Source organism: Streptomyces sp. NPDC047072, assembly GCF_040643855.1.
Taxonomy (GTDB): domain Bacteria; phylum Actinomycetota; class Actinomycetes; order Streptomycetales; family Streptomycetaceae; genus Streptomyces.
The window spans coordinates 1-40,956 of record NZ_JBEYVC010000089.1 but is presented as its reverse complement, the minus strand read 5'-3'; the positions used below and the strand labels follow the sequence as shown (position 1 = coordinate 40,956).

General features: G+C 72.3%; 32 protein-coding genes. 9 read left to right on the top strand and 23 right to left on the bottom strand.

Annotated features, from left to right (window positions below; translation table 11 throughout):
• On the top strand, nucleotides 1-1,041 hold a 1,041-nt coding region (locus ABZ896_RS31115), incomplete at its 5' end, for a TOMM precursor leader peptide-binding protein (RefSeq protein WP_360936378.1).
• Nucleotides 1,034-2,413: an AarF/ABC1/UbiB kinase family protein gene (locus ABZ896_RS31110; RefSeq protein WP_360936376.1), complete on the top strand. Its 1,380-nt coding sequence runs from the start codon at nucleotides 1,034-1,036 to the stop codon at nucleotides 2,411-2,413. The genes ABZ896_RS31115 and ABZ896_RS31110, both read left to right, overlap by 8 nt.
• 6 nt (nucleotides 2,414-2,419) lie before the next feature.
• On the opposite strand, the gene ABZ896_RS31105 is transcribed toward ABZ896_RS31110, so the two are convergent.
• The 5 genes from ABZ896_RS31105 to ABZ896_RS31085 form a co-directional block, all read right to left on the bottom strand.
• The gene (locus ABZ896_RS31105; protein WP_360936374.1) at nucleotides 2,420-2,626 is read right to left on the bottom strand and encodes a hypothetical protein; all 207 of its coding nucleotides are present in this window, start codon (nucleotides 2,624-2,626) and stop codon (nucleotides 2,420-2,422) included.
• A 118-nt stretch (nucleotides 2,627-2,744) separates the two neighbouring features.
• Nucleotides 2,745-3,068 (bottom strand): hypothetical protein, encoded by a 324-nt coding sequence (locus ABZ896_RS31100; RefSeq protein WP_360936372.1) that lies wholly within the window; start codon nucleotides 3,066-3,068, stop codon nucleotides 2,745-2,747.
• Nucleotides 3,065-3,433 carry a WhiB family transcriptional regulator gene (locus ABZ896_RS31095; RefSeq protein ID WP_020119791.1) on the bottom strand — a complete coding sequence of 123 codons (369 nt, stop codon included), beginning with the start codon at nucleotides 3,431-3,433 and terminating at the stop codon, nucleotides 3,065-3,067. Before ABZ896_RS31095 ends, ABZ896_RS31100 begins: the two co-directional genes overlap by 4 nt.
• Before the next feature lie 159 nt (nucleotides 3,434-3,592).
• Entirely contained in the window at nucleotides 3,593-3,913 is a 321-nt protein-coding gene (locus tag ABZ896_RS31090) for a hypothetical protein (RefSeq protein ID WP_360936370.1), read from the bottom strand.
• A gap of 169 nt (nucleotides 3,914-4,082) precedes the next feature.
• Complete coding sequence (locus ABZ896_RS31085; RefSeq protein WP_360936368.1) at nucleotides 4,083-6,284, bottom strand: ATP-dependent DNA helicase UvrD2; 2,202 nt, start codon at nucleotides 6,282-6,284, stop codon at nucleotides 4,083-4,085.
• Nucleotides 6,285-6,468: 184 nt separating this feature from the next.
• On the opposite strand from ABZ896_RS31085, the gene ABZ896_RS31080 reads away from it, so the two are divergent.
• Complete coding sequence (locus ABZ896_RS31080) at nucleotides 6,469-6,711, top strand: mycoredoxin (RefSeq protein WP_360936366.1); 243 nt, start codon at nucleotides 6,469-6,471, stop codon at nucleotides 6,709-6,711.
• 32 nt (nucleotides 6,712-6,743) lie between these two features.
• Here ABZ896_RS31080 and ABZ896_RS31075 read toward each other — a convergent pair whose 3' ends face one another.
• From ABZ896_RS31075 to ABZ896_RS31050, 6 genes are all read right to left on the bottom strand, one after another.
• The gene (locus tag ABZ896_RS31075; protein ID WP_360936364.1) at nucleotides 6,744-7,355 is read right to left on the bottom strand and encodes a class I SAM-dependent methyltransferase; all 612 of its coding nucleotides are present in this window, start codon (nucleotides 7,353-7,355) and stop codon (nucleotides 6,744-6,746) included.
• A 10-nt stretch (nucleotides 7,356-7,365) separates the two neighbouring features.
• On the bottom strand, nucleotides 7,366-8,310 hold the full coding sequence (gene nudC, locus ABZ896_RS31070) for an NAD(+) diphosphatase (RefSeq protein WP_360936362.1): 945 nt from the start codon (nucleotides 8,308-8,310) through the stop codon (nucleotides 7,366-7,368).
• Between the two features lie 144 nt (nucleotides 8,311-8,454).
• Nucleotides 8,455-9,864 carry a dipeptidase gene (locus tag ABZ896_RS31065; protein WP_360936360.1) on the bottom strand — a complete coding sequence of 470 codons (1,410 nt, stop codon included), beginning with the start codon at nucleotides 9,862-9,864 and terminating at the stop codon, nucleotides 8,455-8,457.
• A 4-nt stretch (nucleotides 9,865-9,868) separates the two neighbouring features.
• Nucleotides 9,869-13,390 (bottom strand): ATP-dependent DNA helicase, encoded by a 3,522-nt coding sequence (locus ABZ896_RS31060; protein ID WP_360936358.1) that lies wholly within the window; start codon nucleotides 13,388-13,390, stop codon nucleotides 9,869-9,871.
• A gap of 110 nt (nucleotides 13,391-13,500) precedes the next feature.
• Entirely contained in the window at nucleotides 13,501-16,887 is a 3,387-nt protein-coding gene (locus tag ABZ896_RS31055; protein ID WP_360936356.1) for an ATP-dependent DNA helicase, read from the bottom strand.
• Nucleotides 16,888-17,162: 275 nt separating this feature from the next.
• Nucleotides 17,163-17,549, bottom strand: coding sequence for an MGMT family protein (locus tag ABZ896_RS31050; RefSeq protein WP_360936354.1), 387 nt, complete (start codon nucleotides 17,547-17,549; stop codon nucleotides 17,163-17,165).
• Between the two features lie 186 nt (nucleotides 17,550-17,735).
• Here ABZ896_RS31050 and ABZ896_RS31045 point away from each other — a divergent pair, with 186 nt between their 5' ends.
• From ABZ896_RS31045 to ABZ896_RS31035, 3 genes are all read left to right on the top strand, one after another.
• Nucleotides 17,736-20,456 (top strand): lysylphosphatidylglycerol synthase domain-containing protein, encoded by a 2,721-nt coding sequence (locus ABZ896_RS31045; RefSeq protein ID WP_360936353.1) that lies wholly within the window; start codon nucleotides 17,736-17,738, stop codon nucleotides 20,454-20,456.
• A gap of 93 nt (nucleotides 20,457-20,549) precedes the next feature.
• Nucleotides 20,550-22,097 (top strand): alpha/beta hydrolase, encoded by a 1,548-nt coding sequence (locus ABZ896_RS31040; protein WP_360936351.1) that lies wholly within the window; start codon nucleotides 20,550-20,552, stop codon nucleotides 22,095-22,097.
• A 137-nt stretch (nucleotides 22,098-22,234) separates the two neighbouring features.
• Nucleotides 22,235-23,788: an alpha/beta hydrolase gene (locus tag ABZ896_RS31035; RefSeq protein WP_360936349.1), complete on the top strand. Its 1,554-nt coding sequence runs from the start codon at nucleotides 22,235-22,237 to the stop codon at nucleotides 23,786-23,788.
• 77 nt (nucleotides 23,789-23,865) lie between these two features.
• Here the strand turns inward: ABZ896_RS31035 and moeZ are convergent, their stop codons facing one another.
• The 12 genes from moeZ to ABZ896_RS30975 all read right to left on the bottom strand — a co-directional run bounded on the left by moeZ (nucleotide 23,866) and on the right by ABZ896_RS30975 (nucleotide 39,128).
• On the bottom strand, nucleotides 23,866-25,044 hold the full coding sequence (gene moeZ, locus ABZ896_RS31030; protein WP_360936348.1) for an adenylyltransferase/sulfurtransferase MoeZ: 1,179 nt from the start codon (nucleotides 25,042-25,044) through the stop codon (nucleotides 23,866-23,868).
• A 63-nt stretch (nucleotides 25,045-25,107) separates the two neighbouring features.
• A complete protein-coding gene (locus tag ABZ896_RS31025) occupies nucleotides 25,108-25,857 on the bottom strand; it encodes a spherulation-specific family 4 protein (protein WP_360936346.1) in 750 nt (249 codons plus the stop codon).
• On the bottom strand, nucleotides 25,845-26,804 hold the full coding sequence (locus tag ABZ896_RS31020) for an NAD-dependent epimerase/dehydratase family protein (protein WP_360936344.1): 960 nt from the start codon (nucleotides 26,802-26,804) through the stop codon (nucleotides 25,845-25,847). Before ABZ896_RS31020 ends, ABZ896_RS31025 begins: the two co-directional genes overlap by 13 nt.
• Nucleotides 26,805-27,163: 359 nt before the next feature.
• A complete protein-coding gene (locus ABZ896_RS31015) occupies nucleotides 27,164-28,615 on the bottom strand; it encodes a hypothetical protein (RefSeq protein WP_360936342.1) in 1,452 nt (483 codons plus the stop codon).
• The gene (locus ABZ896_RS31010; RefSeq protein ID WP_360936340.1) at nucleotides 28,612-30,324 is read right to left on the bottom strand and encodes a DUF3492 domain-containing protein; all 1,713 of its coding nucleotides are present in this window, start codon (nucleotides 30,322-30,324) and stop codon (nucleotides 28,612-28,614) included. Before ABZ896_RS31010 ends, ABZ896_RS31015 begins: the two co-directional genes overlap by 4 nt.
• Nucleotides 30,325-30,514: 190 nt before the next feature.
• The gene (locus ABZ896_RS31005; RefSeq protein ID WP_360936338.1) at nucleotides 30,515-32,116 is read right to left on the bottom strand and encodes an ABC transporter ATP-binding protein; all 1,602 of its coding nucleotides are present in this window, start codon (nucleotides 32,114-32,116) and stop codon (nucleotides 30,515-30,517) included.
• Nucleotides 32,113-33,111: an ABC transporter permease gene (locus ABZ896_RS31000; RefSeq protein WP_360936336.1), complete on the bottom strand. Its 999-nt coding sequence runs from the start codon at nucleotides 33,109-33,111 to the stop codon at nucleotides 32,113-32,115. The genes ABZ896_RS31005 and ABZ896_RS31000 overlap by 4 nt, the downstream gene beginning before the upstream one ends.
• A complete protein-coding gene (locus tag ABZ896_RS30995) occupies nucleotides 33,108-34,112 on the bottom strand; it encodes an ABC transporter permease (protein ID WP_360936333.1) in 1,005 nt (334 codons plus the stop codon). The genes ABZ896_RS31000 and ABZ896_RS30995 overlap by 4 nt, the downstream gene beginning before the upstream one ends.
• Before the next feature lie 4 nt (nucleotides 34,113-34,116).
• Nucleotides 34,117-35,835, bottom strand: a complete 1,719-nt coding sequence (locus ABZ896_RS30990; protein WP_360936331.1) for an ABC transporter substrate-binding protein — start codon at nucleotides 35,833-35,835, stop codon at nucleotides 34,117-34,119.
• A gap of 159 nt (nucleotides 35,836-35,994) precedes the next feature.
• Nucleotides 35,995-36,090, bottom strand: a complete 96-nt coding sequence (locus ABZ896_RS30985; RefSeq protein ID WP_360936329.1) for an Ms4533A family Cys-rich leader peptide — start codon at nucleotides 36,088-36,090, stop codon at nucleotides 35,995-35,997.
• A gap of 57 nt (nucleotides 36,091-36,147) precedes the next feature.
• Entirely contained in the window at nucleotides 36,148-37,515 is a 1,368-nt protein-coding gene (locus ABZ896_RS30980; protein ID WP_360936380.1) for a DUF3152 domain-containing protein, read from the bottom strand.
• A gap of 548 nt (nucleotides 37,516-38,063) precedes the next feature.
• Nucleotides 38,064-39,128 carry an alpha/beta hydrolase gene (locus ABZ896_RS30975; RefSeq protein ID WP_360936327.1) on the bottom strand — a complete coding sequence of 355 codons (1,065 nt, stop codon included), beginning with the start codon at nucleotides 39,126-39,128 and terminating at the stop codon, nucleotides 38,064-38,066.
• Between the two features lie 225 nt (nucleotides 39,129-39,353).
• Between ABZ896_RS30975 and ABZ896_RS30970 the strand changes: the two genes are divergently transcribed.
• From ABZ896_RS30970 to ABZ896_RS30960, 3 genes are all read left to right on the top strand, one after another.
• The gene (locus ABZ896_RS30970) at nucleotides 39,354-39,572 is read left to right on the top strand and encodes a hypothetical protein (RefSeq protein ID WP_360936325.1); all 219 of its coding nucleotides are present in this window, start codon (nucleotides 39,354-39,356) and stop codon (nucleotides 39,570-39,572) included.
• Nucleotides 39,573-39,819: 247 nt separating this feature from the next.
• Entirely contained in the window at nucleotides 39,820-40,461 is a 642-nt protein-coding gene (locus ABZ896_RS30965) for a TetR/AcrR family transcriptional regulator (protein WP_360936323.1), read from the top strand.
• Nucleotides 40,462-40,635: 174 nt separating this feature from the next.
• Nucleotides 40,636-40,863, top strand: coding sequence for a DUF3107 domain-containing protein (locus ABZ896_RS30960; protein ID WP_360936321.1), 228 nt, complete (start codon nucleotides 40,636-40,638; stop codon nucleotides 40,861-40,863).
• Nucleotides 40,864-40,956: the final 93 nt, after the last annotated feature.

Sequence of the window (40,956 nt, the reverse complement as noted above, 5' to 3'; positions counted from 1 at the left end):
GTCGGCGTCGAGGTTCACATCGGCGCCGATCTTCTTCAGGTTCTCGACCGCGGCGGTGCGCTGCGCCTCGCTCAGGCCGAACCGGAAACCCTCCAAACTGACGTCCTGCGCGGGAAGAAGAAGGTCCTGGACCGGCTGGGCCCCGACCTGGCCTCGCTGTCCGTGACCACGTCGGAGCCGGGTGACCCGATGAGACTCCTGGCCGCCCGGCGCTCCCTGCGGGTGCAGATCCGGGGCGCCGGCCGGGTCGGCTCGGTACTGGCCGCGCTGCTCTCGGGCGCGGGGGTGGGCGAGGTCGACGTGCGCGACGGCGGGCGTGTCGAGCCGGGGGACGTCGCCCCGGGCGGCCTGCCCGCGACCTCCGTCGGCGACCTCAGGGACACGGCCGCCCGCCGGGCGGTGCAGGAGGCGGCACCGGACCGCCCACCACGCCGCACCTCCCGGTCCTCGGCCGGCATGGACGACCCCGGCCTCTCCCTGGTGATCCTCGCCCCACGGGACGACGTCGACGTGCACGCCCCCGACCCGGCCACCGCCGAGCCCCTCGTCCGCTCCGGCACCCCTCATCTGTACGCGGGGGTCGTCGAGGCCACCGGCGTGGTCGGCCCCCTGGTCCTGCCGGGCGAGACGGGCTGCGCCGGCTGTCTGCACGAGACCCGCGCCGACCGGGACCCCGCCTGGCTCCGACTGGTCGCCCAATGGCGCTCGGGCCGGGCCCTTCCGGTACGGCCGTGCGACCTGACACTGGCGACCACGGTCGCCGGACTCGCGGCCGCACACGCCCTCGCCTTCCTCGACGGCCGTGTCCCGTCGAGCGCGGGAGCCCGCTGGGAGGTCTCCCTCCCCGGCCTGAACTGGCACTCCCGCCCGGTATGGCCGCATCCGGCATGCGCCTGCGGTGCCGCGGAGAAAGGTAAGGGAGAACACACACCCAAGGACGGGGAAGCGCACGAGACAATGGCGGAGCAAGGGCCGTCCGAGGGGTGGTGCCGTGAGGCAGCCGCGGTGCGGCCGGCAGGGACCAGGAGGGCGCATGTCTGATCTTCCCCGCAAGGCGGTCACCCGCACCGCCAAGCTCGCCGCGCTCCCGCTCGGCTTCGCCGGACGGGCCACCTGGGGCCTGGGCAAGCGGATCGTGGGCGAGTCGGCGGAGATCGTCGGCCGCGAGCTGCAACAGCGCACCGCGGAGCAGCTGTTCAAGGTGCTCGGGGAGCTCAAGGGCGGCGCCATGAAGTTCGGCCAGGCCCTGTCCGTCTTCGAGTCGGCGCTGCCCGAGGAGGTCGCCGGCCCCTACCGCGCGGCGCTGACCAAGCTCCAGGAGGCGGCGCCCCCGATGCCGACCCGCACCGTGCACTCCGTGCTGGCGGAGCGCCTGGGCGAGGACTGGCCGCAGCTGTTCGAGGAGTTCGACGACAAGCCCTCGGCGGCGGCGTCGATCGGCCAGGTCCACCGGGCGGTGTGGCACGACGGGCGGGAGGTGGCGGTCAAGGTCCAGTACCCGGGCGCCGGCGAGGCGCTTCTGTCCGACCTGAACCAACTGGGCCGTTTCGCCCGCCTATTGGGCCCACTGGTGCCGGGGATCGACATCAAACCCCTCATCTCGGAGCTGCGCGACCGTGTCTCGGAGGAGCTCGACTACGGCCTGGAGGCCCAGGCCCAGCGCACCCACGCCGAGGAGTTCACGGACGACCCGGACGTCGTGGTGCCGGACGTGGTCCACCAGTGCGAGCAGGTCCTGATCACCGAGTGGATCGACGGGATCCCGCTGTCCGAGGTGATCGCCGACGGCACCCAGGAGCAGCGCGACCGGGCCGGCCAGCTGCTGGCCCGCTTCCTCTTCTCCGGCCCGGCCCGCACCGGCCTGCTGCACGCCGACCCCCACCCGGGCAACTTCCGGCTGCTGCCCGGCGGTCCGGACGGCGAGGAGGAGTGGCGCCTGGGCGTCCTGGACTTCGGCACGGTCGACCGGCTGCCGGGCGGCCTCCCGGACCCCATCGGCACCTCCCTGCGCATGACGCTCGACGGCGACGCGGAGTCGGTCTACGAGCTGCTGCGCACGGAAGGGTTCGTCAAGGAGTCCATAGAGCTGGATCCCGACGCGGTCCTGGACTACCTGCTGCCGATCATCGAACCGGCCCAGGTCGAGGAGTTCACCTTCACCCGCGGCTGGATCCGCAGCCAGGCGGCCCGGATCGCCGACCCGCGCTCCCCCGCCCACCAGCTCGGCAAGCAGCTCAACCTGCCCCCGGCCTACCTCCTCATCCACCGGGTGACCCTCAGCACCATCGGCGTCCTGTGCCAGCTGGGCGCGACGGTCCGGCTCCGCGAGGAGCTGGAGGAGTGGCTGCCGGGGTTCGTGCCGGAGGAGGAAGTGGCGGAGTTCGACGAGGAGACTCCGGCCGCGGAGGCGTGAGCGCGCCTACCACCAGGCCGAGTCGAGCCGGCTCTCGATCGCCCTGAGGTTCTCGCGGGAACAGGCGTCGCAGAAGTACTGGCGGACGCCGTTCTCCACGGAGCAGGTCCAGGTGGGCCGCGGGCCCTCGGCCCGGGTGCCGCAGCGGGCGCACACGAGGGGGTGCGGCTCCGCCGGGGAGCCGCCGTCACCGTCTCCGGAAAGACTCGTCACCCCGCGACGATAACGCCGGGTGGCCGGTTCGGCGCGTACAACGCACTGCGGGGGCCGGTCCGTTCGCACGGACCGACCCCCGAGGAGAGAGCCACCGGTGGGCGGCTGTCGGTTGCGGCTACTGCATGACCGCCATGGCGAGCGCCCGGCGGGCGCGCCGCGAGGCGCGCTCGGCCCGGCGCTGCATCCGGCGCGCGGTCACCAGGCGCACGGCCCGGCGTTCCCGCTCGGCCTCATGCAGCAGCTCATGCATATGCGCACGAGCCAGGGCTTCTGGTTGGAGTTGCATCTCTCGGGTCCTGTTCTGACGCGTGTCGGTCGCGCCGGTGGTGGTGAAGTCTGGGATCACGGAGCCGTGGGGCTCGCTGATGGACGGCGTCATCGAGGCCTGCTTCTGGGGGTCGTTCGTGAGAGGACGGTCGATCGTTCCTGCGGTGTTCATGCCGTGACCGGGTTCTTGCGCGGGCGACCACGCGGCCGCTTCCGGGCGACGACGACACCCTGCACGAACAGCTCGCCACCCCAGACGCCCCAGGGCTCACGCCGCTCCTTGGCGCCGGCGAGGCAGGCCTCCATCAGCGGGCAGGTGCGGCAGAGGGACTTGGCGTACTCGACGTCGGCCGGCGACTCGGCGAAGAAGACCTCCGGGTCGTAGGAACGGCAGGGGACGGGTACGCCGAGGTTCTCGATGGCGTCGTCGAGCGCGGTGAGCGCGGTGAGCGGGATCAAGGTGGAGTCCTCCGTGAGGCCGGGCGGGGGGATCGTTTCGGAAGGCGGTACGGACGGGGCGTGCGCTTCGAGTTGCACGGTTTCGTCTTCCTCGTCTGTCGTTCCGGCCCTGTTGGGCCGGTGGTCGGCGTTGTTGTCCCGAGGCCCCTTCACTCCGCTCTCCCCGTTCGGGGAAAACAGAAGGGCCGCGGATCCCGGATGGGGTTCCGCGGCCCTGAAGGCGCCGGCCTGATCGAATCAGGCTGGATCACTCCAGGGTTCTGGCCCACGGAAGGCCCACATCAGGTGGTGCTGCGTCGTCTGCTTCCGGAATCCGGCACCGGCCGCCGCAAAGGCATAGGCCTGCGCCTGTGCCGCTACTGCTTCCAGTGCCTTGGTCGGTCGCTCATTGCGCTCCCGCACGGGAAGACCCGTGAGAGACAGGGCGCCGGCCGGACGGGCGGCAGAAATGCCGGACAGACCGGTGCCCAGGTTCGAAACGCCGAGCATGCACGCGGAGACGACCGAGGGATCGGTCATTTTGGCGGTGCTGATGGAGCTGCTGCTGATGCTGATCACTTCAATCGCCTCCTCTCGGCGTCTCGGGGGACTGCGGCGCGAGCCGCGGTCCGACGGATATGCAAGTAGAACACGGAATCGGGGCCTCCGAGAAGGCCTCCGTCCCCGTGGCTAAGAACCTATGGGGATTGCTGGGGCATGCGCAAACTATTTTTTCGACGAGTTCGCGTCAGTCCTCGTTTTCTTCCGCGGCGACCTCCTGGCCTGCGCAGATGGCCAGGACATCGGCTCCGTACCGGTTGAGCTTGCGCATCCCGACGCCCGGGATCCGCGCCAGCTCGTGCTCGTCGTCAGGGACGGCCTCGGCGATCGCGATGAGGGTCTTGTCGGTGAAGACGCAGAAGGCGGGCTGTCCGCTGCGCTGCGCCTGCACCGCGCGCCAGTCGCGCAGCCGCTCGTAGAGCCCCTCGTCCATGTCGGAGGGACAGTCCTCGCAGCGCATCAGCTTCATCTCGCCGGCGTCGGTGAGCGTGCGCCCGCAGACCCGGCAGCGGGCCGGGGTGCGCCGGGTCCGTCTGGGGGCGGCGGCGCCCGCCACGGCACCCATGGAGCCGCGTTCCACTCCCCCCGCTCCCACCGCGGCGCTGCGGCCCGCGGTGGCGACGGAGCCGGGGCGCAGTCCGTCGAGGAAGCGGCTGGGGCGACGGTTGGGACGGCCGCCGGGCGAGCGGGAGAGCGACCAGGACACCTGGAGGCGTTCACGGGCGCGGGTGACACCGACATAGAGGAGACGGCGTTCCTCCTCGACCTGCTCGTCGGTCTTGGCGTAGCTGATCGGCATCATGCCCTCGGCGACCCCGACCAGGAAGACGGCGTCCCACTCCAGGCCCTTGGCGGAGTGCAGGGAGGCGAGGGTGACGCCCTCCACCGTCGGGGCGTGCTGGGCGTTCGCCCGCTCGTCGAGTTCGGCCACCAGGTCGCCGAGGGTGGCGCCGGACCGGGCGGCGGCGTAGTCCTGCGCGAGGTTGACCAGGGCGGCCAGGGACTCCCAGCGCTCTCTGACGGCCCCGGAGCCGGCCGGCGGCTCGGTGGTCCAGCCCTCGCCCGAGAGCACGGCACGCACCTGGGAGGGCAGGTCGACGGCGTCGTCCAGCTGTGAGTCGTTGCCGCCGAAGCGGGCCGCGCCGCGGAGTTTGACGATGGCCCGGCGCACCTCGGGGCGGTCGAAGAACCGCTCTGCACCGCGCAGCTGGTAGGGCACCCCGGCGTCGGCGAGGGCCTGTTCGTAGGTCTCGGACTGGGCGTTGGTGCGGAACAGGACGGCGATCTCGCTGGCCCGGACGCCCGCGTCGAGAAGTTCGCGGATGCGGCGGGCGGCGCCCTCGGCCTCGGCGGGTTCGTCGGTGTACTCGGTGTATCCGGGCTCGGGGCCCGGGCGGCGCTGGGAGACGAGTTCCAGCCGGTGGTCGGCGGCGCGGCCGTGGGCCTGGGCGAGCAGGCCGTTGGCCAGATGGACCACCTGGGGGGTGGAGCGGTAGTCACGGACCAGCTTGACGACGGTGGCACCGGGGTGGCGGGTGCGGAAGTCGAGCAGGTGATCGGGGGTTGCGCCGGTGAAGGAGTAGATCGTCTGGCTGGCGTCGCCGACGACGCACAGGCTGTCGCGCCGGCCGAGCCAGAGTTCCAGCAGGCGCTGCTGGAGGGGGCTGACGTCCTGGTACTCGTCGACCACGAAGTGCTGGTACTGGGCGCGGACCTGTTCGGCGATGTCGCCCCGGTCCTGGAGGATCGCGACGGTCAGCAGCAGCACGTCCTCGAAGTCGATGACGGCGCGCTCCCGCTTGAGGTCCTCGTAGGCGGCGTAGAGCTGCGAGATCTCGGCCGCGGCGCGGGGGGTCTCGCGGCCGGCCTTCGCGACCGCGAGGGCGTATTCGGAAGGCACGGTCTGGGTGACCTTGGACCACTCGATCTCCCCGGTGACGTCCCGCAGTTCGCCCCGGTCGAGGCGGATGCGGCAGGCGGCGGCCGCGTCGGCGACGAGCTGGATCTTGCGGTCGACGAGCCGGGGCATGGAGCCGCCGACGGCTTTCGGCCAGAAGTACTGGAGCTGGCGCAGGGCCGCGGAGTGGAAGGTCCGGGCCTGGACGCCGGAGGCGCCGAGCTGGCGGAGACGGCCGCGCATCTCCCCTGCGGCGCGGTTGGTGAAGGTGACGGCGAGCACGCTGGAGGGCTGGAGGATGCCGGCCCGCACCCCGTAGGCGATGCGGTGGGTGATCGCCCGGGTCTTGCCGGTTCCGGCGCCCGCGAGCACGCACACCGGCCCGTGCAGGGCGGTGGCGACCTCGCGCTGCTCGGGGTCGAGCCCTTCGAGCACCGCGTCGGCAGAGTCCGGGGTGCGCGGGAAGAGGGTGGAGTGCGTTGCTGCTGTCACACGGCCATGCTGCCAGGTCGGCGGAGACGGCTGAGCCGGTTGTCCACAGGGATGCCCTCGCAGTCGTACTAATGCGGCAGGCGTCACCCGGGACAGGTCGCCGGGTACGGGAATGGTGGCCGTTTCACGTACGTTTCCCCTCTGCGAGCACCCATCCCCCGAGCTGCTGAGGAGCGCGAGAGACATGCCGGGCACTGTGACGATGTACAGCACCACCTGGTGCGGCTACTGCCAGCGGTTGAAGAAGCAGATGGACCGCGAGGGCATCACGTACACCGAGATCAACATCGAGCAGGACCCGGAGTCCGCCGCGTTCGTGGAGAAGGCGAACGGCGGGAACCAGACAGTGCCCACGGTTCTGTTCAGTGATGGTTCCACGCTCACGAACCCGTCTCTGGCGCAGGTGAAGCAGAAGATCGGCGCGTAGGCGCGACCCAAGAGGGCGGTTCCTGAGGAAGCTCAGGGGCCGCCCTCTTCCGGTTTGTCCCAGACCGCCGTGTAGCGCCACAGCAGCCATCGCCGGTACCGGCGGCCGGGCAGGAGGTGCCGGGTGGCCCGCCGGGCCTCGCCCCAGTGCATGGCCGAGTCCTCCATGGGCATGCCGGCCGGGCTTCTCTTGCCGCCCCGCAGCTTCCTCATCAGCAGGCTCGCGGGCACCCCGCAGCCGCTGATCACCCAGTCCAGCGCCGTCCTGTTGTACGCCATCCCGACGATCACCAGGCGTCCACCGGGCGCCAGCAGCCGTACGAGACCGTCGAGGGCGTCCTCGAAGGGCGCGTGGTGCACCACGGCGACCGCGCTGACGAAGTCGTACGTGCCCTCCGGCAGGGCCCTGCCGTCGAGGTAGTCAGCCTCCAGGAAGGTGAGGGTCCCGGGAGAGGCCGCGCGTGCCTGCCGGATCATCTCCGGTGAGCGGTCCACGCCGGTAACGGACGCGGCGCGCTCCGCCAGCTTGCGGGCGAGCAGCCCGTCCCCGCACCCCACGTCCAGGGCCTCACCACAGCCCTCCGGCACGGCGTCGAGCACCAGCCGGTGGTAGTGGACGTTGTGGTTCCAGTACGGGTCGGGCATGCACGTCCTCTCAGACGAAGCTCCTCGTCGGCAGCGGCTTGCCGTACCAGAGCTCGATCAGACGCGCCGCGATCGAGATGCCGTACGGCGGGAGGACCTCGCCGGACTCGAAGGCCGCCCGGAGGTCTTCGCGGGAGAACCAGCGGGCCTCGTGGATCTCGTCGCCGTCGACATTGATCTCGGTGGAGGTGGCGCGGGCCATGAAGCCGAGCATCAGGCTGGACGGGAACGGCCAGGGCTGGCTGGCGACGTACTCGACCTGTCCGACGGTGATGCCGGCCTCCTCGAAGACCTCGCGGCGCACCGACTGCTCGATGGACTCGCCGGGCTCCACGAACCCGGCGAGGGTCGAGAAGCGTCCCTCGGGCCAGTGCACCTGGCGGCCGAGCAGGATGCGGTCCTCCTCGTCGGTGACCGCCATGATCACGGCCGGGTCGGTGCGCGGGTAGTGCTCGGCGCCGCAGGCCTGGCAGCGGCGGATGTGGCCGGCCGCGGCGATGACCGTGCGCTCGCCGCAACGGGAGCAGAAGCGGTGGGTGCGCTGCCAGTTCTCCAGGCCGACCGCGTGCACCATCAGCCCGGCGTCGCGCGCGGACAGCAGCAGCCCGGCCTCCCGCAGACCGGCCGGACGCGCGGACTGGTCGATACGGCCCGGCAGCGCGTCCTTCTGGAGCGCGAAGTAGCGCACGCCGTCCTCGTCGATGCCGAGGAAGTAGCGGTGCGCCTCGGTGAGCGGGGCCTCGAAGGACGGGGTCATGACGAGTTCGGTACGGCCGTCCGCGGCCTCGTCGATGAGGACCTGGCCGCCGGAGACCACGAAGCAACGGGTCGTGGGGTGGCTCCACGCCGCCGCCAGCCAGGCCTCGTCGAGCCGGTGGTGCGCGGCGCGGTCGATGCCGCTCGGGGCGGTGAGCGAGACGGGACGGTCGGCGGTGTGGTCGGTCCAGGTGGTCACGGGTGCTTCCAACTCCCCCGGTGTGGCGGATGGGTTCGGCGGGACGTACGGCGGGCGGGGACCGGGTCCGGTGGGATTCGGCGGTACGGGACAGCTCTTCCAGTCTGCTCCTCGTTCCATGCCGATCCGGACGGCGCGGGACGATCAGGGCGCATGACAGTGGTGCTCGGCGAGATCGCCCCACAGGTAGGCGGAGGTCTCGACGCCCTTGAGGAGCAGGTCCAGCTCGACCTTCTCGTTCGGCGCGTGCCAGCCGTCGGAGGGGACGGAGATGCCCAGGAAGAGCACGGGGGCACCGAGGACGTCCTGGAGATCGGCGGCCGGTCCTGAGCCGCCCACGCGCGTGAAGCCGACGGGCTTCTCGAAGGCGCGGCCCATGGCCCGGACGACGGACTGGAGGGCGGGGTGGTCCAGCGGGGTCAGGCACGGGCGCGTGGCCGCGGCGAAGGTGATCTCCTGCCGGATCCCGGCGGGGACCTGGCCGGCGGCCCAGGCACGGACGGCCTTCTCGATGTGGTCGGGGTCCTGCCCCGCGACCAGCCGGAAGGAGAGCTTCACCATCGCGGAGGACGGCACGACCGTCTTGCTGCCGGGGCCCTGGTAGCCGCCGCCGATGCCGTTGACCTCTGCCGTGGGGCGGGCCCAGACGCGCTCCAGGGTGGTGTGTCCGGCCTCGCCGTGGGTGGCGTGCGAGTGGGCCGTGCGCAGCCACTGCTCCTCGTCGAAAGGCAGTTCGGCGAAGAGTTCGCGCTCCCGGTCGGTCAGTTCGACGATGCCGTCGTAGAAGCCGGGGATCGTCACGCGCGCGTGCTCGTCGTGCAGGGCGGCGACCAGGCGGGCGACGGCGGTGGCCGGGTTGGGGACGGCGCCGCCGAAGGAGCCGGAGTGGATGTCCTGGTCGGGGCCGTACAGCCGGATCTCGCACTCGGCGAGGCCCCGCATGCCGGTGCACACGGTGGGCGTGTCCTCGTCCCACATGCTGGTGTCGGAGACGATCACGACGTCGGCGGCGAGCCGCTCGGCCTGCTGTTCGACCAGTGCGCGGAAGTGGGGTGAGCCGGACTCCTCCTCGCCCTCGATCAGCAGCTTCAGACGGACCGCGGGCGCGGTGCGGCCGGTGGCGGCGAGGTGGGCGCGGACGCCCAGGGTGTGGAAGAAGACCTGGCCCTTGTCGTCGGCCGCCCCGCGCGCGTAGAGGCGGTTTCCGCGGACGACCGGCTCGAAGGGGTCGCTGTCCCAGCCGTCCTCGCGGTCGGCGGGCTGGACGTCGTGGTGGCCGTAGACGAGGACCGTGGGCGCCGCGGGGTCCTCGGCGGGCCATTCGGCGAAGACGGCGGGCGCGCCCGGGGTCTCCCAGACCTCGGCCGTGGGGAACCCGGTCTCCCGGAGCTTCTCGGCGAGCCAGTCGGCGCTGCGTCGTACATCTGCTCCGTGGTCGGGCTGGGCCGAGACGGACGGGATGCGCAGCCAGTCAGTGAGGTCGTCGAGGAAGGCGGCGCGGTGCTGCTCGATGTACGTACGGACGGCGCTGTCCGGGGTCAGGCTCATGGTCATGAGCCTATCGGCCCGCACCGACATCCTCGTTGGGCGGTTCCTCACAGTTCGCCTGCCCGGAACCCGTCGGCCGACCGCCCGGTTCCTGGGTCAACAGCCGTTCCAGGGCCGCCCGATCGGGCAGGCCGCCGGGTCGTACGACCTCTCCGGTGCGCACGTACAGGAACGCTGCCGTGACCGATTCCACAGGCACTCCCTGCTGCTCGGCCCAGCCGAGGCGGTACAGAGCGAGCTGGAGGGGGTCGGCGGAGCGGGTGTGGCTGGTCTTCCAGTCGACGATCTCGTACGTCGTCCCCTCGCCGTCGTCGTGCCGGTAGACGGCGTCGATACGGCCGCGGACGACGCGCCCCGCGATGGCGAGTTGGAAGGGCGCCTCCACGCGGTGGGGTGTGCGCTGGGCGTACTCGGTGCGCTCGAAGGCGTCCTTGAGGCTCTCCAGGTCGCGCTCGTCGGCGATCTCGGCGTCACCGCCCGGCAGTTCCTCCGGCTCCAGCATGGGCAGCGTCAGCGCCTCGAAGCGGGACTCGACCCAGGCGTGGAAGCGGGTGCCCCGGCGCGCGGCGGGCTGCGGGGGGCGCGGCATGGGGCGCGCGAGTTCCTGCGCGAGCCCGTCCGGGTCGGCGGCCAGCCTCATCACCTGGGACGCGGTGAGCGACATGGGCAGCGGTACGTCGGTCACGGCCTCCCGCGCCCGCAGGAGTTCACCGGTGAGCGCGTCGAGGTCGCGGTCCCAGGAGTCGACGGTGCGGGCCTCTTCGGGGGTGAGGCGGGCGTGGGGGCGTGCGGGAGGGGCCGTCCGCGCGTGGGCGTGTCCGTCGCTGTCCGGCGCGGTCGCCTGGTGCGGTACGGCGGGGCGTTCCGTCGTCCAGTCGTCCCAGTCCTCGGGCCCTCCTGGGTCTTCGGGAAGGGCGCCCTCCTCGAAGCCGTCGAGGGGCGGCTCTTCGTCGTCCGGGGGCGGGGGCCAGTCGGGGTCGTCGTAGGTGCTCGGGTCGTGTACGGCCGCGGGGTGCGCGTCCGTGTGGGAGGCGAGGTCCTCCAGGTGGGCCAGGACGGTCTCGGCGGCCCTGCGGCGGCGCACGAACGCCGCCGCGTCCAGGGGCAGCGGCCACACCTGGTCCTCGGTCCGGCTGTGGAACGCCGGGTTCTCGTCGTCCTCAGCGGGCTCGTCCGCCCACTCCTCGATCTCGCCGAAGCCGGCCGCGCAGTGCTCGTACAGGGCCTGGAGGAAGTCGGACGGTCCCCTGGGCTTCTTCTGCGTCGGCCCCCACCAATGGCCGGAGCCGAGCAGGAGGGAGCGGGGGCGGGTGAAGGTGACGTAGCCGAGGCGGAGTTCCTCGGTGTGCTGGTGCTCCTTCATGGCCTCGTGGAAGGCCTTCATGCCGCGGGAGTCCCAGGAGCCGATGTCGGGCAGCGTCTCGGTGTCGCCGCGCAGGGCGTGCGGCAGCACCTTGGCCTGGGCGGTCCACTTCTCGCGGCCCTTGGCGCTGGGGAAGGTGTCGGTGACCAGGCCGGGCACGGCGACGACGTCCCACTCCAGGCCCTTGGACTTGTGCGCGGTGAGCACCTTGACGGTGTTCTCGCCGCCCGGCAGGGCGTTGTCGAGGCCCTTCTCGTACTGGGCGGCGGTGCGCAGGAAGCCGAGGAAGGCGAGCAGGGTGGCCTCACCGTCGCCCGCGGCGAAGGCGGCGGCGACGTCCAGGAAGTTCGACAGGGTCTCGCGGCGGCGGGCGGCCAGGGCGTGCGGCGACGCCGACAGCTCGACCTCCAGGCCCGTGACGGCGAGGACGCGGTGCAGGACGTCCATCAGCGGGTCGGCGAGCGAGCGGCGCAGATCGCGCAGTTCGGTGGCCAGGCGGGCGAAGCGCACGCGCGCGTCCGGCGAGAACGGCAGTCCGTCGTCGTCCTCGTCGCCGTTCAGGGGCGACTCCAGGAAGGTCTCCAGGGCGTCCGCGAGCGATATCACCTCGGCGGGGTCGACCCCCTCGACGGCCTCGGCGAGCCGGCGGTCGGGGTCGTCGTCGCCGTCCACGCGCGCGTGGGACACCAGCCGCCGGGCGCGCCGCCCAAGGAGGGCGAGGTCACGCGGGCCGATGCGCCAGCGCGGGCCGGTCAGCAGGCGGACCAGGGAGGCGTTGGCGCCGGGGTCCTGGAGGACCTCGCAGACGGCGACCAGGTCGGCCACCTCCGGGAGGTGCAGCAGGCCCGCCAGGCCCACCACCTCCACGGGGATGTCCCGGGCCACCAGGGCGCCCTGGATCTCGGCGAAGTCGGTGGCCGTACGGCACAGGACGGCGATCTCGCCGGGCGCCTTGCCGGTGTTCACCAGGTGCGCGATGGAGTCGGCGATCCAGTCGATCTCCTCGGCGTGGGTGGGCAGCAGGGCGCAGCGCACCGTGCCGTCGCGCTCGGCACCGGGGGCGGGGCGCAGGGCCTCCACGCCCGCGTGCATGGCGCGCAGGGGCTCCGCGAGGCCGTTGGCGAGGTCGAGGAGGCGGCCGCCGCTGCGGCGGTTCTCGCTGAGCGCCTGGCGGGCGGCGGGGCGGCCGTCGGGGTGGGCGAAGTGCTCGGGGAAGTCGTCGAGGTTGGCGACGGAGGCACCGCGCCAGCCGTAGATGGCCTGGCAGGGGTCGCCGACGGCGGTCACCGGGTGGCCGGTGCCGCCGCCGAACAGGCCCTCGAGGAGGACGCGTTGGGCGACCGAGGTGTCCTGGTACTCGTCGAGGAGCACCACCCGGAACTCCTCGCGCAGGACGCGGCCCACCTCGTCGATCCCGGCGAGCCGCGCCGACAGGGCGATCTGGTCGCCGAAGTCGAGCAGGTCGCGTTCGCGTTTGGCGGCGCGGTAGCGGACGACCAGCTCGGCGAGTTCGCGGCGGGCGGCGGCCGCCTCGGGGACCTTGCGCAGGGTGTCGTTGGTGAGCTTGGCGCCCTGGAGGGTGAGCAGCAGCTCGGCGTCGTACCCGCGCAGTCGCTCGGGGCGTACGAGGTGTTCGGCGAGCTCGGAGTCGAGGGCGAGCAGGTCGCTGACGAGGTCGGCGAAGGAGCGGGTCAGGGCCGGGTAGGGGCCCGGGGCCTCGCGCAGCACGCGCGCGGCGAGCTGGTAGCGGGTGGCGTCGGCGAGCAGCCGCGAGGTCGGCTCCAGGCCGATGCGCAGGCCGTGGTCGGTCAGCAGGCGGCCCGCGAAGGCGTGGTACGTGGAGATCACCGGTTCGCCCGGGGGGTTGTCCGGGTCGATGACGTCGGGGTCGGTGACGCCCGCCTTGACGAGCGCCTTGCGGACGCGCTCGGCGAGTTCACCGGCGGCCTTGTTGGTGAAGGTCAGGCCGAGGACCTGTTCGGGGGCGACCTGGCCGGTGCCGACCAGCCAGACCACGCGCGCGGCCATCACCGTCGTCTTGCCCGAACCGGCACCGGCCACGATCACCTGCGGGGCGGGCGGCGCGATGATGCAGGCCGTCTGCTCCGGGGTGAACGGGATGCCGAGGAGCTCCTTGAGCTGATCGGGATCGGTGATACGGGCGGGCATGTCGCAGAGGCTAGCGGCGCGCACTGACAACGGAGGACGAATCGCCCCTTCGGGCCGGTAGAAGCGCTGGTCAGCACGCGTGGTGCGACTGATCACACCGGGTGCTCACCTCACTCGACGACGTGCCGTCCCTCCGGCTGCACACTGCACGAGGCCTTGAAGGCGCAGTGCGAGCAGTGCTGGCCGGAGTTCGGCGTGAACCGTTCGTCGAGGACCTTCCCGGCGGCGGTGGCGAGCAGATCGCCCACCCACTCGCCCTCCAGCGGCTCCTGGGCCTGCACCTTGGGCAGGGTCTCGCCGCCGTCCCGCCTGGCCGCGCCCTGGCGCAGCTGGACGAGTTCGGCGCCGCCCGGCTCGGGCCGTGCGCCGTCGAAGGCCTCGTCGACGGCACCTTCGCGGACGGCGAGCTGGTAGACGGCGAGCTGGGGGTGGCGCTCCACGTCGGCGGAACTGACGGGCTGCTTGCCGGTCTTGAAGTCGACGACGTACGCGCGCCCGTCGCCGTCGGCCTCCACGCGGTCCATCTGGCCGCGGATGCGCACCTCCACGTCGCCCGCCTCCAGGGTGACGTCGAAGTCGTGCTCGCTGGCCACCGGAGTGCGCCCGGTGCGGTCCATCACGTGCCACTTCAGGAAGCGTTCGAGCGCCACGCGCGCGTTCTCCTTCTCCTGCGCCGACTTCCAGGGCGCGTCGAAGGCGAGCGCGTTCCACACCGAGTCGAGGCGCTCCATGAGGACGTCGAGGTCGGCGGGGGTGTGCCCGGAGGCGACCTCGTCGGCGAGGACGTGCACGACGTTGCCGAAGCCCTGGGCGACGGTCGCGGGCGCGTCGGCCTTCACCTCGCGGCCCAGGAACCACTGGAGGGCGCAGGTGTTGGCGAGTTGGTCGAGGGCGCTTCCGGAGAGCACGACGGGCTGGTCGCGGTTGCGCAGCGGCACCTTGGACTCGGTCGGCTCGAACATGCCCCACCAGCGGTAGGGATGGGCCGCGGGGACCAGCGGGCGGCCGTCCTCGTCGGCGAGCGCGGCGAGGCGGGCGAGCCGGTGGGCGGCGGCCTCCCTGAGGGTGTCGGAGACGCGCGGGTCGACCGTCGTGGCCCGGAGTTCGGCGACCAGGGCGGCGACCGACAGGGGGCGGCGCGGGCGGCCGGTGACGTCCTTGGGTTCGACGCCGAGTTCGGTCAGGAAGCGGGAGGGCTGGTCGCCGTCGTCGGCCGGGGCCTTGACCGCGGTGACGACGAGGCGCTCACGCGCGCGTGTGGCGGCCACGTAGAACAGGCGGCGCTCTTCGGCGAGCAGCGCGCCCGGGGTGAGCGGTTCGGCGAGTCCGTCGCGGCCGATGCGGTCGGCCTCCAGCAGGGAGCCGCGGCGGCGCAGGTCCGGCCACAGGCCCTCCTGGACGCCCGCGACGACGACCAGGCGCCATTCCAGGCCCTTGGAGCGGTGCGCGGTCATCAGGCGGACGGCGTCGGGGCGTACGGCACGCCGGGTGAGGGTGTCGGCGGCGATGTCCTCGGCCTCGATCTCCTCCAGGAAGTTCAGGGCGCCGCGGCCGCCGGTGCGCTCCTCCGCGCGCGTGGCGGTCGCGAACAACGCGCACACGGCGTCGAGGTCGCGGTCGGCGTTGCGGCCCGCCGCGCCGCCGCGCCGGGCGGTGCGCTCCAGCCGCGCGGGCCACGGTGTGCCCTGCCACAGGTCCCACAGCGCCTCCTCGGCGCTGCCGCCGCCCGCGAGGCGCTCACGGGCCTTCCTGAGCAGCGCGCCGAGCCGCTGGGCGCCCCGCGCGTACCCGGGGTCGTGCACGGCGAGCCGCTCGGGTTCGGCCAGCGCCCGCGCGAGGAGGTCGTCCGAGGGCGGCGGCAGGGCGTTGCCCGCGGCCCGCTCCTCGTCGCGCAGGGCCCGCCCGAGACGGCGCAGATCGGCGGCGTCCATGCCGGCGAGGGGTGAGGTGAGGAGCGTGAGGGCGGTCTCGGTGTCGAGCCAGCAGGGGGCGTCCGAAGGCTCGGGTTCGGCGATGGCTGCGTCCTCGTCACCCTCCGATCCGGATACGGTCGCCTCCTCGCCCCCTGCCCCGTCGGATTCGGCCCCTGACGGCCGTACCGCACTCTCCGCCGTGGCCACCGCCCGAAGCGCCGTCAGCAAGGGCGCCACCGCCGGTTCGTGGCGCAGCGGGACGTCGTCGCCGTCGATGTCCAGCGGGACCCCGGCCGCCGTGAGCGCGCGGCGGATCACCGGGATGGTGCGGGAGCCGGCGCGTACCAGGACGGCCATCTCGCTCCACGGAACGCCGTCCTCCAGATGCGCCCTGCGCAGGATGTCGGCGATGTTGTCCAGTTCGGTGCCGGGCGTCGGGTAGGTGTACACCTCGACGCGGCCCCCGTCCCGCACGGGGGTCAGTTCCCGGTGGGCCCGGACCTTCTCCGCCGGCAGCCGGGTGAGCGGCATGCGCTGGGTCACCAGCCGGGTCGCGGCCAGCAGACCGGCGCCGGAGCGCCGGGAGGTGCGCAGGACCTCGACGGGGGCCGGACGGCCGTCCGCGCGCGGGAAGGCGTACGGGAAGTCGAGGATGCCGTTCACATCGGCGCCGCGGAACGCGTAGATCGACTGGTCGGGGTCGCCGAGCGCGACCAGGGTGCGGCCGTCGCCGGCGAGGGCGTGCAGCAGCCGCACCTGGGCGGGGTCGGTGTCCTGGTACTCGTCGACGAACACGGCGTCGTACTGGGCGGTGAGCCGCCGGGCCACCTCGGGGCGGCGGGCGAGCAGGACCGCGCGGTGGACCAGTTCCGCGTAGTCGAGCACGCCCTGGAGGTCGAGGACGTCGAGGTACTCGGCGAGGAAGGCGGCCGCGGCCCGCCAGTCCGGGCGGCCGATACGGCGGGCGAAGGCGTCCAGGGCGTCGGGGCCCAGGCCGAGTTCACGGCTGCGGGCGAGGACCGCGCGGACCTCGTCGGCGAAGCCCCGGGTGGTCAGACAGGCCCGCAGCTCGTCAGGCCAGCGCACATGCGCCAGTCCGAGCCGCTCCAGGTCGGGCTGCCCGGCGAGCAGTTCGCGCACGGCGACGTCCTGCTCGGGGCCGGAGAGCAGCCGCAGCGGCTCCACGAACAGGTCGCTGTCCTGGTGGGCGCGGACCAGGGCGTAGCAGAACGAGTGGAAGGTGGTCGCCTGCGGCGCGCGGGCGGCTCCGATGCGCAGCGCCATCCGGTCGCGCAGTTCGACGGCGGCCTTGCGGCTGAACGTCAGCACGAGCACGCGCGCGGGGTCCCCTCCGCGGGCGATCCGCGCGGCGACCGACTCGACGAGCGTGGTCGTTTTGCCGGTGCCCGGACCTGCGAGGACGAGCAGAGGACCGCCCTTGTGCTCAACCACGGAGCGCTGTGCGGCGTCCAGACGAGGGGGATCCACACGGGCCGGTGGGGTACGCACCAGTCGGTAAGCGCCACGGTTCCCCTGTCGCACCTGGGGGTGCGACAGGCGTCCGGTGGAGGAAGAGGAGCTCACGTGGTTCGCCGGTCCTGGTGGGTGTGCTGTTGGGCGCCCCGCCGCGCGTGCAGGGCGGTGGGCGGGGGGTGAGGGGGACGCGTGCCGCCGACGCTACGCCGACGAGTGGAGCGGAAGCAGGGCTTCCCCTTCTTCCCATGGTTCTCCGGGAGCACTCACGACACCGCGGACCCGTACGTCCCTCGCCCCACGAACGTACGGCATGCCACGGACGTGCCCCCTTTCCCCCGTACGGGTCTCAGGGTCCCCTCGGGCCCGCCCGATGGCGGAAGCTGTCAGGTGTGACCCTCCGCGCGTTCACCGCCGTCCCAGCGCGCCCGTCTCATGTCGAGGCGCGGCAGATGGCCCTCGGCGGCCCTGCTCGCCTCCTTCAGCGGCGTGCCCTCCACGCGGTAGTGGCCGAGCGCCTCCAGCTCGTGGCCCGGCAGCAGGACCCCGTCCGCGCGCACGACACGCCACCACGGCACCGGCGACCCGTACAGGGCCATCACCCGGCCGACCTGCCGGGGACCGCCCTCCTCCAGCCACTCGGCGACGTCGCCGTAGGTCATGACGCGCCCGGGCGGGATCCGTTCGGCCACGTCGAGGACCCGCTCGGCGTACTCCGGCAGGGTGTCCGCGTACTCCGGGTGGGCGTCCCGAGGAAGGCTCTGCTCGCTCATCCGCCCCATCCTGCCCCACCCCACCGACAATGTGACGGGCTCGCGACCGTGCGTATCCCTCGCCCGCGGACGGCGCTTCGGGCAGACTGTGCGCCCCCGCATGTGCACCCTGACACCCTCGCGTGTCGGTGGGGCATGCCACCATCGTGCGGGCGGTGACTGGTGATACGAGATCAAGAAGAGACGATGAAGCCACAGGGTGCGCACCCGGAGGACGCGGAGAGCACCTCTGACGTCCCGTCGCGCCCAGACACCGCCGGCAAGGACATCGAGCAGGCGCCCGAACCGGCCGTGGACGGGGACGACGAGGTGCACACCGACGAGGTCGAGGGCGACGAACCGCTGCTCCCCGCGCGCGTGCACCGGCCCTCGGACCTGATGCGGCTCCTGGTCGGCGTGCTGGCCGTGGTCGTGCTGCTCGCGATCGCCGCGTTCGCGCACGGCACCACCTCCGGCCTCGAACAGGACATCAACAAGGGCACCGGCCAGGCACCCGACCTGCTCATCAAGATCGCCGGTCTTGCCTCCAGCATCGCGATCCTGCTGGTCCCGGTCGCGTTCGCGATCGAGCGGCTGATCAAGCGCGACGGACTGCGCATCGCCGACGGCGTGCTGGCCGCCGTGCTCGCCCACGGGGTGACCCTCGCCACCGACCTGTGGGTCGCCAAGGCCGCCCCGGACTCCATCCAGGAGGCGCTCACCCAGCCCTCCCCCGGCGACATCCACGCCCTCACCGATCCCGTGCACGGCTATCTGGCGCCCGTCATCGCCTATATGACGGCCGTCGGCATGTCCCGCAGGCCGCGCTGGCGGGCGGTGCTGTGGATCGTGCTGTGCCTCGACGCGTTCTCGATGCTCGTCACCGGCTACACCACGCCGTTCTCGATCATCCTGACGGTGCTGATCGGCTGGACGGTCGCCTACGGCACGCTCTATGCGGTCGGCTCGCCCAATGTCCGCCCCACCGGGCAGACCCTCATGGCAGGGCTCAGGACCGTCGGCTTCCACCCGGTGAGCGCGTCCCGCGAGGACCTCTCGGAGGTCACGGAGAACGGCGACCGCGGCCGGCGCTACTTCGTCACCCTGGAGGACGGCCCACCGCTGGACGTCACCGTGGTCGACCGCGAGCAGCAGGCCCAGGGGTTCTTCTACCGCGCGTGGCGCAACCTCACCCTGCGCGGCTTCGCCACCCGCAGCAGCCTCCAGTCGCTGCGGCAGGCGCTGGAGCAGGAGGCGCTGCTCGCGTACGCGGCCATCGCGGCCGGCGCCAACGCGCCCAAGCTGATCGCCACCTCCGAACTCGGCCCCGACGCCGTGATGCTCGTCTACGAGCACACCGGTGGGCGCACGCTCGACTCGCTGGCCGAGGACGAGATCACCGACGACCTGCTGCGCAGCACCTGGCGCCAGGTGCAGTCGCTCCAGTCGCGGCGCATCGCGCACCGCAGGCTGGCGGGTGACGCGATCTTGGTGGATCGTTCCGGCGCGGTGGTCCTCACCGATCTGCGCGGCGGCGAGATCGCGGCCAGCGCCCTGCTGCTGCGCATGGACGTCGCCCAGTTGGTGACGACCCTGGGGCTGCGGGTGGGCGCACAGCGCGCGGTGGCCTCGGCGGTCGGCGTCCTCGGGCCCGACGCGGTGGCCGACTGCCTCCCCATGCTCCAGCCCATCGCGCTGTCGCGCTCCACGCGCGCGACGCTGCGCAGACTCGGCCGGGAGCGGGCGCAGCGCGAGCGCGAGGCGGTCCTGGAGGCGTCCCGGCTGGCCAAGCAGGACCGCCTGGCGGAGGCCTCCGACGACGTCAGGCCCGTCCTGGAGAAGCCCGACAAGAAGACCGTCAAGGCGGAGGCCCGGGCCGAGAAGCGGGCCATCGACGAGGCCATCGAGGAAGCGCGCGAGGAGGACCTGCTGACGCAGATCCGCCACGAGGTGCTGCTGATCAGGCCGCAGGCCCCGGTCGAGCCGGCCCGCCTGGAGCGGGTGCGGCCGCGCACCCTGATGAGCTTCATCGCGGGTGCCATCGGCGCGTACTTCCTGCTGACGCAGCTCACCCACATCGAGTTCGGGCCGCTCATCGAGAACGCCGAGTGGGGCTGGGTCGCGGCGGCCGTGCTGTTCTCGGCGGGCAGCTACTTCGCGGCGGCGATGGCGCTGCTGGGCTTCGTGCCGGAGCGGGTGCCGTTCCTGCGGACGGTCGCGGCCCAGGTCGCCGGTTCCTTCGTGAAGATCGTCGCCCCTGCCGCGGTGGGCGGCGTGGCGCTCAACACCCGCTTCCTGCAACGCCAGGGGGTGCGGCCCGGCCTCGCGGTGGCGAGCGTCGGCGCCTCGCAGCTGTTCGGGCTCGGCTGCCACATCCTGATGCTGCTGTCCTTCGGTTACCTGACAGGCACCGAGAAGACGCCGTCGCTGTCGCCGTCCCGGACGGTCATCGCGGGGCTGCTGACGGTGGCGGTCCTCGTGCTCGTGGTCACCTCCGTGCCGTTCCTGAGGAAGTTCGTCGTCACGCGCGTGCGGTCGCTGTTCGCGGGCGTCGTACCGCGCATGCTGGACGTCCTGCAGCGGCCGCAGAAGCTGGTCACCGGCATCGGCGGCATGCTGCTGCTGACGGCCTGCTTCGTGATGTGCCTGGACGCCTCGATCCGCGCCTTCGGCCAAGAGGGGACCTCGCTGAGCATCGCCAGCGTCGCCGTCGTCTTCCTCGCGGGCAACGCGCTGGGATCGGCGGCCCCGACACCGGGCGGAGTGGGCGCCGTGGAGGCGACCCTGACGGTCGGTCTGATCGCCGTGGGACTGCCCAAGGAGGTCGCCGCCCCCGCCGTACTGCTGTTCCGGCTGCTGACCCTGTGGCTGCCGGTGCTGCCCGGCTGGCTGGCCTTCAACCATCTCTCCCGCAAGGGCGCGCTGTGAGGCCCCGAAAGCGGTGCGTTTCGGGGCCGTGAGGCGTACCTCTTACGGCGCGCGCCCCGAGCGTTCCCCCGCGCGTGACCGCAGGATGGAGGCATGCCGAAACCCCCTCGCCCGCGTGTCGCCGCGCTGACCGCCACCGTCCTGCTGCTGTCGTCCGTGCTGGCGGGCTGCGGCGGCGGCTCCAAGGACGACGAGGACCTGTCGGCCCAGAAGCTGAGCTGGAAGGACTGCCCGGCGCCCGACCAGGCCGAGGGCGGCGGTGACGCCCCGTCACCCCTGCCGGGCGGCGCCGAGTGGCAGTGCGCCACCCTGAAGGCGCCCCTCGACTGGAACAAGCCCGAGGGGGACACGATCGGCCTCGCCCTGATCCGGGCGAAGGCGAGCGGATCCGAGAAGCGGCGCATCGGCTCGCTCGTCTTCAACTTCGGCGGGCCCGGCGGCTCCGGCGTCACCACGCTCCCCGCCTTCGGCACGGACTACGCGCCCCTGCGCACCCGGTACGACCTGGTGAGCTTCGACCCGCGCGGAGTCGGTCGCAGCGCGCCCGTGGAGTGTCTGAACGACCCTCAGCTCGACGCGTACTTCCAGCAGGACGCCACCCCCGACACGGCGGCCGAGCGGGCGGCGCTGGTGAGCCACACCAAGGAGTTCAACACGGCCTGCGAGGAGAACTCCAGGAAGGTCCTGCCGCACGTACGGACCACGGACGCGGCCCGCGACATGGACCTGATGCGCCAGGTCCTCGGTGACCGGAAGCTGTACTACTTCGGCATCTCCTACGGCACCGAACTCGGCGGCGTCTACGCCCACCTGTTCCCGAAAAACGTCGGGCGCGCCGTCTTCGACGCGGTGGTCGATCCCACGCAGGACTCCGAGCAGGGTTCGCTCGGACAGGCCGAGGGGTTCCAGCTCGCGCTCGACAACTTCGCCGCGGACTGCACCTCCCGCACCGAGGACTGCCCGCTGGGGGACACCGCGCAGGACGTCGAGAGCCGCATCGCCAAGCTGCTCGCGGACCTCGACAGGAAGCCCGTCCCGGGCAGCGGACAGCGGCTGCTGACCCAGACCGCCGCGACCAACGGCATCGCCCAGGCGCTGTACTCGAAGGACTTCTGGGAGTACCTCACCGACGGTCTGGAGCGGGCGTACGACGGTGACGGCTCGGTTCTCATGCTGCTGTCCGACGCGATGAACGGGCGCAGCCAGAACGGCGAGTACAGCAACCTCACCGCCGCCAACGTCTCCATCAACTGCGCCGACGAGAAACCGCGTTACACCACCGCCCAGGTCGAGCAGAGACTGCCCGAGTTCCGTGCCGCCTCTCCCCTGTTCGGGGACTACCTGGCCTGGGGCATGCTCAGCTGCACCGGCTGGGCGGTGGCGGGCGCCGCCGACCACCCCGACGTCAGCGCGCCCGGATCCGCCCCGATCCTCGTCGTGGGCAACACCGGTGACCCGGCCACCCCGTACGAGGGGGCCCGGAAGATGGTGGACGCGCTGGGCACCGGCGTCGGCGTCGAGCTGACCTACAAGGGCCAGGGGCACGGGGCGTACGACAGCGGGAACAAGTGCGTCCAGACCGCGGTGAACGGCTACCTCCTGAACGGGAAGGTGCCGGCGGCGGGGACGGTCTGCTCGTAGAGACCGGCCGGACCGCACCGGAAATGCGCAGGTCAGAGAGTTATCCACAGGCCGGAGCGGCGGTCGCTTGATCGGCCTACCATGGCCGGACAGCCATCCGCTGCACGGTGCGGACGGCCTGCGAGGGGGGACATGTGATGGCGCGATGCGTACGGTGGGCGGCGCTGGCCGCTGCCGCCGCGATGCTGGCAGCGGGGTGCAGCACAGGCTCGTCCGGAGGCTCGGGGGACGAGCGGTCCGACGGCGCGCGGCCGTCGGGAGGCTCGTCCACGACGACGGACGCGAAGGCACTGCCCTCCGCGCTCACCTCGCAGCGACTCGACTGGGAGCGCTGCAAGGCGTCGGAGGACGGCTACACACCGAGCAGCGACTGGCGGTGCGCCACGCTGAAGGTGCCGCTGGACTGGTCGAAGCCCGACAGCGAGACGATCGGCCTGGCACTGATCCGCGCCGAGGCCCGCGGTGACGACCGCATCGGCTCGCTGCTGTTCAACTTCGGCGGGCCCGGCGCGTCGGGCGTCTCGACGATGCCCGCGTACGCCGCCACCGTCTCCGCCCTGCGGGAGCGCTACGACCTGGTGAGCTGGGACCCGCGCGGGACGGGTTCCAGTGAGGGCATCCGCTGCCGGAGCGACAAGGACGTCCAGGCGTCCGAGGCCGTGGACATCACCCCGGACACCCCCGCGGAGGAGCAGGCGTACTTCCGGGACGCCTCGGAGTTCGGGCAGGGCTGCCGGAAGGACGCGGGCAAGCTGCTCGCGCACGTCTCCACCACGGACACCGCCCGCGACATGGACCTGATGCGCCAGGTCCTCGGCGACCGGAAGACCAACTACTTCGGCATCTCCTACGGCACCGAACTCGGCGGCGTCTACGCCCACCTGTTCCCGAAGAACGTCGGACGGCTGGTCCTGGACGCGGTCGTCGACCCGAAGGCCGACGCCGTGGGACACGCGGAGAACCAGGCCCGGGGCTTCCAGCGCGCGCTGGACAACTACCTGAAGTCCACCGGTCAGGACCCCGCGCAGGGCACCCGGAAGATCGTGGACCTGCTGGACCGGATCGACACGGACCCGCTGCCGACCTCGTCCGAGCGGAAGCTGACCCAGTCGCTCGCCCTCACCGGCATCGTCCTGCCGCTGTACAGCAAGGACAGCTGGCCCACCCTGACCAGCGCCCTGGAGAGCGCCGAGGAGGGGGACGGATCGGAGCTGCTGGCGCTCGCCGACGGCTACAACGACCGCGACGCCTCGGGGCACTACGGCACGACCACCCACGCCCAACGGGCCATATCGTGTCTGGACGACAAGCAGCGACCCACGCTCGCCGAGACCAAGCGGCTGCTGCCGGAGTTCGAGAAGATCTCGCCCGTGTTCGGGCCCTTCCTCGGCTGGGACGCGGCCGGCTGGTGCCACGACTGGCCGGTGGCCGGGCAGTACGAGACCCCGGAGGTGAGTGCCCCGGGTGCGGCACCCGTGCTGGTGGTCGGCAACACGGGCGACCCGGCGACACCGTACGAGGGCGCCCGGAACATGGCGGACGAGCTGGGCGCGGGGGTCGGCGTGGAGCTCACTTGGAAGGGCGAGGGCCACGGTGCGTACGGCAGCGGGAGCGACTGCGTGGACTCGACGGTGAACGCGTATCTGCTGAAGGGGACGGTGCCGAAGGACGGCAAGGTCTGCGCCTCCTAGGCTCCGCGTCCCCGGTCGGGGCAGCGGAAAGGGGCCCGGCACACCAGGTGCCGAGCCCCTCCCCGGAGAGCGTGTGTCTAGTAGACCGGCTTGTCGGGCTCGATCTGGTTGACCCAGCCGATCACACCGCCGCCGACGTGCACGGCGTCGGAGAAGCCCGCGGACTTCAGGACCGCGAGGACTTCCGCACTGCGGACACCCGTCTTGCAGTGCAGGACGATCTTCTTGTCCTGCGGGAGGGTCTCCAGGGCGGTGCCCATGAGGAACTCGTTCTTCGGGATCAGCTTGGCGCCCGGGATGGAGACGATCTCGTACTCGTTGATCTCGCGGACGTCGATGATCTCGATGTTCTCGCCGTCGTCGATCCACTCCTTGAGCTGCTTGGGAGTGATCGTCGAGCCGGCGGCCGCCTCCTGGGCCTCCTCGGAGACGACGCCGCAGAAGGCCTCGTAGTCGATGAGCTCGGTGACGGTCGCGTTCGGGCCGCAGACCGCGCAGTTCGGGTCCTTGCGGACCTTGACCTGGCGGTACTGCATCTCCAGGGCGTCGTAGATCATCAGGCGGCCGACGAGGGGCTCGCCGGTGCCGGTGAGGACCTTGATGGCCTCGGTGACCTGGATGGAGCCGATGGACGCGCAGAGCACGCCCAGGACACCGCCCTCGGCGCAGGAGGGGACCATGCCCGGCGGCGGGGGCTCCGGGTAGAGGCAGCGGTAGCAGGGACCGTGCTCGGACCAGAAGACGGAGGCCTGGCCGTCGAAGCGGTAGATCGAGCCCCACACGTACGGCTTGTTGAGCAGTACGGCCGCGTCGTTGACGAGGTAGCGGGTCGCGAAGTTGTCGGTGCCGTCGACGATCAGGTCGTACTGGCTGAAGATGTCCATCACGTTCTCGGCCTCGAGCCGCTCTTCGTGGAGGATCACGTTCACGTACGGGTTGATGCCGAGGACGGAGTCGCGGGCGGACTCGGCCTTGGAGCGGCCGATGTCGGCCTGGCTGTGGATGATCTGCCGCTGCAGGTTCGACTCGTCGACCTCGTCGAACTCCACGATGCCGAGCGTGCCGACGCCCGCGGCGGCGAGGTACATCAGCGCCGGCGAGCCCAGGCCGCCGGCGCCCACACAGAGCACCTTGGCGTTCTTCAGCCGCTTCTGCCCGTCCATCCCGACGTCGGGGATGATCAGGTGGCGGGAGTACCTGCGGACCTCGTCTACGGTGAGCTCGGAAGCGGGCTCGACCAGGGGTGGCAGCGACACGGGGACTCCGTTGGTCGGTCTATCACTACAGTTGTTCTCCCCGTAACACTGCCATGGGCTTTTTCATTCCGAGACACCCGTCCCGATCCGCGAGACGAGGTCGTCCCAGTAGCCGGGCATCGTCTCCCAGGGATCGACGCGTCCGCCGCGGTCGGTCCGGTCGGTGAACCAGATGGTGGAGGCGCCCTGCCAGCGGGCGATCCGGAGCGCTTCCTCAAGGTGGGGCCCGGGCACCCCGTGGACGAAGTGGCAGAAGCGCTCGGGCGGGTAGTCGGCGGTCCACTCCGCCACCTGCGACCAGCGGTAGTCGCTCCAGGGCCCGGAGAAGGTGACCAACTGGTCGGCGCTCTCGGCGTAGCCGGGGTGCGGGTGGGTGCCGTGGCCGAGGACGATGTGGGCGTCGTCGCGGATCGCGCGCAGCGTGGTGACCGTGCGGCGGATCTCGGGGAGGGTGGCGCGTTCGGTCGGGCAGCGGTCCAGGAGGAACCCGTCGACCTGGTACCAGTCGAGGTAGCGCTGCGCCTCGGAGACCAGCTCGCCGAAGGTGCGGGCGCCGTAGGTGGTGTCGAGGTGGCCGAGGACGCGGACGCCCGCGTTGCGCAGCCGGCCGGCGGCTTCGAGGCAGTGCGGGTCGGGGCGGGCGCCGGGGCCGTCGGCGACATCGAGGACGGCCCAGTGCAAGGGGGTGCCGGGGCGGGTGAGTTCGGCCCACTCGGCGGGCGCGACCAGGGGGTGGGCGAAGCCGGGGACACCGAAGCCGGTGCGCAGTTCGGTACTCGCGGTGCTGGTCTGCGTACTGGTCAGATGCGGCATGCCGCCTCCATCCAGATGTCGGCGAGGGACTCCTCCAGGTTGATCCGGGGGCGCCAGCCGAGCCGGTCCCGCGCGGTGCGCACGTCGGCCTGCTGCCAGCTGCCGCAGCCGTCGGGGTACGGGTACGCGGTCGGGGCCGCGTGGTCGGACTCGGAGCGGGGGTGGCCGATGGCCGCGCGCAACGGGCCGGGCGGGCCGTCGAGTTCGTGGAGCGCGCCGCCGTATCCGGCGACCCTGGCGAGGACGGCTGCGGCGTCGCGCAGGCGAACCGCGCGGCCCGAGCCGATGTTGATGACGCCCTGCGCGGCGGAGAGCGAGGCGGCGTGGACCGCGCGGGCCACGTCGCGGACGTCGACGAAGTCGCGCTGGACGCCGAGCCCGCCGAGCTTGAGCTCGCCGTCGCCGGACTGCATGGCTCGGCGCATGGCCTCGGCGAGCCGGCCGAGCGGGGAGCCCGCCGGGGTGCCGGGGCCCGCCGGGGAGAAGACGCGCAGGACGACCGCGTCCAGACCGGAGCCGAGGACCAGTTCGGTGGCGGCGAGTTTGCTGACGCCGTACGGGCCGCCGGGGCGCGGCACGGCGTCCTCCGCTGTGGAGGAGCCGGGCTGGCTGGGGCCGTACTCCGCGCCGCAGCCGATCTGCACGAGCCGGGCGCCGCAGCCGCTGCGACGCAGGGCCTCGCAGACGGTGGCGACGGCGACGGTGTTGTGGCGGGTGAGTTCGCGGGCGCCGCCCCGGGTGGCACCGGCGCAGTTGATGACGACGCCCGGGTGGACCGCGTCGAGGAAGCGGGTGAGGGCACCGGGGCTGCCGGACGCGAGGTCGAAGCGGACGTCGGCGTCGTCACCGCGGCCGAGGGCGGTGAGCTGGACGGCGGGGTCGGCGAGCAGACGGTCGGCGACGAAGCGGCCGAGGTAGCCGTTGGCTCCGATCAGCAGGACTCTCATCGGGCCGCTCCCGGGGCCTGGGGGGCGGGTCGGGAGGTGGTCATTCGGGGTTCTCCTTCGGGCAGGGCGATGCGGGTGCCTCCGGCGGTGCGCCGGGGTTGCCTGGGGCGGCCATGTGGGGGGGGCGGCTGGTGTGGGGGCGCGGTTACGGCGGGTGTGTCGGGCGAGGTCCGGTCAGCGGCACGGCGCCTCCGTGGGGCGGGGTCTGGGCAGCGCGGGGCCCCCGGAGCAGGGCCGGGGCAGCTCCGGGTTCCTGGGGCGGGGTCGGGTCAGCACGGGCCACCTGGCGCAGAGCCGGTTCGACACGGGCCACCTGGCGCGGAGCCGGTTCGACACAGGCCGCCTGGCGCGGAGCCGGGTCAGCACGGGGTCTCCGTCGGTGCGTGGGCCGATGCGCGCGTGAGTTTGCGGATGCCGTGGACCAGTAGGGCGAGGGCGCCGAGGGCGCACGCCAGGGTGGGGATGCCGCCGGGGCCCCAGAGGTCCACGAGGGCGTCCACCGGTGCGGCCAGGAAGGCGCAGCCCGGCAGGCGGGAGCCGAAGATCGCGGCCAGGGCGGTCGCCTCGGCCGCGGTGGCGGCGGTGAGGACGACGGTGGGGGCGTGGGTGAAGCCGTGCGAGGTGAGGAGGCGGGCCAGGTAGAGAAGGGCGCCGAGGGCGGTGGCCTGGGCGTAGGGGACGGGTTCGTCGAGGACCGTGCCGGTGAGGGCGAGGAGGGCGGTGAGGGCGCACAGGTACAGGGCGGACGTGCCGAGCAGCAGGGGTCGTACGGAGGCCGCGAAGTCCTCCAGGCCTCGGCTGACGGTCAGTTTGCGGCGGGCGCGGGCCGTGAAGAGGTGGGCGGTCCAGGCGGCGGGGGCGCAGGACAGGGTCAGCGCGAGGAGCGGGGCGGTGGCCATGGGCCAGGGAGCGTCCGCGGCGCCGGTGGGCAGGGCGTCGGGGCCGCCGGCCAGGGCCTCGCGGAGGAGGCCGTCGCCGAGGACGGCGTAGGCGAGGAGCCAGTACGTCCAGGCGGCGGAGCCGGTCGGGGGGACGCGGTCGGAGGGGCCGAGCGGGCCGCGGGACAGGGCCGCGCGTACGGCGAGCGAGACGGCAAGGACGCCGAGCATGGCCGCGATCAGGCGGGGCCGGCCCTGGGTGAGCTGGACGCCGGCCACGGTGGCCGCGCACAGGGCGCCGGGAAGGAGGGCGAGCAGCGCCCAGTCGGCGCGGGCTCGTGGGGTCCTGTCGGCCGGGGGGTGCGGGGCGGTCTCGCCGTCCCTCGGGACCCGGGCGTACATCTCCTCGGCGAGCGAGAAGACGTCCCGGTGCCGGAAGCGGGTGGCGGTGCGGTCGGTGACGCCGTGGGCCTCCAGCCCGGCGGCGATCTCCAGGGGGTCCACGGCCCGCTCGCACAGCTCACGGTGCCGGTGCATCAGGGCTTTGACGGGGTCCACGGCGGTGGAACGGCGAGGGGCGGCGGTGGCCGTCCGCCGCCCGGGGGACACCTCCGAAGCACGGGCGGAGGGCACGTTCGCGGCCGCCTGCGGGACGCGTGCGTCCACGTCGTCGGCCACCTCGGCGGCACGCGCGACGGCCTCTCCGGCCACCTCGTCAAGCCGCACGCTCGGCTCCCCCGGCGCGTCCACCGAAACCTCTGGCTCCCCCGAATTCGGCCCCCTCTCATCCCGTACGGCGTCCGCATCCGGCTCCCGCCGTAACGCAGCCGCCTCGTCCCCCACGGCCGCTTCCCTCACGGCCATCTCGTCCCTCACGGCCACCTCGCCCGTCACGGCCGCCTCATCCCTCCCGCCCTCGTCGACGTCGCTCATCCGGCCGCTCCTTCCGTGGCCGTGAGGGATGTCGGCGCCGGGCCGGAGGCCCAGGTGGGGCCGCCGCGGGCCACCAGGCGGGTGGCGTGGCAGGTCCAGCGGCCGGGGACGTGGGACTCGGCGGGCGCGGCGAACGGCAGGGGCTCGCCGGTGCCGTCGAGGACGACCCGGCGGACGGGCGTACTCGAGACGATCTCCAGGTAAATGCTGTGAAATGCCGTGATGTTCTGTTCCACGGTGAACAGTTCGAGCGCTCGGGCGCGCGCGGCGGCGCCCAGGCGCTCACGACGCTCGGGGTCGCGCAACAGCGACACGCACGCCTCGGCGAGCGCCCGGGGATTGCGCGGCGGCACCACGAGCCCAGTGCCGCCGATGACCTCCACGACGGCGCCGACGTCCGTCGACACGGTCGCGCGGGCACAGAACATGGCCTCGACGAGACCGATCGGGAAGCCCTCGACGACGCTGGACAGGACGGTGACGGCGCCCGCGGCGTACGCGTCGGCCACACCGGGTACCTCGGGCCCGCCGATCTCCTCGAAGGAGACGGGGTTGTCGCCGACGGCATGCAGCCCGTCGGCCTCGTCGGGGAAGAGCTGCGCGGCCAGCGCCCGGCAGTGACCGAGATAGGCGGCACCCTCGGAACCGGCGGGTGTGCCGATGATTCTCAGCCGGGTCTTGGGCTCCTCCTTGCGGATGTCCGCGAAGGCGTGGAGGAGCGAGATCAGGTCCTTGGCGGGTTCTATGCGCCCCACCCACACCAGCGTGTCGGGGTCCGCGCACTCCGCCGACTCGCCGACCTCGGTGAACCGGGAGGCGTCCATGCCGGGGTAGACCGTGCGCAGCTTCTCGCGGTCCGCGCCGCAGCGTTCCTGCCAGCGGCGGGCGTGGGTGTTGCCCGGGGTGACGAGGGCGGCCCGCCGGTAGGTCTCGGCGGCGAGCCGGCCGTGGAAGGCGGCCAGGAGGGTCCGCACGGCGGGCGAGGCCTCCGTCTCGGCCAGATAGTGCGTCCGCAGCCGTACGCCGTACTCGGTCACCAGCAGGGGCGTGCCGCAGAAGTGCCGTGCGAGGAGCCCGGGGAGGGCGGCCGGGCCGCCGGAGGCCGCGTGGCACAGGTCGACCGCGCCGAGGCCGTCGTCCTCGTACCAGTCGAGCGAGAGGGGGCGCAGGGCGCGCTCCAGGTGTCCGGCCACGGCGAGCAGATCCGGTACGCGCGCCTCGCGCGCCGCCTGCCGGGCGCCGGGCGCACGACAGGCGCGCTCCAGGGCGCGTACGGCGGTCTCGGAGCGCAGCGCCCCGACCAGCCCGCCCTCGTCCCGGGCGAGTTCGGCGAGTCCGTACAGCGCGTTGGCGAAACGGTCCGCCTCGGCGGTCGGCGCCTGCTCGACGCCCTCTACGGACTCGGCCCCCTCGACGCCCCCCGCGGCCAGGGTCGCCGCCAACTCCCCGTACGCCTCGGCGAAGCGACGGCGCGCCCGGCGTCCGTACACCACGCCGTCGTCCTCGGCGCTCCACATCGGCGCCGTGAGCACCCGGTTGACCTGCGGCGGGAGTGAGACCCAGCCCTCGTCCTCCTGGCGTTCGCCGCGGCTGAGCGCGTAGATGTCGAACTCGTGCTGCTCGAGCCCGCGCACGAGCCGGTCGCACCAGAGTCCGGCGTCACCGCTCACATACGGATAGCCACCCTCCGTAAGCAGTCCGATGCGCACGAGCGCACCCCCGTTCTCCCGTATGGGGAGCCGCCGCCTGCCCGGCGGCTCGCAGCGGGACGAACGTATGCGGACAAGACGGTGGCGCGACGGACGGTTGTCCATCGCGCCACCAGAAGGGGTGAACGCTCGTAACTTTCCCGTGCGGGTCGCGTTCGGTCGCGCTAAGAGATCATGCGGACACGGAACGTCAGGTCGCGGCGGGCTCCCGCCGGGCGTTCCGGCGCCGGGCCGCGACCTCGGGATCGAGCGCCGGTACGGCGGCCAGGAGCTGCCGGGTGTACGGGTCCCGGGGGTTGCCGTAGACCTCGTCGGCGGGGCCCTCCTCGACGATCCGGCCGCGCCGCATCACCGCGACGCGGTCGCTGACCTGGCGGACGACGGCCAGGTCGTGCGCGACGAAGACCAGCGCGACCCCGAGTTCCCGTTGCAGTTCGTCGAGCAGGGCGACGACCTGGGCCTGGGTGGTGACGTCGAGCGCGGAGACGGGCTCGTCGCAGACGATGACGCGCGGGTCGGCCGCGAGCGCCCGCGCGATGCCCACGCGCTGGCGCTGTCCGCCGCTGAACTCGTGCGGGTAGCGGTCGTAGTGCGCCCCTTCGAGCCCCACACGCTCCAGGAGTTCCCGTACGCGCCCCCTGATCGCCTTCTCGTCCCGCTCGCCCCGCGCGCGCAGCGGGTCGGCGATGGACTCGCCCACGCTGCGGCGGGGGTTGAGGGAGGAGACGGGGTCCTGGAAGACCATCTGGACGGCCGGGTTCACGCCCACGCGCGCGTGCCCGTCGTCACGGACCTCGCCCGCGGTGGGCGCCAGGAGCCCGACGAGCATCCGGCCGAGGGTGGTCTTGCCGCTGCCGCTCTCGCCGACGACGCCGAGGGTCTCGCCCCGGCGCACGGTCAGCGACACGTCGTCGACGGCCGCGAAGGCCTTCTTGCCGCGCCCGAACTCGCGCCGGAGGCCGGTGGCCTCCAGCACGACCTCGGCGCTCTCCTCGGGCACCGCGGAGGGCTCCCGGGGCGTGTCCACGCGCGGGACGGCGGCGAGCAGTTCGCGGGTGTACGGCTGTGCCGGCGCCCCGAGCACGGTCGCGACCGGGCCGCGCTCGACGGCCCTGCCGTGCCGCATGACGAGCACGTCGTCGACGCTCTCGGCGGCGACACCCACGTCGTGCGTGACGAGCAGCAGGCCCATCCCGGTCTCCTCCCGCAGCGTGTGCAGCAGGTCGAGGATCTGGGCCTGGACGGTCACGTCCAGCGCGGTGGTCGGCTCGTCCGCGATCAGCAGCTCGGGCTCGCAGGCGAGCGCCATGGCGATGAGGGCGCGCTGGCGCATGCCACCGCTGAACTCGTGCGGCCGGGACCGGGATCTGCGGGGTGCGTCCGGAATTCCAACCCGGTCCAGCACCTCGACCGCACGCGCGCGTGCCGCTCGTCGCGACGCACGCGTGTGCACGCGGTACACCTCGGCGATCTGGTCGCCGATCGCGTAGTACGGGTCCAGGGACGACAGCGGGTCCTGGAAGACCATGGCGGCCTTGGCGCCCCGCAGCCGCCGCAGCGCGTCCTCCGACGCCTGTTGTACGTCGGTGCCGGCGACGCCGACCGAGCCGCTCACGCGCGCGCCCGTGCCGCGGTGCAGCCCGAGCAGGGCCGAGGCGACCGTGGACTTGCCGGAGCCGGACTCGCCGACGACGGCGAGGGCGGCGCCCTGTTCCAGGGTGAAGGAGAGGCCGTCGACGGCGCGCAGCGCGCCGAACTCGACGGTCAGGTCGGTGACGTGCACCAGACTCATGCCAGCACCACCCGTCGGTCGGCCACCGCGTACAGGACGTCTGCGACGGCGTTGGCGAGGACCACGAAGAAGCCGATGACCAGGACCATGCCGACGACGACCGGCAGGTCGACGACGGTGACGGCGTGGACGAGTTCCTGGCCGATGCCGGGCAGCCCGAAGAGCGACTCGACCAGGACGGCACCGCCCACCGCGCTGCCGAAGTCGTTGGCGTTCAGGGCGATGATCGGCGCGAGCGCGCCGCGCAGGGCGTGCCGGCCGACGATGGACCGCTCGCCGACGCCGTAGGCCCGGAAGGTACGGATGTGGTCCTCGGCGAGCGTCTCCAGCATCGACGCCCGGGTGAGCCGCGCGAAGTAGGCCGCTTCGGCGAGGGCGAGCGTGAACCAGGGCAGCAGCAGGCCCCAGGCCCACTGTTCGGGGTCGTCGGTGAAGGGGACGTACTCGGGGAAGGGCAGCAGTTCCAGCTGGCCGCAGACCACGATCATCAGCACGAGGCCGATCACGAAGACCGGCGTGGCGATGCCCGCGAGCGTGATGCCGGTCAGCGCGCGCTCGGAGAGGCGGCCGCGCCGCCAGGCGGAGAGGATCCCGGTGCCGACGCCCAGGAGGAGCCAGAGCACCATCGCGCCGAACACCAGCGAGAGGCTGACGGGCAGCTTGGTCAGGATGATCTGCGTGACCTGCTGGTCGCTCTGGTACGACAGCCCGAGGCAGGGCGCCGAGCAGTGCTCCATGGAGGTGCCGGTGGAGTAGTCGTGGCCGACGACGATGCCCTGGAGGAAGTGCCAGTAGCGCACGTACAGGGGGTCGTCGAGCCGGAGCTGCTGGGCGACCTGGTGGACCTGTTCCGGGGAGCAGCGCGGGCCGCAGGTGATCTGGGCGACGTTGCCGGGGGTGGCGTAGAAGACGACGTAGACGAGCACCGAGATGGCGAGCAGGGTGATCAGGGCACCAATGGTGCGGCGCAGCGCGAATCCGGCGAAGCCGCTCATGAGGTGGCCTCCTCGCCGGCCTTGGCCTCGCTCCTGCTGCCCGTGCCGACGCGCAGCCGGGAGGCCGCGCGCGGGTCGAGGGCGGTGCGGACGCCGTCACCGAGGACGGTGAGCGCGAGGACGGTCACGAAGAGCGCGCTCGCGGGCAGCAGCAGGTACTGCGGGGCCGCCTGGTACCAGACGTTGGCCGAGGTGAGCATCTGTCCCCAGGACGGTGTCGGCGGCTTCACGCCGACGCCGAGGAAGGACAGGGACGCCTCGATGGCGATGTTGGCGGGCACCATGAGCGCGGCGTAGGTGATGACGGGTGCGGCGAGGCCGGGCAGGAGTTCCCGGCGGGCGATCCGCCAGGTGCTCCAGCCGCTGAGCCTGGCGGCGGCCACGTAGTCGAGCTCCTTGAGGGTGAGCGTCTGGGCCCGCGCGATCTTGCCGATGGTCCCCCAGGCGACGAAGCCGATGATGAGGGCGACCAGCACCGGGCGCGGGAAGTCGCTGGGCACGATGGCCAGCAGCGCCAGCGCCATGATGACAAGCGGCAGGGCCACGATGATGTCGGTGATCCGGCTCAACAGTTGATCAACCCATCGGTTGCCGAGCGCGGCCGTGACGCCCACGACGACACCGAGCAGGACCTGGATGGCGGTCGCGGCCAGGGCGACGCCCAGGGAGATCCGGGCGCCGTAGACCAGGCGCGCGAACAGGTCGCGGCCGGTCTGGGGTTCGACGCCCAGCCAATGGTCGGCGCTCACGCCGCCGAAGGAGCCTATGGGCACGCCTCCGCGCGCGGAGTCCACGAGTGCCGGGTGGTAGGTGGTGGGGTCCTGCCCCTCGATCGCCGTGAGCAGCGGCGCGGCGATCGCGACCAGGACGAGCAGTGCGACGACGGCGGCCGCGACCAGGGCGGCGCGCTGCGCCCGCAGCCGCCGCCAGAACTGACGAGCCCCCGAGGCCCCCGAAGCGGCTGCCTCGGGGACCTCGGTGGCGACAAGTGCCTCGCTCATCGGGTTACTTGACCGCGACCTGCGAGATGTCCAGGACGCCGGTCCAGTCGCTGATGACGACGTTGCGGATGTCCTTGCCGACGAGTCGCTTGTAGACCGGGTGGAACAGCGGGACGGTCAGCGCCTGCGCGCCGATCTTCTTGTCCAGTGCACCCCACCGCTTGGCGGCCGCGTCAAGGTCGGTCAACTTGTTGATCGCGTCAATCTCGGCATTGACCGACTTGTCGTTCAGCAGGCCCGTGTTGAAGTTCGCGCCGTCCTTGACGATCTGACGGCCGTCGAAGATCGGGGCGAGGAAGGGGCCGCCGGAGGGCCAGTCGGCACCCCACGCGGAGAGGAAGAAGCCCGGCTCGGTCTTCACGTTGTGGATCGTGTCCGAGTAGTTGTTGTCCTCCAGGCCCTGGAGCTTGACCGTGATGCCGGCCTTCTTGAGCGCGTCCTGGATCGCGGTCGCGATCTCGGGGCTGGTCTTGAAGTTCTGGGCGTTGTCGTGGGTCAGCGTGACGGTGAGCCCGTTCGGGTAACCGGCCTCCTTCAGCAGCTCCTTGGCCTTGGCCGCGTTGCCGGTCGCGCCCGCCGGGAAGAGGTCGTACGGCTCGTAGCCGAAGGACTTCTGGTTCGGCAGGAAGGTGGTGGCGGCCTCGGCGAGCGCGGTGCCGCCGGCCGCGTTGACCACGGAGGAGCGGTCGACGGCGTACGAGATCGCCTGGCGCACCTTGGCGTTGTCGAACGGCTTGACCGTCGGGTTGAACGCTATGTAGTTCGTGTAGCCGAAGTGCCCGGTGCCGACGCGCGAGGCGAGCTCCTTGTCGCCGGTCACCTTGGCGAGCTCGGCCGGGCCGAGGTTGGTGTCCGTGGTGACCGCGGCCGCGTCCGCCCCCTGGGACGCCGACAGCCGCTGGTTGATCACCGAGGAGTCGAGCCCGGACTGGACGTCGATCTTGTCCGGGTACGCCTTGCGCTCGGCGTCCGTCGCGGCGGACCAGTGCGTGTTGCGCTCCAGGACGAGGTGCTCACCGTCGTTCTCGTTCTCGACGACCTTGTAGGGGCCGGACGAGACCGGGTGCTCCTCGTACTTGGTGCCGGTGTCCTTGGCCTTCGGGACCGGCGCGAACTGCGTCTGCGTGGCGAGGAAGGGGAACTCGCCCTCGGGCTTGTTCAGATGGAAGACGATCGTGCGGTCGTCGGGCGTCTCGATCGCCGCGAGGCCCTTCTTGTCCTTGTACGGCCCCTGGTAGTCGGCGGCGCCGACCAGCCAGTCCCGCAGGTAGGGGGCGCCGCCGGACAGCTCGGGCGCGAAGGAGCGCTCGATGCCGTACTTGATGTCGGCGGAGGTGATCGCGGTGCCGTCCTCGTACGTGAGGCCCTTCTTCAGGGTGTACGTCCACACGGTCGCGTCCTTGTTGGGGCGCCCGGTGTCGGTGGCGAGGTCGGGGACGACCTTGGCGCCGGCGGCGCCGCTCTCGCGGTTGCGGGTGGTGAGCGTACGGAAGACCAGGGAGGGCACGTTGCCGCCGCCGGAGGTGTACAGGCGGGCCGGGTCGAAGTCCTCCTGCGGGTCGGAGTTCAGGACCGTGAGGGTGCCGCCCTTGTGGGGCGCGGAGTCGCCACCGGAACTCTTGGCATCGTTGTCCTTCGGCCCGCAGGCGGCGGCGCCCGCTGCCAGCACCAGGCTTACGGACACCGCGGCCACGCGGCGTGCTCTGAGGGACGGATGACGCATCGGAGACGACCTCTCAAGGAACGTGTCTCAATTTTTGAGACGAATTGACGAAGGGTGAGACGAATGCGGACGGACGTCTGCCCCGGCGTCGGGTCGTCGAAAAACCGTGACCTGGTCACGGAGAAGGTGGAATTCGCGACGCGCGCCTAGGGGCGGGCGTCAGCGACAGTCGATGTCGGCCACGCAGAGTGCGGTCACGCCGATGAGCGCCAGCTCGATGGCGGCGCTTCGCTCGGCAGGATGACTAGACCACATGGGCAGAAATATGTACGACCGATCAACCCCATGTCAATGTGACTTATGCGCCATCTGTCAACTCCCGGGATACGGCCAGGGATTGGCCCGGCAGTGGATCCCGTCGTGGTCGAGGAACTTGGTCTGCTGCTGCATCACCGGGGCGAGCTGGCCGTCCTTGTCGCACGTCACATGGTGGCGGCCGAGCCGGTGGCCGACCTCATGGTTGATCAACATCTGGCGGTACGCATGGATCCGATCACCGTATGTACTTGATCCCTGCGCCCATCGGTACGCATTGATCATCACTCGTTCGGTGGAGGCGGAGTCGCAGGAGACGTTGTCCTCGGTGGTGTCCAGGCCGGACTTGGCGCACCAGTCGGCCGTGGTGCCGGGGCTGGCGAGCGTGATCACGAAGTCGGGCTTGCCGGAGCCGACGCGCTCGAAGGTGCGGGCGCCGTCGTGGGCCCAGCTGCGGTTGTCGTTGAGCGTCTTCTGCACGGCGTCGGCGAAGAGGGTGCCGTCGAGGCCGAGTCCCTCCTCGACGTCCACGCGGTAGGTGAACTTCTGTCCCTTGCCGGGCGCCTTGGCGATCCCCGGGATCGCGTCGAACTTCCCCGAGCCGTCCAGCTTGGCGCTGAGCGGGTACTTCGTGGCCATCTTCTGCGCGTACGTCAGTGTCGTCAGGTTCGCCGACGCGGACGGGGCCGGCTGTCCGGCTCCGGCGGCGGAGTCGCGGGCGTCCCGCGCGCGGTCGGTCGCCGACTGGGTGCGCGTGCCGGTGCCACGGCCGTCCGCGACCTGTCCGGCCACGACGACGGCGAGCACGGTGACGACGGCGGCGGCCGCGATACCGGTGAACGTACGGCCCTTGCCGGCCTTGGCCGTCGCCGAGGGGTCGACGGGAGGGGTGTCCTCGGCGTCCTGGGCGGACCGGTCGTAGGGGCCCTCTGGATGGACGGAGGTGGCGGTCCGCGTCCGGGTGTTCGGGCCGGATCCTCGGGGCGGCGCGAAGTCGCCGGTGCTGTCGCCGAAGGGACCGGCCCCTTCGGCGAAGGCGTCGAGGTACTCCTGCCGGGGGCCCTGCGCGGACCGCCCACCGACCCGCTGCCGCTGTCCCGGCCCCTGCCCTTGGCGAGGCGGAGCGACCCCGGGCCCACCGCGCCCCTGCCCCCGCAGGTCACCCCGGCCGCCCCCGCTCCCCCGCTGCTCGGGATGCCCACCACGAACCTGCGGAAAGCCGTACGCGGGGGTGCCGTCCGGCAGCCGGGGAAAGCCGCGAGCCGGAGTGCCGTCGGGAAGCCGCGGGAAGCCGTGGGCGGGCGTCCCGTCCGGGAGCCGAGGGAAGCCGTGAGCGGGCGTTCCGTCGGGCAGGCGTGGGAAGCCGTGAGCGGGCGTCCCGTCCGGGAGACGCGGAAAGCCGTGAGCCGGGGTTTCGTCCGGCAGACGCGGAAAGCCGTGAGCGGGGGTTCCGTCGGCGAACCGCGGGGCGCCTCGCGCCGGGGTGCCGTCGGGCAGGCGTGGGAAGCCGCGCGCCGGGGTGCCGTTCGGCACGCCTGGGGCGCTCGGGCCGGGTGGCGGGTACCCGGACGGGCCTCGCGGCGGGCGTCCGGCGGTGCCGTGGTCGGGAGAGCGGTGGTCGGGTGTGCCGTAGTCGGGGACACCGCGTCCCGGGACGCCGTACGACGTGCCCTCGCGGCCGGGGCCGCCGTACCCGGGCGTGCCCGGCCTCGGCCCCCCACGACCCGATGCCCCGGCGCCCGCGGACCAGGCCCCAGGTGCCGCCTGTCGGGCCGCCGCCTGAGCCCGGGTCTGGGCCTGGGCCTGTGGCTGCGACCGCGGGGCCGGAGCTCGCCCGCGACCGTTCGCCTCCCCACCGGCACCCTTGCCACCGGCACCGGAGCCAGCGCCCGCCCCCGGCTGCCCCGAACCGCCCTTACCCGCCCCGCCCTTGGGAGCCGGCCCGCGTCGACTGTGGCGTCCCACGCCGCGCCTCAGCTTCCCGCAACCGTCGAACCACGATCACGACCGGAGCCGCCGCGTCCCCCGGAAGCCTCGGCACTCTCCGTGCCCTCCGCACCTTCCGCACCCGCGCCAGAACCAGAACCCCCCGTCACCGCGAGAAGCTCACGGAACGCCCCGGCCACCGTCTCCGGGTACTCCATCATCGCCACGTGCCCCGCCTCCGGCAGGGTCAGCAGGCGGGAGTCCCGGAAGGTGCGGGCCGCCTTCTGGGCCATGCGGAAGCCGACGAGCTGGTCCCGGCCGCCGTAGACGAGCAGCGTGGGTGCGAGGACCCGCTCGGCCTGGCGCCACAGCGCGTGCTGGCCGCCCAGCGTGTACGCGTTCACCACCCCGCGCGCGGAACGCGCCATCGCGTCCCAGAAGTACGGCAGTTGCAGCCGCCGCTCCATCTCCTCGACCGCGTGCTGGAAGCCCTCCGGCGTCACCCGCCCGGGATCGCCGTAGCAGAGCGCCATGACCCCGCGGACCCGCTGCTCGGCCGTCCAGTCCCTGCTGAACCGGGTGAAGAGCCGGGCCACGCCGGGCACCGCCAGCAGCCCCGTGGGCACGGCACTGCGCTGGACGCGGATCTCCGGCAGGGCGGGCGAGACGAGCGTGAGGCTGCGCACCAGGTCGGGCCGGACCGCCGCCACGCGCGTGGAGACCGCGCCGCCCATGGAGTTCCCGAACAGATGCACGGGCCCGCGGCCGGAGGCGTCGAGATGGCGGATCACCGCGCGCGCGTGCCCGGTGATCGAGTAGTCGCCGTCGTCCGGCGGCGGGGAGTCGCCGAAGCCCGGCAGATCGACGGCCTCGCCGTCGACGTCGTCCTGCAACAGCTCCATCAGCGCGGACCAGTTCTGCGAGGAACCGCCCAGGCCGTGGACGTAGAGCGCGGGTGGGAGCCCCTCGCGCGCGGGGGGCCTCGAACGGACCGTCAGCGTGATCCCCGGCAGCCCGACCGATCGGAGCTTCTCGCCCTCGCCGACCCGGACGGGAGCCACCTTGGGGAGGACGGTGGCGGGCGGCACGAAGGGCAGCTCGGTCGAAGACATGCGCCAATGTTACGAGACGATCACGCCGTGGTTCATGTGTTCGGCGTCACAAGGCGAACATGTACAGAACAGAGCCGTACAGAACATGGCCAGTACGGGACAGAGCCCCTCCCGAGGGGCGAGCACATCGCATGGCGTCCAGATCGTGTGTCTCCTAGGCTCGTACCGAGGGCACCCGCATGTGGCCCCCTGTGTCACAGGGACGTTCTAGGAAGGGAGCCCGCGATGGCCTACGACGACCCCACCGACCCCGAGTCCTTCGAGGCGGACGACGCCATGGAGCTCGACGTCGAGGCACCCGAGGTCGACGCCGCCGAGCAGCACACCGACATCAGGCCCGACCGCGACGACCCGCTGACCGGCGTGGACGCCGACCGGGCCGACGAGGCCGACCTCATCGAACAGGCCCGGGTCGTCTCGATCGACGAGGACGACTATCGGTGACGGCACCGTCCGAAAAGCACTCGGATCGAAGAGCACCCGGAAAAGCACTCATCAGAACGATTTTCGGACCACCTCTGACCAGGAACGGGACGGCCCGTGCCCGGCAGCTCCCCGTTCGAAACCTTTGGACGGCTTTCGCCGCCGTCCGGTCCGTGAAATTCTGCGCTCGCACCGCGCACACCGGGGTTACCGAAAAGTACGATGGCGGCGCGGCGCACACCGCATGTGGACGACATTGGGAGGCGGCGTGACAGCCATCGAGCAGACAGAGGCGGCACGCCCGAGGGGGACGCGCCTGCCGCGTCGGGCCCGACGGAACCAGTTGCTGGGCGCCGCCCAGGAGGTCTTCGTGGCGCAGGGCTACCACGCGGCCGCCATGGACGACATCGCCGAGCGGGCCGGCGTCAGCAAGCCGGTGCTCTACCAGCACTTCCCGGGCAAGCTCGACCTCTATCTCGCGCTGCTGGACCAGCACTGCGAGTCCCTCATCCAGTCCGTGCGCAGCGCTCTGGCGTCGACGACCGACAACAAGCAGCGCGTGCGGGCCACCATGGACGCGTACTTCGCGTACGTCGAGGACGACGGCGGCGCCTTCCGCCTGGTCTTCGAGTCGGACCTGACCAACGAGCCCGCGGTGCGCGAGCGCGTCGACAAGGTCACCAATGAGTGCGCGGAGGCGATCTGCGACGTCATCGCCGAGGACACCGGCCTCTCGCGGGCCGAGTCCATGCTGCTGGCGTCCGGGCTCGGCGGCCTCGCGCAGGTCGTGGCCCGCTCCTGGCTGCACAGCGACCGCAGCGTCCCGCGCGACCAGTCGGTCCAGCTGCTGACCTCGCTCGCCTGGCGCGGCATCGCGGGCTTCCCGCTGCACGGCATCGACCACCACTGAGACGCGCGCGTGAGGGCCGTCGACACGCACACGCGCGTGGCGGCCGTTTGTTCCCGCTCGCTGTTCGCTGTTGGCGTGCCCCGGCGGAGCGTGTACGTCCCCTCACCGGGCTAATGTGTGCTGCGTACGGCGCGGTAGGTCGCGCACTTCACTGACCGTCGGAGGGACATAGCCGTGGAGGTCAAGATCGGCGTGCAGCACGCGCCGCGCGAGATCGTTCTGGAGAGCGGTCAGAGCGCCGAGGAGGTCGAGCGCGTGGTGGCCGAGGCGCTCGCCGGAAAGTCGCAGCTGCTCAGCCTCACGGACGAGCACGGCCGCAAGATCCTGGTCCCGGCCGACCGCCTCGCCTACGTGGAACTCGGCGAGCCGGCCCCCCGCAAGGTGGGCTTCGGCGCGCTCTAGGCAGACGCGTAAGAGGGGCCCGGCGACATCCGAGGAGCCGGGCCCCAGGCGCCCAGGGCCCGGATTTTTATGATACACCAAAAGACCACAAAA

Excerpts from the sequence above, each read along its gene's own strand:
- ABZ896_RS31100 (WP_360936372.1), bottom strand. The coding sequence starts at position 3,068 with ATGAACACCGCAGGAACGATCGACCGTCCTCTCACGAACGACCCCCAG.
- ABZ896_RS31040 (WP_360936351.1), top strand. The coding sequence starts at position 20,550 with ATGCCGAAACCCCCTCGCCCGCGTGTCGCCGCGCTGACCGCCACCGTC.
- ABZ896_RS30995 (WP_360936333.1), bottom strand. The coding sequence starts at position 34,112 with ATGAGCGAGGCACTTGTCGCCACCGAGGTCCCCGAGGCAGCCGCTTCG.
- ABZ896_RS31045 (WP_360936353.1), top strand. The coding sequence starts at position 17,736 with ATGAAGCCACAGGGTGCGCACCCGGAGGACGCGGAGAGCACCTCTGAC.
- ABZ896_RS31035 (WP_360936349.1), top strand. The coding sequence starts at position 22,235 with ATGGCGCGATGCGTACGGTGGGCGGCGCTGGCCGCTGCCGCCGCGATG.
- ABZ896_RS30985 (WP_360936329.1), bottom strand. The coding sequence starts at position 36,090 with ATGTGGTCTAGTCATCCTGCCGAGCGAAGCGCCGCCATCGAGCTGGCG.
- ABZ896_RS30990 (WP_360936331.1), bottom strand. The coding sequence starts at position 35,835 with ATGCGTCATCCGTCCCTCAGAGCACGCCGCGTGGCCGCGGTGTCCGTA.
- ABZ896_RS31025 (WP_360936346.1), bottom strand. The coding sequence starts at position 25,857 with ATGCCGCATCTGACCAGTACGCAGACCAGCACCGCGAGTACCGAACTG.
- ABZ896_RS31065 (WP_360936360.1), bottom strand. The coding sequence starts at position 9,864 with ATGACCATGAGCCTGACCCCGGACAGCGCCGTCCGTACGTACATCGAG.
- ABZ896_RS31050 (WP_360936354.1), bottom strand. The coding sequence starts at position 17,549 with ATGAGCGAGCAGAGCCTTCCTCGGGACGCCCACCCGGAGTACGCGGAC.
- ABZ896_RS31020 (WP_360936344.1), bottom strand. The coding sequence starts at position 26,804 with ATGAGAGTCCTGCTGATCGGAGCCAACGGCTACCTCGGCCGCTTCGTC.
- ABZ896_RS31075 (WP_360936364.1), bottom strand. The coding sequence starts at position 7,355 with ATGCCCGACCCGTACTGGAACCACAACGTCCACTACCACCGGCTGGTG.
- ABZ896_RS31110 (WP_360936376.1), top strand. The coding sequence starts at position 1,034 with ATGTCTGATCTTCCCCGCAAGGCGGTCACCCGCACCGCCAAGCTCGCC.
- ABZ896_RS31015 (WP_360936342.1), bottom strand. The coding sequence starts at position 28,615 with ATGAGCGACGTCGACGAGGGCGGGAGGGATGAGGCGGCCGTGACGGGC.
- ABZ896_RS31000 (WP_360936336.1), bottom strand. The coding sequence starts at position 33,111 with ATGAGCGGCTTCGCCGGATTCGCGCTGCGCCGCACCATTGGTGCCCTG.
- ABZ896_RS31005 (WP_360936338.1), bottom strand. The coding sequence starts at position 32,116 with ATGAGTCTGGTGCACGTCACCGACCTGACCGTCGAGTTCGGCGCGCTG.
- ABZ896_RS30970 (WP_360936325.1), top strand. The coding sequence starts at position 39,354 with ATGGCCTACGACGACCCCACCGACCCCGAGTCCTTCGAGGCGGACGAC.
- ABZ896_RS30975 (WP_360936327.1), bottom strand. The coding sequence starts at position 39,128 with ATGTCTTCGACCGAGCTGCCCTTCGTGCCGCCCGCCACCGTCCTCCCC.
- ABZ896_RS31080 (WP_360936366.1), top strand. The coding sequence starts at position 6,469 with ATGCCGGGCACTGTGACGATGTACAGCACCACCTGGTGCGGCTACTGC.
- ABZ896_RS31060 (WP_360936358.1), bottom strand. The coding sequence starts at position 13,390 with ATGCCCGCCCGTATCACCGATCCCGATCAGCTCAAGGAGCTCCTCGGC.